The 44882-nt window shown below is 68.1% G+C and carries 97 protein-coding genes (1 of these 97 running past the window's edge); 72 read left to right on the top strand and 25 right to left on the bottom strand.

The annotated features are described in order from the left end of the window. Positions 1-157: 157 nt before the first annotated feature. Both ON36_RS18075 and ON36_RS18070 read right to left on the bottom strand, forming a co-directional pair. Positions 158-838: a hypothetical protein gene (locus tag ON36_RS18075; RefSeq protein WP_157224929.1), complete on the bottom strand. Its 681-nt coding sequence runs from the start codon at positions 836-838 to the stop codon at positions 158-160. 95 nt (positions 839-933) lie between these two features. Then, positions 934-1263: a helix-turn-helix domain-containing protein gene (locus tag ON36_RS18070; protein ID WP_157224928.1), complete on the bottom strand. Its 330-nt coding sequence runs from the start codon at positions 1261-1263 to the stop codon at positions 934-936. A 402-nt stretch (positions 1264-1665) separates the two neighbouring features. On the opposite strand from ON36_RS18070, the gene ON36_RS18065 reads away from it, so the two are divergent. Beyond that, positions 1666-2103, top strand: a complete 438-nt coding sequence (locus ON36_RS18065) for a hypothetical protein (RefSeq protein WP_043654626.1) — start codon at positions 1666-1668, stop codon at positions 2101-2103. Between the two features lie 73 nt (positions 2104-2176). Here the strand turns inward: ON36_RS18065 and ON36_RS18060 are convergent, their stop codons facing one another. After that, positions 2177-2614, bottom strand: coding sequence for a helix-turn-helix domain-containing protein (locus ON36_RS18060; protein WP_157224927.1), 438 nt, complete (start codon positions 2612-2614; stop codon positions 2177-2179). 521 nt (positions 2615-3135) lie between these two features. Between ON36_RS18060 and ON36_RS18055 the strand changes: the two genes are divergently transcribed. The 30 genes from ON36_RS18055 to ON36_RS17915 all read left to right on the top strand — a co-directional run bounded on the left by ON36_RS18055 (position 3136) and on the right by ON36_RS17915 (position 18553). Continuing rightward, entirely contained in the window at positions 3136-4017 is an 882-nt protein-coding gene (locus ON36_RS18055; RefSeq protein WP_245558120.1) for a YqaJ viral recombinase family protein, read from the top strand. Position 4018: 1 nt separating this feature from the next. After that, a complete protein-coding gene (locus ON36_RS32835) occupies positions 4019-4657 on the top strand; it encodes a hypothetical protein (RefSeq protein WP_052314099.1) in 639 nt (212 codons plus the stop codon). After that, positions 4657-4890: a hypothetical protein gene (locus tag ON36_RS18045; protein ID WP_043654621.1), complete on the top strand. Its 234-nt coding sequence runs from the start codon at positions 4657-4659 to the stop codon at positions 4888-4890. The genes ON36_RS32835 and ON36_RS18045 overlap by 1 nt, the downstream gene beginning before the upstream one ends. Next, positions 4883-5575 (top strand): exonuclease domain-containing protein, encoded by a 693-nt coding sequence (locus ON36_RS18040; protein WP_043654619.1) that lies wholly within the window; start codon positions 4883-4885, stop codon positions 5573-5575. Before ON36_RS18045 ends, ON36_RS18040 begins: the two co-directional genes overlap by 8 nt. Beyond that, on the top strand, positions 5572-6405 hold the full coding sequence (locus ON36_RS18035; protein ID WP_043654617.1) for a hypothetical protein: 834 nt from the start codon (positions 5572-5574) through the stop codon (positions 6403-6405). Before ON36_RS18040 ends, ON36_RS18035 begins: the two co-directional genes overlap by 4 nt. After that, a complete protein-coding gene (locus ON36_RS18030; RefSeq protein WP_043654614.1) occupies positions 6402-7130 on the top strand; it encodes a hypothetical protein in 729 nt (242 codons plus the stop codon). The genes ON36_RS18035 and ON36_RS18030 overlap by 4 nt, the downstream gene beginning before the upstream one ends. Positions 7131-7162: 32 nt before the next feature. Continuing rightward, a complete protein-coding gene (locus ON36_RS34875) occupies positions 7163-8122 on the top strand; it encodes a hypothetical protein (protein WP_157224926.1) in 960 nt (319 codons plus the stop codon). Next, positions 8119-8679: a hypothetical protein gene (locus tag ON36_RS18020; protein ID WP_174377582.1), complete on the top strand. Its 561-nt coding sequence runs from the start codon at positions 8119-8121 to the stop codon at positions 8677-8679. Before ON36_RS34875 ends, ON36_RS18020 begins: the two co-directional genes overlap by 4 nt. After that, the gene (locus ON36_RS18015) at positions 8676-9059 is read left to right on the top strand and encodes a hypothetical protein (RefSeq protein ID WP_043654609.1); all 384 of its coding nucleotides are present in this window, start codon (positions 8676-8678) and stop codon (positions 9057-9059) included. The genes ON36_RS18020 and ON36_RS18015 overlap by 4 nt, the downstream gene beginning before the upstream one ends. A gap of 196 nt (positions 9060-9255) precedes the next feature. Beyond that, positions 9256-11013, top strand: coding sequence for a DNA cytosine methyltransferase (locus tag ON36_RS18010; protein ID WP_043654606.1), 1758 nt, complete (start codon positions 9256-9258; stop codon positions 11011-11013). Further along, positions 11010-11792 carry a hypothetical protein gene (locus tag ON36_RS18005; RefSeq protein WP_043654603.1) on the top strand — a complete coding sequence of 261 codons (783 nt, stop codon included), beginning with the start codon at positions 11010-11012 and terminating at the stop codon, positions 11790-11792. The genes ON36_RS18010 and ON36_RS18005 overlap by 4 nt, the downstream gene beginning before the upstream one ends. Further along, positions 11789-11971 carry a hypothetical protein gene (locus ON36_RS18000; RefSeq protein WP_043654600.1) on the top strand — a complete coding sequence of 61 codons (183 nt, stop codon included), beginning with the start codon at positions 11789-11791 and terminating at the stop codon, positions 11969-11971. Before ON36_RS18005 ends, ON36_RS18000 begins: the two co-directional genes overlap by 4 nt. A gap of 16 nt (positions 11972-11987) precedes the next feature. Then, a complete protein-coding gene (locus ON36_RS17995) occupies positions 11988-12386 on the top strand; it encodes a hypothetical protein (RefSeq protein ID WP_043654597.1) in 399 nt (132 codons plus the stop codon). Continuing rightward, positions 12383-12733, top strand: coding sequence for a hypothetical protein (locus ON36_RS17990; RefSeq protein WP_043654594.1), 351 nt, complete (start codon positions 12383-12385; stop codon positions 12731-12733). The genes ON36_RS17995 and ON36_RS17990 overlap by 4 nt, the downstream gene beginning before the upstream one ends. Further along, the gene (locus ON36_RS17985; RefSeq protein ID WP_043654591.1) at positions 12730-13077 is read left to right on the top strand and encodes a hypothetical protein; all 348 of its coding nucleotides are present in this window, start codon (positions 12730-12732) and stop codon (positions 13075-13077) included. The genes ON36_RS17990 and ON36_RS17985 overlap by 4 nt, the downstream gene beginning before the upstream one ends. Further along, positions 13074-13769 (top strand): hypothetical protein, encoded by a 696-nt coding sequence (locus tag ON36_RS17980; RefSeq protein ID WP_083885204.1) that lies wholly within the window; start codon positions 13074-13076, stop codon positions 13767-13769. The genes ON36_RS17985 and ON36_RS17980 overlap by 4 nt, the downstream gene beginning before the upstream one ends. Continuing rightward, positions 13766-14047 carry a hypothetical protein gene (locus ON36_RS17975; protein WP_043654588.1) on the top strand — a complete coding sequence of 94 codons (282 nt, stop codon included), beginning with the start codon at positions 13766-13768 and terminating at the stop codon, positions 14045-14047. Before ON36_RS17980 ends, ON36_RS17975 begins: the two co-directional genes overlap by 4 nt. Further along, positions 14044-14217 carry a hypothetical protein gene (locus tag ON36_RS35500; RefSeq protein WP_169334711.1) on the top strand — a complete coding sequence of 58 codons (174 nt, stop codon included), beginning with the start codon at positions 14044-14046 and terminating at the stop codon, positions 14215-14217. The genes ON36_RS17975 and ON36_RS35500 overlap by 4 nt, the downstream gene beginning before the upstream one ends. Continuing rightward, positions 14214-14639, top strand: a complete 426-nt coding sequence (locus ON36_RS17970) for an acyl-CoA synthetase family protein (protein WP_043654585.1) — start codon at positions 14214-14216, stop codon at positions 14637-14639. The genes ON36_RS35500 and ON36_RS17970 overlap by 4 nt, the downstream gene beginning before the upstream one ends. Beyond that, entirely contained in the window at positions 14632-15132 is a 501-nt protein-coding gene (locus tag ON36_RS17965; RefSeq protein ID WP_043654583.1) for a hypothetical protein, read from the top strand. Before ON36_RS17970 ends, ON36_RS17965 begins: the two co-directional genes overlap by 8 nt. Further along, positions 15129-15377: a hypothetical protein gene (locus ON36_RS17960; protein ID WP_043654581.1), complete on the top strand. Its 249-nt coding sequence runs from the start codon at positions 15129-15131 to the stop codon at positions 15375-15377. The genes ON36_RS17965 and ON36_RS17960 overlap by 4 nt, the downstream gene beginning before the upstream one ends. Then, on the top strand, positions 15374-15730 hold the full coding sequence (locus ON36_RS17955) for an HIT family protein (protein WP_083885203.1): 357 nt from the start codon (positions 15374-15376) through the stop codon (positions 15728-15730). The genes ON36_RS17960 and ON36_RS17955 overlap by 4 nt, the downstream gene beginning before the upstream one ends. Then, positions 15727-15966, top strand: a complete 240-nt coding sequence (locus ON36_RS17950; RefSeq protein ID WP_043654579.1) for a hypothetical protein — start codon at positions 15727-15729, stop codon at positions 15964-15966. Before ON36_RS17955 ends, ON36_RS17950 begins: the two co-directional genes overlap by 4 nt. Continuing rightward, positions 15963-16190 (top strand): hypothetical protein, encoded by a 228-nt coding sequence (locus ON36_RS17945; RefSeq protein ID WP_043654577.1) that lies wholly within the window; start codon positions 15963-15965, stop codon positions 16188-16190. The genes ON36_RS17950 and ON36_RS17945 overlap by 4 nt, the downstream gene beginning before the upstream one ends. After that, positions 16187-16429, top strand: coding sequence for a hypothetical protein (locus ON36_RS17940; RefSeq protein ID WP_043654575.1), 243 nt, complete (start codon positions 16187-16189; stop codon positions 16427-16429). Before ON36_RS17945 ends, ON36_RS17940 begins: the two co-directional genes overlap by 4 nt. After that, positions 16429-16653, top strand: coding sequence for a hypothetical protein (locus tag ON36_RS17935; protein WP_043654572.1), 225 nt, complete (start codon positions 16429-16431; stop codon positions 16651-16653). Before ON36_RS17940 ends, ON36_RS17935 begins: the two co-directional genes overlap by 1 nt. Further along, positions 16653-16865, top strand: coding sequence for a tautomerase family protein (locus ON36_RS17930; protein WP_043654568.1), 213 nt, complete (start codon positions 16653-16655; stop codon positions 16863-16865). The genes ON36_RS17935 and ON36_RS17930 overlap by 1 nt, the downstream gene beginning before the upstream one ends. Then, entirely contained in the window at positions 16862-17371 is a 510-nt protein-coding gene (locus ON36_RS17925) for a hypothetical protein (RefSeq protein ID WP_043654566.1), read from the top strand. Before ON36_RS17930 ends, ON36_RS17925 begins: the two co-directional genes overlap by 4 nt. Next, entirely contained in the window at positions 17368-17823 is a 456-nt protein-coding gene (locus ON36_RS17920) for a hypothetical protein (RefSeq protein WP_043654563.1), read from the top strand. The genes ON36_RS17925 and ON36_RS17920 overlap by 4 nt, the downstream gene beginning before the upstream one ends. 61 nt (positions 17824-17884) lie before the next feature. Next, positions 17885-18553, top strand: coding sequence for a DNA-methyltransferase (locus ON36_RS17915; RefSeq protein WP_043654561.1), 669 nt, complete (start codon positions 17885-17887; stop codon positions 18551-18553). Here the strand turns inward: ON36_RS17915 and ON36_RS17910 are convergent. Next, complete coding sequence (locus ON36_RS17910; RefSeq protein WP_043654558.1) at positions 18550-18762, bottom strand: hypothetical protein; 213 nt, start codon at positions 18760-18762, stop codon at positions 18550-18552. The two genes, ON36_RS17915 and ON36_RS17910, sit on opposite strands and share 4 nt — an antisense overlap. A 225-nt stretch (positions 18763-18987) precedes the next feature. Between ON36_RS17910 and ON36_RS34870 the strand changes: the two genes are divergently transcribed. From ON36_RS34870 to ON36_RS17840, 17 genes are all read left to right on the top strand, one after another. Continuing rightward, on the top strand, positions 18988-19221 hold the full coding sequence (locus ON36_RS34870; protein ID WP_157224925.1) for a hypothetical protein: 234 nt from the start codon (positions 18988-18990) through the stop codon (positions 19219-19221). Between the two features lie 77 nt (positions 19222-19298). Then, entirely contained in the window at positions 19299-19850 is a 552-nt protein-coding gene (locus ON36_RS17905) for a hypothetical protein (protein WP_043654555.1), read from the top strand. Then, positions 19843-20265 carry a hypothetical protein gene (locus tag ON36_RS17900; RefSeq protein ID WP_043654553.1) on the top strand — a complete coding sequence of 141 codons (423 nt, stop codon included), beginning with the start codon at positions 19843-19845 and terminating at the stop codon, positions 20263-20265. Before ON36_RS17905 ends, ON36_RS17900 begins: the two co-directional genes overlap by 8 nt. Then, positions 20258-20590, top strand: coding sequence for a hypothetical protein (locus ON36_RS17895; RefSeq protein WP_157224924.1), 333 nt, complete (start codon positions 20258-20260; stop codon positions 20588-20590). Before ON36_RS17900 ends, ON36_RS17895 begins: the two co-directional genes overlap by 8 nt. Then, entirely contained in the window at positions 20583-21887 is a 1305-nt protein-coding gene (locus tag ON36_RS32830) for a hypothetical protein (RefSeq protein ID WP_052314097.1), read from the top strand. Before ON36_RS17895 ends, ON36_RS32830 begins: the two co-directional genes overlap by 8 nt. Further along, the gene (locus tag ON36_RS17885) at positions 21884-22084 is read left to right on the top strand and encodes a hypothetical protein (protein WP_043654547.1); all 201 of its coding nucleotides are present in this window, start codon (positions 21884-21886) and stop codon (positions 22082-22084) included. Before ON36_RS32830 ends, ON36_RS17885 begins: the two co-directional genes overlap by 4 nt. Before the next feature lie 15 nt (positions 22085-22099). Then, the gene (locus tag ON36_RS17880; RefSeq protein ID WP_043654545.1) at positions 22100-22327 is read left to right on the top strand and encodes a hypothetical protein; all 228 of its coding nucleotides are present in this window, start codon (positions 22100-22102) and stop codon (positions 22325-22327) included. A gap of 9 nt (positions 22328-22336) precedes the next feature. Further along, positions 22337-22909 (top strand): DUF3310 domain-containing protein, encoded by a 573-nt coding sequence (locus tag ON36_RS36260; protein ID WP_083885202.1) that lies wholly within the window; start codon positions 22337-22339, stop codon positions 22907-22909. Next, entirely contained in the window at positions 22909-23034 is a 126-nt protein-coding gene (locus tag ON36_RS36660; RefSeq protein ID WP_281004869.1) for a hypothetical protein, read from the top strand. The genes ON36_RS36260 and ON36_RS36660 overlap by 1 nt, the downstream gene beginning before the upstream one ends. Then, positions 23031-23207: a hypothetical protein gene (locus ON36_RS34865; RefSeq protein WP_157224923.1), complete on the top strand. Its 177-nt coding sequence runs from the start codon at positions 23031-23033 to the stop codon at positions 23205-23207. Before ON36_RS36660 ends, ON36_RS34865 begins: the two co-directional genes overlap by 4 nt. Further along, entirely contained in the window at positions 23204-23515 is a 312-nt protein-coding gene (locus ON36_RS17870; RefSeq protein WP_043654542.1) for a hypothetical protein, read from the top strand. The genes ON36_RS34865 and ON36_RS17870 overlap by 4 nt, the downstream gene beginning before the upstream one ends. After that, positions 23508-24062: a hypothetical protein gene (locus ON36_RS17865; protein WP_157224922.1), complete on the top strand. Its 555-nt coding sequence runs from the start codon at positions 23508-23510 to the stop codon at positions 24060-24062. Before ON36_RS17870 ends, ON36_RS17865 begins: the two co-directional genes overlap by 8 nt. Positions 24063-24068: 6 nt before the next feature. Then, positions 24069-24311: a hypothetical protein gene (locus ON36_RS17860; protein WP_043654537.1), complete on the top strand. Its 243-nt coding sequence runs from the start codon at positions 24069-24071 to the stop codon at positions 24309-24311. Positions 24312-24313: 2 nt separating this feature from the next. Continuing rightward, complete coding sequence (locus ON36_RS17855) at positions 24314-25099, top strand: VWA domain-containing protein (RefSeq protein WP_043654535.1); 786 nt, start codon at positions 24314-24316, stop codon at positions 25097-25099. Positions 25100-25109: 10 nt separating this feature from the next. Beyond that, a complete protein-coding gene (locus tag ON36_RS17850) occupies positions 25110-25442 on the top strand; it encodes a hypothetical protein (RefSeq protein ID WP_043654532.1) in 333 nt (110 codons plus the stop codon). Beyond that, entirely contained in the window at positions 25439-25852 is a 414-nt protein-coding gene (locus ON36_RS17845; RefSeq protein WP_043654530.1) for a DUF2493 domain-containing protein, read from the top strand. Before ON36_RS17850 ends, ON36_RS17845 begins: the two co-directional genes overlap by 4 nt. A gap of 42 nt (positions 25853-25894) precedes the next feature. After that, positions 25895-27262 carry a hypothetical protein gene (locus ON36_RS17840; protein ID WP_157224921.1) on the top strand — a complete coding sequence of 456 codons (1368 nt, stop codon included), beginning with the start codon at positions 25895-25897 and terminating at the stop codon, positions 27260-27262. Positions 27263-27481: 219 nt separating this feature from the next. Here the strand turns inward: ON36_RS17840 and ON36_RS34860 are convergent, their stop codons facing one another. From ON36_RS34860 to ON36_RS17830, 3 genes are read right to left on the bottom strand one after another with little or no spacing between them, the layout of a single operon-like run. Next, complete coding sequence (locus tag ON36_RS34860; protein ID WP_157224920.1) at positions 27482-27643, bottom strand: hypothetical protein; 162 nt, start codon at positions 27641-27643, stop codon at positions 27482-27484. A gap of 5 nt (positions 27644-27648) precedes the next feature. Further along, on the bottom strand, positions 27649-28020 hold the full coding sequence (locus ON36_RS17835; protein ID WP_043654527.1) for a hypothetical protein: 372 nt from the start codon (positions 28018-28020) through the stop codon (positions 27649-27651). After that, a complete protein-coding gene (locus ON36_RS17830; RefSeq protein ID WP_043654524.1) occupies positions 28017-28280 on the bottom strand; it encodes a hypothetical protein in 264 nt (87 codons plus the stop codon). The genes ON36_RS17835 and ON36_RS17830 overlap by 4 nt, the downstream gene beginning before the upstream one ends. Before the next feature lie 301 nt (positions 28281-28581). On the opposite strand from ON36_RS17830, the gene ON36_RS17825 reads away from it, so the two are divergent. Beyond that, complete coding sequence (locus ON36_RS17825) at positions 28582-29775, top strand: helix-turn-helix domain-containing protein (RefSeq protein ID WP_043654521.1); 1194 nt, start codon at positions 28582-28584, stop codon at positions 29773-29775. Here the strand turns inward: ON36_RS17825 and ON36_RS17820 are convergent. The 18 genes from ON36_RS17820 to ON36_RS17745 form a co-directional block, all read right to left on the bottom strand. Further along, positions 29743-30051 (bottom strand): hypothetical protein, encoded by a 309-nt coding sequence (locus ON36_RS17820; protein ID WP_043654518.1) that lies wholly within the window; start codon positions 30049-30051, stop codon positions 29743-29745. The two genes, ON36_RS17825 and ON36_RS17820, sit on opposite strands and share 33 nt — an antisense overlap. Positions 30052-30074: 23 nt before the next feature. Beyond that, positions 30075-30374, bottom strand: a complete 300-nt coding sequence (locus tag ON36_RS17815; RefSeq protein ID WP_043654515.1) for a hypothetical protein — start codon at positions 30372-30374, stop codon at positions 30075-30077. Positions 30375-30424: 50 nt separating this feature from the next. After that, on the bottom strand, positions 30425-30607 hold the full coding sequence (locus tag ON36_RS17810) for a hypothetical protein (protein WP_043654512.1): 183 nt from the start codon (positions 30605-30607) through the stop codon (positions 30425-30427). 132 nt (positions 30608-30739) lie between these two features. Continuing rightward, positions 30740-31684, bottom strand: a complete 945-nt coding sequence (locus ON36_RS17805) for a hypothetical protein (protein ID WP_043654510.1) — start codon at positions 31682-31684, stop codon at positions 30740-30742. Further along, entirely contained in the window at positions 31671-32102 is a 432-nt protein-coding gene (locus ON36_RS17800; RefSeq protein WP_043654507.1) for a helix-turn-helix domain-containing protein, read from the bottom strand. The genes ON36_RS17805 and ON36_RS17800 overlap by 14 nt, the downstream gene beginning before the upstream one ends. A gap of 60 nt (positions 32103-32162) precedes the next feature. Then, positions 32163-32783 (bottom strand): hypothetical protein, encoded by a 621-nt coding sequence (locus tag ON36_RS17795; RefSeq protein WP_043654504.1) that lies wholly within the window; start codon positions 32781-32783, stop codon positions 32163-32165. 122 nt (positions 32784-32905) lie between these two features. Further along, the gene (locus tag ON36_RS17790) at positions 32906-33082 is read right to left on the bottom strand and encodes a hypothetical protein (protein ID WP_157224919.1); all 177 of its coding nucleotides are present in this window, start codon (positions 33080-33082) and stop codon (positions 32906-32908) included. 10 nt (positions 33083-33092) lie between these two features. Beyond that, positions 33093-33662: a hypothetical protein gene (locus tag ON36_RS17785; protein WP_043654500.1), complete on the bottom strand. Its 570-nt coding sequence runs from the start codon at positions 33660-33662 to the stop codon at positions 33093-33095. Then, positions 33659-34219, bottom strand: coding sequence for an HAD domain-containing protein (locus ON36_RS17780; protein WP_052314094.1), 561 nt, complete (start codon positions 34217-34219; stop codon positions 33659-33661). Before ON36_RS17780 ends, ON36_RS17785 begins: the two co-directional genes overlap by 4 nt. Beyond that, positions 34216-34590, bottom strand: a complete 375-nt coding sequence (locus tag ON36_RS17775; protein WP_043654494.1) for a hypothetical protein — start codon at positions 34588-34590, stop codon at positions 34216-34218. Before ON36_RS17775 ends, ON36_RS17780 begins: the two co-directional genes overlap by 4 nt. A gap of 162 nt (positions 34591-34752) precedes the next feature. After that, positions 34753-35187 (bottom strand): hypothetical protein, encoded by a 435-nt coding sequence (locus ON36_RS17770; protein ID WP_043654492.1) that lies wholly within the window; start codon positions 35185-35187, stop codon positions 34753-34755. Next, positions 35180-35338: a hypothetical protein gene (locus ON36_RS35490; protein WP_169334710.1), complete on the bottom strand. Its 159-nt coding sequence runs from the start codon at positions 35336-35338 to the stop codon at positions 35180-35182. The genes ON36_RS17770 and ON36_RS35490 overlap by 8 nt, the downstream gene beginning before the upstream one ends. Then, the gene (locus ON36_RS34855) at positions 35328-35945 is read right to left on the bottom strand and encodes a hypothetical protein (RefSeq protein WP_157224918.1); all 618 of its coding nucleotides are present in this window, start codon (positions 35943-35945) and stop codon (positions 35328-35330) included. Before ON36_RS34855 ends, ON36_RS35490 begins: the two co-directional genes overlap by 11 nt. 11 nt (positions 35946-35956) lie before the next feature. After that, positions 35957-36439 (bottom strand): hypothetical protein, encoded by a 483-nt coding sequence (locus tag ON36_RS32820; protein WP_052314093.1) that lies wholly within the window; start codon positions 36437-36439, stop codon positions 35957-35959. Beyond that, positions 36436-36621: a hypothetical protein gene (locus ON36_RS17760; protein WP_043654489.1), complete on the bottom strand. Its 186-nt coding sequence runs from the start codon at positions 36619-36621 to the stop codon at positions 36436-36438. Before ON36_RS17760 ends, ON36_RS32820 begins: the two co-directional genes overlap by 4 nt. Further along, positions 36622-36846 carry a hypothetical protein gene (locus ON36_RS17755; protein WP_043654486.1) on the bottom strand — a complete coding sequence of 75 codons (225 nt, stop codon included), beginning with the start codon at positions 36844-36846 and terminating at the stop codon, positions 36622-36624. A gap of 99 nt (positions 36847-36945) precedes the next feature. After that, complete coding sequence (locus tag ON36_RS17750) at positions 36946-37218, bottom strand: hypothetical protein (protein WP_043654484.1); 273 nt, start codon at positions 37216-37218, stop codon at positions 36946-36948. A 54-nt stretch (positions 37219-37272) separates the two neighbouring features. Beyond that, positions 37273-37677: a hypothetical protein gene (locus ON36_RS17745; protein ID WP_043654481.1), complete on the bottom strand. Its 405-nt coding sequence runs from the start codon at positions 37675-37677 to the stop codon at positions 37273-37275. Between the two features lie 322 nt (positions 37678-37999). Between ON36_RS17745 and ON36_RS36655 the strand changes: the two genes are divergently transcribed. From ON36_RS36655 to ON36_RS17660, 23 genes are all read left to right on the top strand, one after another. Continuing rightward, positions 38000-38125: a hypothetical protein gene (locus tag ON36_RS36655; protein ID WP_281004868.1), complete on the top strand. Its 126-nt coding sequence runs from the start codon at positions 38000-38002 to the stop codon at positions 38123-38125. After that, positions 38122-38412, top strand: coding sequence for a hypothetical protein (locus ON36_RS17740; RefSeq protein ID WP_043654478.1), 291 nt, complete (start codon positions 38122-38124; stop codon positions 38410-38412). The genes ON36_RS36655 and ON36_RS17740 overlap by 4 nt, the downstream gene beginning before the upstream one ends. Positions 38413-38423: 11 nt before the next feature. Next, on the top strand, positions 38424-38795 hold the full coding sequence (locus ON36_RS17735) for a hypothetical protein (protein ID WP_043654476.1): 372 nt from the start codon (positions 38424-38426) through the stop codon (positions 38793-38795). Beyond that, on the top strand, positions 38792-39031 hold the full coding sequence (locus tag ON36_RS17730; protein ID WP_043654474.1) for a hypothetical protein: 240 nt from the start codon (positions 38792-38794) through the stop codon (positions 39029-39031). Before ON36_RS17735 ends, ON36_RS17730 begins: the two co-directional genes overlap by 4 nt. Further along, positions 39028-39234, top strand: coding sequence for a hypothetical protein (locus ON36_RS17725; protein WP_043654470.1), 207 nt, complete (start codon positions 39028-39030; stop codon positions 39232-39234). Before ON36_RS17730 ends, ON36_RS17725 begins: the two co-directional genes overlap by 4 nt. Beyond that, a complete protein-coding gene (locus ON36_RS17720; RefSeq protein ID WP_043654467.1) occupies positions 39231-39533 on the top strand; it encodes a hypothetical protein in 303 nt (100 codons plus the stop codon). Before ON36_RS17725 ends, ON36_RS17720 begins: the two co-directional genes overlap by 4 nt. Then, positions 39533-39697, top strand: a complete 165-nt coding sequence (locus ON36_RS34850; protein WP_157224917.1) for a hypothetical protein — start codon at positions 39533-39535, stop codon at positions 39695-39697. The genes ON36_RS17720 and ON36_RS34850 overlap by 1 nt, the downstream gene beginning before the upstream one ends. Further along, positions 39694-40080 (top strand): hypothetical protein, encoded by a 387-nt coding sequence (locus ON36_RS17715; RefSeq protein ID WP_043654464.1) that lies wholly within the window; start codon positions 39694-39696, stop codon positions 40078-40080. Before ON36_RS34850 ends, ON36_RS17715 begins: the two co-directional genes overlap by 4 nt. Then, positions 40077-40235, top strand: a complete 159-nt coding sequence (locus ON36_RS34845) for a hypothetical protein (RefSeq protein ID WP_157224916.1) — start codon at positions 40077-40079, stop codon at positions 40233-40235. The genes ON36_RS17715 and ON36_RS34845 overlap by 4 nt, the downstream gene beginning before the upstream one ends. Before the next feature lie 164 nt (positions 40236-40399). Then, a complete protein-coding gene (locus ON36_RS17710) occupies positions 40400-40666 on the top strand; it encodes a hypothetical protein (protein ID WP_052314092.1) in 267 nt (88 codons plus the stop codon). After that, positions 40663-41409: a class I SAM-dependent methyltransferase gene (locus ON36_RS32815; RefSeq protein ID WP_052314091.1), complete on the top strand. Its 747-nt coding sequence runs from the start codon at positions 40663-40665 to the stop codon at positions 41407-41409. Before ON36_RS17710 ends, ON36_RS32815 begins: the two co-directional genes overlap by 4 nt. Position 41410: 1 nt before the next feature. Beyond that, positions 41411-41596, top strand: a complete 186-nt coding sequence (locus tag ON36_RS17700) for a hypothetical protein (RefSeq protein WP_043654461.1) — start codon at positions 41411-41413, stop codon at positions 41594-41596. Continuing rightward, positions 41593-42060, top strand: coding sequence for a hypothetical protein (locus tag ON36_RS17695; protein WP_043654458.1), 468 nt, complete (start codon positions 41593-41595; stop codon positions 42058-42060). The genes ON36_RS17700 and ON36_RS17695 overlap by 4 nt, the downstream gene beginning before the upstream one ends. 35 nt (positions 42061-42095) lie before the next feature. Then, positions 42096-42506 (top strand): hypothetical protein, encoded by a 411-nt coding sequence (locus ON36_RS17690; RefSeq protein WP_043654455.1) that lies wholly within the window; start codon positions 42096-42098, stop codon positions 42504-42506. Continuing rightward, entirely contained in the window at positions 42503-42781 is a 279-nt protein-coding gene (locus tag ON36_RS17685; RefSeq protein WP_043654452.1) for a hypothetical protein, read from the top strand. Before ON36_RS17690 ends, ON36_RS17685 begins: the two co-directional genes overlap by 4 nt. Next, on the top strand, positions 42778-42921 hold the full coding sequence (locus tag ON36_RS34840) for a hypothetical protein (RefSeq protein WP_157224915.1): 144 nt from the start codon (positions 42778-42780) through the stop codon (positions 42919-42921). Before ON36_RS17685 ends, ON36_RS34840 begins: the two co-directional genes overlap by 4 nt. A gap of 151 nt (positions 42922-43072) precedes the next feature. After that, positions 43073-43204, top strand: a complete 132-nt coding sequence (locus ON36_RS36650; RefSeq protein ID WP_281004867.1) for a hypothetical protein — start codon at positions 43073-43075, stop codon at positions 43202-43204. Then, the gene (locus ON36_RS17680) at positions 43162-43530 is read left to right on the top strand and encodes a hypothetical protein (RefSeq protein WP_157224914.1); all 369 of its coding nucleotides are present in this window, start codon (positions 43162-43164) and stop codon (positions 43528-43530) included. The genes ON36_RS36650 and ON36_RS17680 overlap by 43 nt, the downstream gene beginning before the upstream one ends. A 17-nt stretch (positions 43531-43547) precedes the next feature. Further along, positions 43548-43748: a hypothetical protein gene (locus ON36_RS17675; protein ID WP_043654446.1), complete on the top strand. Its 201-nt coding sequence runs from the start codon at positions 43548-43550 to the stop codon at positions 43746-43748. Next, a complete protein-coding gene (locus ON36_RS17670) occupies positions 43741-44070 on the top strand; it encodes a hypothetical protein (protein ID WP_043654443.1) in 330 nt (109 codons plus the stop codon). The genes ON36_RS17675 and ON36_RS17670 overlap by 8 nt, the downstream gene beginning before the upstream one ends. After that, complete coding sequence (locus ON36_RS17665; protein WP_043654441.1) at positions 44067-44345, top strand: hypothetical protein; 279 nt, start codon at positions 44067-44069, stop codon at positions 44343-44345. The genes ON36_RS17670 and ON36_RS17665 overlap by 4 nt, the downstream gene beginning before the upstream one ends. Beyond that, entirely contained in the window at positions 44342-44614 is a 273-nt protein-coding gene (locus tag ON36_RS35485) for a hypothetical protein (protein WP_169334709.1), read from the top strand. Before ON36_RS17665 ends, ON36_RS35485 begins: the two co-directional genes overlap by 4 nt. Beyond that, positions 44611-44882: the 5' portion of a RusA family crossover junction endodeoxyribonuclease gene (locus ON36_RS17660; protein WP_245558119.1), read on the top strand. Its footprint extends 151 nt past the window's final position; 272 of the gene's 423 nt are visible here — the first part of the coding sequence; its start codon is at positions 44611-44613; its stop codon lies off the right edge, out of view. Before ON36_RS35485 ends, ON36_RS17660 begins: the two co-directional genes overlap by 4 nt.

Raw genomic sequence — 44882 nt, 5'->3', positions numbered from 1 at the left:
TAGACCGCAAAGGCCCAGGTCACAGGGATTCCACGAGAACCCCGTGTGACCTGGGCTTTGTTGGTGTTGTTCGGTGTTGTCGGGTGTTGTCGGTGGTCCTCGGACGGCTTGTAGACGACCTGAGCGGGCACCCTCACGGCCCGCCCAGCGGCCCCGATCACGACCTCTGCGACGCCTCTCGCCGCGCCGCGATACGGTCCCGCAGCGCCACCCACAACCCCAGTAGCCCAGCGATAGCCAGCGCGATAGCCGCGGGCGCGGTCACTATCGTCTGCACCAGCGCCTCGTGATGCGCCAGCCAATCCGGGTCGCTGCGCGAGCCCCACACGGCCACCACCACGAAACCCAGCAGGATCACCCCGACCGCCCCCGGCAGGGCCGCGGCCGCGAACTTCGTCGACGCCCGCGCACCGCGCAGCACCCGCACCAGCGCGGCGACACCGAGCCCCGCGACGACGGTGATCACCACCGCCAGCGCGAGCGTGCCCAGCAGGGGAGCGTTGGGGATCATCAGCGCCACCGCGGTCATCGCGATCAGCGACCGCCACGCCCACACCGCGGGCCTGAACCAGCGTTTGTGGCCGTCGTAGTCGCCCTCGGTGATCTCGGCCGCCGCGCCGTCGAGCAGCACCCACCCGTACAGCTCGCACGCCATCACCGCGACGAGGGTGTAGACCAACTTCGCCCAGAAAGACTCTCCATCGCCGTTCTGGCCGAAGTCGAATCCGATTGCGGGCAGCAGGAACCCGATTCCGGTAAGCAGCAATGCCAGGGTGAATCGATGCGATCGCGGGCTCGCCCTCCAGATCGACAGCCGCGCGACACCGACAGCAACCACGAACCAACCTACAACCGACACAAATCGGACTGTATATCGTGCGTGGTCGGCGGGGGTCCGAAACCGCATACGGTAAGCGGTTTAGACGGTCCCATTCACCAGCCCAGCGAACGCCCGATGTTGCGCATCGCCGCGTTCGGCTTCGGCGCCGTTGGCGTGATCCCCGCTGCTTGGAGCAACGTCTCGGCTTCATCGATGAGGTCGGTGACGCGACAATGAAACAAGCCCGCGAGCTGCCACAGGAACGTGATCGGCACCGCTTGCCGACCCTGTTCGAAATTCCGCACGCGCGGAGTCGACGTATCGAGCAACTCGGCCAGGTTCGCCTGCGTCATATGCTTCCCGTCCGGCATCTTCTGCAATTCACGGCGCCGGGCTATCACCCTGCCTAGCGCTTGGTCGAGCGTTCGTGGAGCCTCCGTCACCGCCTCACCGTAGCCTCAAATGAGACATATATGGGGCACCGATACCCACATGACACGCCATGAAACTTGCACTTGGCAACGGATTGGTAACGGGCCGAGGGGTCTGTTGTGGTACTCAGAATCTTAGTAGTACAGTTCGGGCAACCTCGTTTTAGAGGCTAGGTATCCGGCAAAATCCGGGTCTGAGCTGCGCCACTTCCGTCGGGGGAAGCCGCAGGTCAACCGCCCAGATGTGACAGCGGAGGGACGGACGCAGGTGACAATCGGACTCCAATAACGCTACCGAAGCGTAACCCGCGTCAACCCCACCAACACGCCACTCGGTTACCGACCGGCATCCCGCCGGGGCGGCACGCAGCACCACGGGCCTCACCCGACATCACGACGACATCAGGACGACCAATGACGCTCAGCCCCGATCCAGGCCCCAAGATCAGCCCCTTCCATCCCATCCCCCTCCACCCCGACCTCTCCGACGGAGTCGCCGACCTCGGAGTCACCACCCACCCGCCCGACCGCGTCGCCGCCTACTGGTTCTCCGACGACGGGCAGATGTGGAAGGAGATCGGGCACCTCACCGTCGAATCGGACGGCGGCGTCGGGGTGTGGCCGCGCGACCACGACGGACCCGGAGGCGTCACCGACGACGAACTCGAAGTCCTCTGCCAGCTCGGCGTCGAAGCCTTCGTCCACCGACCCAGCGCCCAGGACGCCTGGATCCAGACCCCCGACGGCACCTGGCACACCGAAATCAGCGTCCCCGTCGACGACGGCGACCCCTTCGCCGAACGCGTCCGCGCCATCGAGATCACCCGCCGCGCCCAGCGCGCCGCAGCCTGACTGAGCACAGAGACTGAAACGGCCCCCGCCATCGGCGGGGGCCGTTCTCGTTGAACGTCAAGTCATGGGCGCATCAAGCCCGCGGCTTCGGCCGGCGAACCACCTGCCCGACCGGCGTGGCCCGCCGCCGGCCCGGCTTACCGCGCGCCGGTGCCTCGGCTTCCGCCTCGCTCGGCTCCGCGGCGGCCGCATCCTTCCCAGCCTTCTTCAGTCGCCGGGCGATCTCGGCGATGAGGGCATCGTTGGTCAGGTCCTCGACTGGGGGCGCCACCTGCGGCACGTCCTCGTCCAGGTCGTCCCGGGACAGCAGTCCGGCGTTCACAAACGCCTCGAGCACCGGACGGTTCAGTGCGTAGGCGATGCGCCGCACGTGATCGACATCGGTCCGGAAACTCCCGGTGCCGCTCTCGAATTGCCGTCCCCAGTTGTAGATCGTGGACTTCGGAATGCCCGTGAGCTCGGACAGCCTGACGACGTCCTTCACCCCGCTGGCCTCCATGTTCGACGACACGTATGGCCACCATCGGCTGGAGGTAGGTGGCGGGGCCACGACTTCGATCATCAGCGTGCCTCTCGCAAGTGGGTGGTTCCTTCCGTTGCGCATGTTATCGCGTAATAGAGCGCAACAGAAGACAGTCAACTGTAACGAGCCGTGACTTTCCTCCCACGATACCCGTCATCTGCCCAGTTCAGGGCGGTTCCCGTGTAAGAGACGTGTCCTTCGTCGCGCGCAACACCCCGCGCAACAGGGTGCGCAACTGGTGCGCAACGCACAACGCCTTGCGAAAGAGTTCTGTCCAACGTACTGTAATGCAGTGCAATGAACTGCACCAAGTTGTTAGGTGCCAGCCCCCCATGGCCCTGGGGGACTGGCTGGTCACACCGCGCGACGAAAGGACTCCGCAGCATGACCGCCCCGCACCCTACATCCCGGCTCCGACGAGCCGAGAACTCTTCGACCGCATACGCCTGGTGCATCGCCCTCGGCATCTTCCTCGGCGCCGCACCCTGGCTGGCCCATTGGAGCCCCCTGTGGTGAATCCCGCTCTGCACCAAGAACTCCCCCGCGCTGAGCGTGGCAGCCAGGAATGGCCGCAATCCCGCCTCGTCCTCTATCCGAACCTCATCCAGGGCTCGGACGAGTGGCTGGCCCAGCGCTGCGGAATGCTCACCGCCTCCACGATCGGCAGCCTCATCAGCGCCCGGAAACTGTCCGCGATCGACTACACCTGCCCCGCCTGCGACGCGCCCCCCAGCGAGTCCTGCCGCAGCAAGGTCCACGCCGACACCACCATCAAGTCGCTCCACGCCGAACGCGCCGACATGGCACGCCGTCACGCCGCACACACCGTCCTCGAGGTCGCCAACAACGACACCTCGCGCAGCCTCACGGCACTGCTCGTAGCCGAACGCATCACCGGCTGGACCGACCCGGTGTTCATGAGCGACGACATGTTCCGCGGCATCGAAGACGAACCCCGCGCCCGCGACAAGTACAGCGAGCACTACGCCGCGGTCACCGAGACCGGCTTCATGGTCCGCGAATACCCCGGCTTCCACCTCGGCTACTCACCGGACGGACTCGTCGGGGCCGACGGCCTGATCGAAATCAAGTCCCGACGCCCAAAGATCCACGTCGAACACATCCTCGCCGGACGCGTCCCCGCCGACAACATGGCCCAGTGCCAGGCAGGACTGCTCGTCTCCGGCCGGTCCTGGCTCGACTACGTCAGCTACGCCGGCGGCATGCCGATGTGGGTCACACGGGTCTACCCGGACCGCCGCTGGTTCAACGCGATCCTCGCCGCAGGCAAGGCCTTCGAGGACACCGCCGCCGACATGATCCGCCGCTATCGCGCCGCGGTCGAAGGCCTGCCGACCACCGAACGCGAACTCACCGAAATGAGCTTCTGACATGGACATCTCCGACGCCGCCGCCCCCAAGTCCGACCAGATCAACGCCGACGACCTGATGTCGGGACCGCGCGTGGTCACCATCGTCGAAACTCGCCGCGGCAACGCCGAACAGCCGGTCGAGATCGTCACCGCCGAGTTCGGCCCCGGTCGGCCGTACCGACCGGGCAAATCGATGATCCGGGTCCTCATCAACGCCTGGGGCGCGGACGCCAAGGCATACACGGGCCGCCGCCTGAAGATCTACCGCGACCCCGAGATCCGTTTCGGTCCCGAGAAGGTCGGTGGCATCCGCATCTCCCACATGTCCGATATCCCCAGGAAGCTGACCCTCGCACTGACCGTCACCCGCGGGCAGCGCAAGCCGTACGTGGTCGAGCCGCTCCCCGCTGGGCCACCCCTGATTACCGCCGAGCAGGCCGAGGAGATCGCCGCAGACATCGAGCGGGCCGAAACCCACGAAGCGCTCGACACGATCGTCGCCCTACTCAAGACGTTCAACCTCGGCCAGCACCGGAACCGACTCGTGCAGCTGTGGAAAGACCGCGCCAACACCGTCAGCGCTGAGCAGGCCGCGCCGTCCGACGGGCACGTCCCCGACGCCCCGGCCGACTACTCCGACATCCCGCCGGAGCAGTGATGCGGCGCGACAACCTCACGGTGGCCTCCGACGTCGTCGACGGTTCGTGGCTCGTCTACCCGGTCGAGGGATCTCGGCCGGGGCAGGGCGGCGACTGCTACGAGGTCGTCAACTTCGGCGACCAGGAGCTGAAGGCGTTGCGCTACGCCAACGCGAACCCCGGCCTGCACGCCATCTACGTCCTGCCCGGCGAATCCATCGCCGCAGCCACTGAACGGGGCGACCGTGACTAGCTGGACGACCCTGCCCCTGGCCAGCTTTGACCTCGAGACAACTAGCCCGGACCCGCACACCGCGCGGATCGTCACCGCGTGCGTCCTCCGGATCGACGGCGGCGACGTCGCCCGCCGGCATTGGGTCGCCGACCCCGGCGTCCCGATCCCGGCCGCGGCCACCGAGATCCACGGCTACGACGACGAGTACGTCCAGAAGCACGGCCGCCCCCACGCCGACGTCGTCACCGACGTCGTCACCGAACTGCAGGCGGTGTGGGCCGAAGGGCGCGCGCTGGCGATCTACAACGGGTCCTTCGACCTGTCCCTGATCGCCGCGCACTCACCCGGATTCGCCGTCGCCGGCCTCGTCGTCGACCCGTTCGTCCTCGACAAACAGGTCGACCGATTCCGCAAGGGCTCCCGGAAGTTGTCCGCGGTGATGATGCATTACGGGATGCGCCTCGAGGACGCGCACGACGCTGAAGCCGACGCCCTCGCCGCGGCACGCCTCGCCTGGAAACTCCCGCGCGTTTTCCCCTATCTCGCCGACTACACGCCGGACCAGCTGATGGAGCGCCAGACCCACTGGTACCGGGAGGAAGCCCACCGGTTCCGGGACTACCTGCGCCGCAACGACCGCGACTTCTCCAGCGTCCGCACCGAATGGCCCATCCAGGCCGTGCCTGAAAGCGAAGCAGCATGACCCCGACCGCCTCCACGGTGCCCGTACTCGGCACGTACAAGGCCCAGAAGCTCTGGAGGTTGCGCCGAGCCCGCAACGCACCCTCCACGATCGTCGACGCCACACCCGCCCAGGACCACGTGTGCTGGCTGGTGTCGCTCGGATTCAACGACAGCTCGATCGCCGCCGCGGCAGGCCTCACCCAGAAGACCGTCGCGAACTATCGCCTGCGCGTTTACCCGACAGCCCGAGCCCAGCACGCGCAGAGGCTCCTGCAGGTGTCGCACGTGCCCTGCCCCGCTCAGGCGGACCGGTACGTGCCCTCACTCGGTGCCCAGCGACGCATCCGTGCCCTGCTGGCTATCGGCTGGCGCTACAGCGATATCGCCGAGGCATCCGGACTTCACTACGTCGCAACCATCGGACGCGTCATGCGGGTCACCGTCATCCAAGGTCGCACCTGGGAAGCGATCCACCGCGCCTACGAACGGCTCTCCGGCCGCCCCGGCCCCTCGACGATTGGGCAGAAGAAGGCGATCAACCAGGGATTCGCGTCTCCCATGGCCTGGGAAGACATCGACATCGACCACCCGGACGCGGTCCCGGCCATGGACAGCCCGGACACCGAGGCCGGGGTCGACGAGGTGCTGCTGGCGCGCCTCATCACCGGCCAGCACACCGCGCCCGCCGGCACCATCCCCGCCGCCGAGCGCGAAGCGTTCCTCGATCACGCCGTCGCACACGGCTGGACCGGGACACAGGTCGCGGAAGCCTTGCAGATCGACCGCAAGGCCGGCGACCACCTGCTGCGCCGCCGCAAGCGCAAGCTCGCCGAGGAGGCCGCAGCATGAGCGATCTCGCACCGCGGACCCTCGACACCAAGCGGTACCGGTGGCGCAAAGCCAACGGCATCGAGCTCTACACCGACGTCGTGCCGGTCGTCGAACATGTCATGGAGCTGCACGCCATCGGCGTCACCCCGCAGATGATCGGCTACGTCGCCGAGTGCTCACGCCAGGTCATCCAGAACCTGCCTCTCCACGCGCAGATCACCGTGACCCTGGCCGCCCGGATCCTGGCCGTCACACACCTCCCGCACCCGCGCCAGCACCGCGTCCTCGCCATCGGCGCCACCCGACGCATCCAGGCACTGCAGGCGCTCGGCTGGACCCGGTGGGACATCGCCGAGCGCCTCGAGATCGACAGCAGCACGATCAGCCAGATCTGCAACGCCCAGCGGGTCACCTACGGCCGCTGGGCCGCCGTCCGAGCCCTCTACGAAGAGCTGTCCGGCACGCCAGGGCCGAGCCAGCGTGCCGCCGCAACGGCCCGCAAACACGGTCTCGCCGCGCCGCTGGCGTGGGAGGGCCTCGATATCGACGACCCGCGCGTGCAGCCGGACTGGGCCGCCACCGGCATCCGCCTGGCCGACCGGCCTGTCTGCCTCAACGGTCACCGGTACACGCCCGCCAACACCCGCCGGGACAGCCGCGGCCACCGCCGCTGCAAGACCTGCGACCGGGCCAGCGACCGCCGCAACCTCGCCGACCGGCGAGGCCGCCTCCGCAGCGCCTGACCCCGCACGAGCAGAAAGGACGGACCCACGCAGTGCCGAAGGACAACCGGATCTTCATCACGCTGGCCGTCGACATGGACCGCCACCCGAAGTTCGCGTCGCTCAACGACGCCCAGAAGTGGCTCATCGTCAAGGCCATCATGCACTGCCGCGAGTACCTCACCGACGGCCGCGTCGCGCTCCCCGCGTGGCGGAAGATGGGAACAGATCGGAACAGAAAAGCGGTTCTCGCTACCGGCGTCTGTTCCGAAGACGCAGAACAGAATTGCGTCATCTTCCACGACTACGCGCAGCATAACCAGACGCGCGCCGAGGTCGACGCAGCCAAAGAAAAGGCCAGGTCAGCCGGGCAGAAGGGCGGTTTGCGGAAGGCGGCCAACGCCAAGCGGAACACCCCGAAACGGCCTAGCAGCGGGCTAGCAGCTGCTAGCGATCCGCTTAGCGAAAACGTAGCAGAGATAGAGATAGAAGAAGAGAACTCTACTTACGTACCTAGCGCTGCTTACGTAAGCAACGCGGACGCGCACGACGAACCGCCGCGGCGCGAACCCACCACCGAGGCCACCGGCCCCGCGGTGCCGCCCGACGGCTGGAAGCTCGTCCGCCACGCCACCCAGGGCCTCTCCCAGCCCACCCGCACCGCGCTCGCCATCCAGGCCTCCGCGCTGCTGCACGCCGGCGTCGACCCCGACGACATCGCCACCGGACTCGAAACATGGATGGCGCGCCCCGACGCCCGCCTCGGCCTCTTCCGGCACCTCGTCGACGACGCCGTCAAAGCCCGCCGCGCACCCGCCGCAACCGCGAACAGCGGCACACCCCTCGCCTACAACGACCGCAAAGTCCTCGGCTGGGAAGAAGCCGCCGAAGCCGCCAAACGCAGCCTCGGGCTCATCCCCGGCACCAACCAGACCGCCCTGCCCACCGGGCGCGGGGGAGACCGGCCCCTGCTCACCATCCTCGACGCCGACTACGTGGAAGAGATCGCATGACCGCCACACCCAGCCCCATCGACACCGCCCGCGAAGCCCTCCAGCGCTGCTCCGGCTACGACCTCTGGTTCCCCACCCCCAGCCAGACCGCGATCGTCGCCTGGGCCAAAGCCTTCGACGACTCCCGGCTCAGCCACGACGAACTCCTCGCCGGCGTCGACCACGCCTACCAGAACGAAGCCCCCGGCTACCGGCCCATCCCCGCCTCCATCATCGCCCACGCCAAAACCGCCTACTTCGAATCCCTGCGCGGCCTCCCCGACGACCGGCGCCGCCTCATGGACGAAGCCAACTACGCCCTCCAGGACATGGGATTTCACCCCAATACCGCCCACCGCTACTCCCGCGCCGTCGCCCACGGCCGCACCCCCGAGATCACCCTCACCCCCGAACAGGCCACCGAACTCCGCGCCCGCCTCACCCGCACCCGCGAACAGCTCGAACAGCCCCCGCGGCACCTCGAACCCTTGTGGAAGCTCCTGCGCGAAGGCCAGGGCCCCAAGCCCGCGTTCCGTGCCTTCACCGGCGACGCGACCGAGGAAGGCGACGCCGCATGAACCGGGTTGACATCGAGGCGATCCTCGAAGAAATCGGGATCGGCGTCACCGACACCGCCCTCCGCCACTGGACCGACATCCTCGGCGGGCTGCCCCTCGACATCGTCTCCGAAGCCATCCACATCCACCAGCGCACCAACGCGTTCATGCCCACCGCCCGCGAAATCGCCGACATCGTCGTCGGAATCCAGGCCCGCAACGCACCCCAGCCCCCACCGAAGCGTCGCGCCGTCCTCGCCGCCTACCAGATCAACGCCGCCCTCGCCGACCCCTGCCCCAACTGCCACGCCGACGCCGGACAGGCCTGCACCGCGGCATCCGGGCTCGAAGCGCGGTGCCCGTGCGTGGCTCGGCTGGTGCGGAAACGGGCCGCAGCATGACAAACCAGACGGTCTCAAAACGGAACTCCGTACATGGGACGCAGTTACCTGCAGTCCCCTCCAGGTGCCGACGACGCCCCGCGCCCGTCCGCAACGCCGCCATCCACCCGCCCAGCATCCACGCTCCCGCACGAACACACGTTCGACAGGGAACCGTGTCCGAAACGCCCCAAAACACGGCAGAAAGGCCGCCGCTGTGAGCACCACCAAAACCCGCGCCCGCACCGCAACCCACCGGCCGGCCACCCGACAGCGACGGTTCCGCCACGACGACCTCATCGCCGTCGACCTCTTCAGCGGCTTCGGCGGCCTCACCCAGGGCATCGAAGCAGCAGGGTTCACCACGATCATGGCCGCGAACCACAACGACTACAAAGTCCAGATCCACGAGGCGAACCACCCGCACGCCGAGCACTGGATCGCGAACCTCGTCGACCCCGAGTCCGCCGACTACCACTCGGCGCGGGACCTGCCCGCGGGCGACCTCCTCGTCGCCGGCGTCTCCTGCGTCAACCACAGCCAGGCGAACACGAAGAAGGCCTACGAGCAGGGCGCGAACCTGTTCGACCTCGACGACCCCGAATTCGATGAGCGCGTGACCCGTTCGGAGCGGGACCGGGCGACCGCGAACTGCGTGCTCCACTACGCCGACCGGCATCGGCCGCGGGTGATCATCGTCGAATGCACGACCGAACTCGTCTCCTGGGGGCCCGCGATCCCCGGCCGCAAGAAGATCGGCGACGGGACGACCTACCGGTGGTGGCTGAAGCAGTTCGACACCATCGGCTACGAGTACCGCGAGCTGCGGTTGAACAGCATGTTCTTCGGTGTCCCGCAGTCCCGCGACCGCCTCTACGTGGTGTTCTGGCAGAAGCATCTGCCCACCCCGGACCTGGACCACTGCCCGCTGTCGTGGTGCCACGCCTGCGACCAGGCCGTGGAAGCCGTGTGGTCGTGGAAGACCGGTATCCCGCTGACCGGCGCCGTCCGCTACGGCTCCCAGTACAACTACCGGTGCCCGCGGTGCCGTCGTGAAGTCGTCCCGCCGATGTCGCCGTCACTGAACGCGCTCGACCTGTCCGACCTCGGCACCCGCATCGGCGACCGCACCAAACCCCTCGCGCCGGCGACCATGGCGCGCGCGGAACGCTGCCGCGCCCGGTTCGCCGAGTTCCCCGCCGTCCTCATGCCCGCGAAGTCGGTACACGGTGTCGAGAAGCACCTCGGCCAGCCGATGGCCACCCAGACCAGCCAGCAGGAGACCGCGCTCCTGTCCACCGGCCCCATCGCGCCGCCGGCCACCGTCGCTACAGGCACGGTCATGTTCGCGCACCGCCACAACGGGGACGGCCAGCACTTCACGCGCCCGATGGACACGGTCACCGCGACCGAGGACCGGGCGCTGCTGTTCGCCTCGGTCACCAACTACCAGGGCGCGCCCCGCGGCGTCGACGCGGCGCTGCCGACCCAGCCCGGTTCCGAAACCCTCGGCGTGGTCACCGGAATCATCCCGTTCCGCAAGAACACCCGGCCGACGATCCATGCCGAGGCGATGCCGACAGTCACCTCGGAGCAGATCCCCGGCCTGCTCACGGCCGCGGGCTGGTTCAAGCAGAACGGCAGCGGGGCCGACGCGACCGCGCCCCACCCGGTCACCGAACCGTTCGGCACCCTCACCTCGCGCGACACCACCGGACTCGTGGTCGGTGAATGGCGTGACCTCCTGGCCGAGATCCAGCTCGAGGACTGCTATTTCCGGATGCTGCGCGCCTACGAGGTCGGCCGCGGCTGCGGGTTCGATCCCGACTTCGGTGATCAGCCGGGCACGTTCAAGGTGTGGGGGTCGGCGCGCAACCAGGTCGACGGCTACGGCAACGCGGTCTCGCCGGCGGTGGGGGAGTGGCTCGGACGTCGCCTGCGCGCGGTCCTGCACGGTGAGCAGGTCGCAGCATGACCACCCACATCGTCCAGTTCTCCACCGGCGCAGGATCGGCCGAGGTCGCGTGGCGGGTTGTCGAGGAACACGGCGCCAGCAACGTCGTACTCCTCACTGCCGACACCAAGGTCGAAGACGCGGACAACTGGCGCTTCGGACACGAGGTCGCCGAGCGGCTCGGCTGCACGTGGGACATCATCGCGGACGGTCGCACTCCGATGGAGGTCGGCCGCGACGAGCGGGTGGTGCCCAACAACCGCATGGCGGTCTGCTCCCGCGTGCTCAAACGAGAGCTGCTGCGCAACCATCTCGAACACCACTACGCCCCTGAGGAAGCGGTCATCTACCTCGGCTTCGACTGGACCGAACCCGAACGGCATGCCGCCGCGGTGGAGCCCTGGAAGCCGTGGGCGATCCGGTCGCCGCTGCTCGATCCGCCCTACGTCTCCAAGCCGGACCTCCTGGCCCTGTTTCGTGCACGCGGGATCGAGCCGCCGCGGCTCTACCGGCAGGGGTTCGCGCACGCGAACTGCGGCGGGGCCTGCGTTCGTGGCGGCCAGGCGCAGTGGGCGTTGCTGCTGACCGTGAACCGGCCGCGCTACCTCGAGTGGGAAGCGGAGGAGGAACGGACGCGCGCGATGCTCGGGCGAGACGTTGCCATTCTCCGCGATCGCGCCGGCGGTGCGGTGAAGCCTCTGACGCTGGGCGCGTTTCGTGAGCGGATTGAGCAGCAGCCAGCGATGTTCGATCCGGACGACTGGGGGGCCTGTGGCTGCACTGAGAGGGTCGCGGCATGATCGCGGCGTTGGTGTTCAGCGCCGGTTGGCTGCTGGCGCTCGCGCTGTGCGCGTACACCGCGCCGACCGAGGAAGCGCGCCGGTTCGCGTGGGCTGGGTTCGTGGGATCGGTCGTCGGCACGGTCGTCGGCGGCCTTGTCGTGGTGCTGATCGCTGTGGCGGCTGCGGGTTTGACATGAGTAGTGGAATCAAGATGTGCGCATCAGTGAATGGACCCGGCCGGTGACCCCGCCGCCGGTTACTCACCTGCTCGCGGAAGGCCGCTCCCTGCTCGCCGAAGCCACCCTCGGCGAGTGGTCAGCCACGCCGCCGAGCGGGATCGTGCTCACCGACTACTGGGCCGTCGGCACCACCGCGGACGGCCTGCTTGAACGGTTCGCTACCGCCGGCACGAGCCTGAACGATAAGGCCGACGCGCACGCGATCGCCTGGGCGATGACAAACCTGCCCCACCTGCTCGATGCACTCGACCGCGTACAGGCCCTGCTGCGGCAGTGGGACGGCGAGAGCGACCTGCGCAACGACCTGTTCGCCGCCATCGCCCGCGAGTGCGCGCGCGAACTCCGGAAAGCCGTCGAAGGAAACCCGACGTGAACGAGCCCGCGTTCACGCTACTCCTCGACCTACTCGGACAATCCGACCTCGTCCGCCTCGCCGACAGCATCCAGGCTGGGCAACGCGTGTGGATCGACACGCCCGACAACCCCAGCCTCTTCACCTACATCGACCTGATCTCAACGGTATTCAGGGGCAGGCCGGGGTACTGGCGGGGCGACGAAGAGGTGCGGTTCGACGCGACGCGCGCGTGGGTTCGCGTCACCTCCGACGGGTGCCGACCGTACGGGCACCGCCCCGACATCGACACCGACGGCGTGTGGCGGTGCGACCTCCACCTGATCGTCCCCACCATGCACACGCTCGAAGGAGAACCGGCCGCATGACCGACCAGCCCGAACCGGAAAACATCGCCGGCGAGCCGATGATCACCGCCGACCTCCAATCCCGCCTCGCCGCCGGCGCCCAAACCCTGCGCGACAACCCCGACGCCATCAGCCACGCCCGGCTCGTCGAGCTGGTCGCCGACTGGATCGACGCCGAAGCCCTCATGTGGGAACTCACCGAACGCTACGTGCAGATCCTCAACGGCCTCCAGGTCAACGGCCAACGCGCCTGCAAGGTGTCGCTCGTCGAAACACCGAACGGTGGCATCGCTACCCACAGCGAAACCACCCAGCACGCCGAACGCATCATCACCGCCCTCACCGCGCAGGAGCCCACCGCATGACCCCTCTCGTGTTCCTCGACACCGAAACCGACGGCGTACACCCTGGTCGGAAAGCCTGGGAAATCGCCATGATCCGCCGCGACGACGCCGGCGAGCGTGAGCTGTCGTTCTTCGTCGACATCGACCTCGCCACCGCGGATCCGTTCGGGTTGCGCGTTGGCCGGTTCTACGACCGCCACCCCGTCGGCCAATGGCTTTCAACCCGCGAAACCCTCGCACCGCTGAACCCGCTGACCCGACCAGAGTCAGGCAAACGCGGCATGGTCGAGCCGTGGACCGCAGCCGAGATCGTCGCCCGCTGGACCCACGGCGCGCACGTCGTCGGCGCTGTCCCGAACTTCGACACCGAGACTCTCGCTCCGCTGCTGCGCGACAACGGACTCACCCCCGCCTGGCACTACCACCTCATCGACATCGAGAACCTCACCGTCGGCTACCTCGCCGGCCTTCGTGCTCGGGGAGCGTTCGACATGCCCGACGGCGAAGAGTCGTTGGAGGACCGAGCGCGGCGCTTCGACTCGATCGCTGCGATCAACCCGCCGTGGAAGTCTGACGACCTCTCCCGGCTGATTGGCGTCGAACCGCCCACCGAGGAGGAGCGGCACACGGCGCTCGGTGACGCGCGCTGGGCGATGCGGGTCTACGACAAGGTCACCGGCAACATCGCACCGGTCCTTGAGGAATCCGCGTGACCGCCGAACAGATCCGCGCCGAAGCGATCGAACGGATCGCGCGCGAGGCATGGGCCGAGCACCACCGCGCCGAGGCGAAGCTGGACGGTCGAGCGTGGGAGTCGGAGCGACCTGCGTTCCAACAAATCTACCGCCGATGGGCCGCGCGAATGGTCGACGCGCTCGGTGACCTGCTGCCCACGGGTGTCGAGCGCCTGGCCGCCTACGCGGTGACCGACGAAACCGACGACCGCCTCATGCAGCGCTACGTCACCGCCTGGACGGACGCCCCCGAATGACCGGCTCCCTGCGGCTCGTCTGCCCGACCTGCCAAGGAACCGGAACCGGCTGGGCCTCGATCAAGGGCCCCACCACCGCGGCCGGCCAGTGCCCGACCTGCCGAGCCGAAGGAGACGTGACCATCGCGACCTGGGAACGCATCACCGGAGAGAGGTACCAGTACCGATGACCGACAGCCCTGACCTGACCGTCACCGAGCTCGAGCGGATCCGCGAGGCGACCCTGCGCACGTACGAGGGCGGTGACGAGCAGTACGACACGCTCCCGCCGCACCTGCGGAAGGTCGTCGACGGCGACGGCGGCCTGGTCAACATGATCGACCTCGCCATTGCACGCACCAAGCAGCTCGAGGCGTTGCGCGCCGAGACCCAGCAGAACTACGCGGCGATCCACGCCAAGCAGCAGCGCGACCAGGCTCTCATCGACGAGCTGAAGAAGGCCGCGCGCGCCGTCTACGGCGTCGGCGTCGACCGCACGATCGTCCCGCCCGGCACGATCGCCCGCATGCGCGCCGAGAACACCGGCCCGTCACCCGAATTCCGGGAAGCCATCGCGCGCGCCCGCCAACGCCGAGAGGAAACCAATGGCTGATTACCCGAAGTACCAGACGCGGCCGGCCACCGTCGAAGCCATCCATTTCCGCCTCGGCACCTCGACAAAAGCCGACCTGCTCGCGTTCTGCCCCGACGCGAACATCGGCGCGCCGAACGAGGACGACACCGACATCCGCTGGTTCATCATCGGCGGCCCCGGCGGCGGCGAAGTCCAGCCCAACAACTGGATCCTCCGCACACCGAACGGCACCACCACCGTCCTGCGCGAAGACGTCTTCGCCCGCCTGTACGCACCGGTCGCGGACCTGCCCGGGAAGTACAGCGTGCGCGGGTTCTTCCACTGGGCGCCGGTTGAAACCGCCTACGGGGACGAGGTGTCGGTCTACGAATCCTCTGCCGCCAGCGCCCCGCACGTGTGGCTGCGCATCGAGGACAAGGACGGGCGCGACATCGCCGCCCACCTCGCCGTCGACCAGGCGCGCACCATCCGCGACCAGATCGACGCATGGCTCACCCAGGCGGCAGCATGACCAGCCCGCGCCGCGCCGCCCTGCTCGCCGGCCTCGCCCTCGCCGCTGCGGTCACCCTCGCCGGCTGCGCCAACGACACCTCGGCCGTCGACCACGAAGTACGCCGCATCCCCACCCCCGACGGCGGCAGCGTGCTGTGCGTCATCGTCCGCGACAACGCCAACTCCGGCTCCACCTCCGTCGACTGCAACTGGGAGAGCCGCACTGTCACGACCCCGGCCAACGTCAACGAGGACCAGCCATGACGAACCGTTGCCCGTTCTGCGCGATCCTGGATGACGGCGCGCCCGCGACCATCGTCGACCAGTGGCGCGAGGCCATCGCGATCGTTCCCCTCAACCCGGTCACACCCGGACACCTGCTGGTCATCCCACGCAAGCACGTCGACGACGCCACCACCTGGCCCACTCTCACCGGCGTCGTGATGAAGTACGCGGCCGAGATCGCCGCCCGCACGCCCTCGGCGAACATCATCACCAGCATCGGCGCCGAAGCCACCCAGACCGTCTTCCACCTCCACGTGCACGTGGTGCCCCGCCGTGCCAGCGACGGCCTGCACCTGCCCTGGACCGGACAGCAGATAGCGGCCGGCGAATGACGGACGGTGCGGCGCTCGACCGGTTCCTCAACCGGTATAGCGCCGCGGGCCAGCGATCCCCGCGCGTGCACGTCGGCGCAGTGCGCGGATTGAACGGCCGCGTGCAGGGCTGGGCGGTGTGCGTGCTGTGCGGCCACACCGGTTACGAGGTCGGCTATCTCAGGCCTTGGCGGCGCGCCGTCTCGCTGGCCTTCGACACCGCTACCTACATTCGCGACAAGGAGCAGCTCGCATGAGCATCGTCACGTCCCGTACCCGCGTCGAAACCCACCACGAATGGGTCGTCCCGCTTGACGACAGCGGCAAGGTCCCGGTCGGGGACTTCCTCGAAGCCATCGCGTTCGCCCGCAGCGGATACGCCGCCCACCACGGCAGCATCCCCACCTTGGACGACTGGGCGCACGTCACCCACGAGGACGACCGGCTGGTCGTCTTCTTCACCACCAGCGAGGTCAAATGACCACCCGAACCCGCACCGCCGCCGCGGTACTCGCGGTGATCGCCTCGGCCGGCGTGGGTGTTGCCGTCGCGAACTCCGACACCGGCAGCCCCAATGGAGTTCGCGTCCAGCGCTACACCGATCAGGGCACCGGGCGCAGGTGCCTGGTCTTCACCCATGACACCGCTCAAGGCGCAAGCATCGCGGTCGACTGTTTCGCCGGCGCCGTGACCCAACCAGACCCGGGAGAGCATCCCTGATGTTCCAGAGCCGAACCCGCACCGCCGCGACCGTTCTCGCCCTCGCCGTGCTCGCCGGCACAGGAGCCACCGCCTGCAACCGGCCGACGCGCTGGTGCGAACTCGACCGCGGTGACGTCCTCGTCGACGACTCCTACTGCGAGGCCGGGCTGCCCGGCTACGAGTGGGAACCCGACCACGACAAGCCCAAGCACAAGAAGAAGCCGAAGAAGACGGGGCACTGATGCGGGACTACTACTTCATGATCACCCTGACCTGGCCGACCCCGCTGGGCGTCCAGTTCAGCGAGCGGCGGGGCACCGTGAAACTCCGGGTCGGCCAATCTCGACAGAACGCTGTTGAGGACGTGATCCGCTGGATAGCCGAGCAGGTCGGCGCGCCGGAGGACCACGTGGTCCTGTTCTTCTCCCTCGAACCGAACGAGCTGGCCGCGTGACGCCCGAGGAGATGCTGCGCCTTCGAGCGGAAGTCCGAGCGCTCGTTCAGCCGTCGTCGACGTTCAACGATCCTGAACAGCGGCCCACAGCGAACAGCACCCCGATCGAGTTCTGTGCCTCCTGTGGGCACGCGCGCACCGGCCACCGGTTCCGGCACGTCTTCCGGCTCGCGGAACCCCACCGCACCCTGCCCGAGCCAGACCTCGACGTCGGCCGATTCGAGGTGTCGTGCGTGCCCCGCGACCACCTCGAGCGCGCCGCGTTCACGATCAACGTCGAATACCGCGGGCACGGCCTATGGGCGGTCACCCACCTGGGGCGCTGCTACGCCGCCGACGGCAGCCGATCCCCGGAATCCATACCCAGCGAGCGCCACGACGAATGGCTTGCCGCGCACCGGTTCCCGTTCGACGAAGCCCTCGCCCTCGCGAAGCAGATCGCGCCACACCTGCGCGTCGGCCGGTGGGGTGTCGCCGAAGCCCTCGCCGAGGAGAGCGACACGTGACGGAATACCACCTGCTCACCGTTGCCGAGTCCACCGGTGACGACGAGGACGGCTATCGGCGGTCCCTCGTATCCGGGCCACTCGCCGACGCCATCCGCGCCCGCTTCAACGCCAGCGACCCGGTCTACGTCCACGAGCACGTCGAACACGGCGGCCACTGCGACACCTGCGCCAGCATCGACAACGTCCTCACCGTCGAATGCGGGCCGTACCGGCGCTCGTTCGCCGCAGACGAAGGCATCCCGCTGCCCGCCCTCCTCGACTGGCTCGACGAACCCCGCCGGCGTGCGCTGGCCGCGGCAGCCAAGCGGATACGCAGCGCCGAGGCGAACGGGAGCATGGACGCAGCCGTCAGCGACATCGTGGCCGCCCTGAATGCCGTCGAAGAAGCTGGCTACGGCAACGAATACGACTGGTTCCAGAAGTTCTCGGCACGGCTCGGATTCCAATAACCCGGTTCGGGTTGACAGGGCGAGTGACAATCGGATCGTGAAATATGTGAAGGGGGCTTGAATGGCGGCCCCGTATTACGAATCCGGCAATATCCGACTATTCCACGGATCATGCCTCGACAATTCCGAATGGCTCGACGCCGAAACGCTCATCACCGACCCGCCCTACGGAATGAGCTACACCGGCCGCGGCGGACGAAAAACACTCATCGCCGGAGACGACACCACCGAAATCCGCGACCAAGCCCTCGCTGCCTGGTTCACCCGCAACCCTGGCTCCACCGCCGCCGTGTTCGGCACCTGGCGCATCCCCCGACCGCCCAACCCGAAACTCGTCCTCGTCTGGGACAAGACCGACGGCACCGGCCCCGGCATGGGCGACCTCGCCTGCGCGTTCGGCAGCTCCCACGAGGAAATCTACCTGTGGGGACGCTGGCCCAAAGGCACCCACCGGCGCATCGGGTCCGTCCTGCGCACCAGCGTCGGCATGAGCTCCCTCGCCCGCAAGGTCGGCCACCCCACCCCCAAACCCGTCACGCTGATGGAGCTGCTCATCGACCGCAGCGAAGGCGCCATCGCCGACCCGTTCGCCGGCTCCGGCTCCACCCTCGTCGCCGCCCGCAACCTGGGCCGACCCGCCACCGGTGTCGAGCTGGAGGAGCGGTACTGCGAGCTGATCGCCCGCCGCCTCGAACAGGAACCGCCCACCGAACTCGCGGCCGCCGCCTAGTCGCAGGTGTCGCAGAACTCCGTCAGCCGCCGCCCGTGCGCGCAGCGGGTCGTCGACGCCTGTAGGTAGCCGCGGCCGTTGAGGAACCAGTCGGCCCAGTCGTCGACCAGGTCGCGGGTCACCGGCTCGGTGAGCACGCTGGCCGGCGGGGCGGGGACTGTGCGGTGGTGGTCCCAGCGGGCGCGGGCGTCCGCGCGTGTGGCAGCCATCACCGACACGCCGCAGGGGCGACACACGCCCGTGTAGCAGCGCACGCCGCCGCTGGAAATGGTCGGCAGAATCTCGATGCTGCATTCGCTATCAGTGCTGGTCACAAGCTATGAACCTCCGCCGTTAAACCGATCATGGAAAGCGCTTTAGGAAAGCGCTTTAGCGTATCGTTTTCTATGTTTCTGCTGCAACCTCGGAATTGTCGCTGGCGATACGATCGCGGCGTGACGGAAGCACTGGACAGGCTAATAGCCGCTACCAAGCGGTACGAGAGCCTAAACGAGCGCGTCGAAAAGGCGCGACAAGAAGTAATAGCGGCCGTTGTGAATGCATTACGCGAAGGCGAATTACCGACCAAGGTCGCCGAAGCCTCCCCGTACACCGCCCCGCACGTACGGAAGATCGCCCGCGAACACGGCATCGAACCCGGCACCCCCGGCCTGAAACCCCGTAAGTAGACCGCCGGCCGTGCGGCCCACTATCCGCACGGCCGCACGCGAAATCCTGGGTTTGACGCGCGCTCGAGAATGAGTGTGTGACCCCAGCGGAAATCCTCGAACTCCCCCTCGAACCCGGCAACGACAGCGGCGCCGACACCATTCGCGGCTACCTCATCGCGCTGCTCGCCGAGGTGTGGAAGTACACGGAAGGATTCAGCGGCAAGCGGCCGTTCGGCAACTCCGACTGGGTCTGGGACCTGTACGCGGCACTCGGCCGCGGCGGCGCCGTCCCCATCACCTTCGACGAACACGGCTACGTCGACAAGGTCGACACCCGCGAATGCGACCGGCTGATCGCCGCCGCCATCCGCGAACTCGAGCCGACCCGTCCTGTGCCGCCGGTCTATGACGTGCTTGTCACGCCGATGATCGATCACTCGTACCCCGATTGCTGGCATGTGCGGGTCACCGACTTCCCTGGTCGCACGCTCGACATCGCGGATCGACAGTTCTTGGCGAGTATCACCGCGCACTACATCGCGATCTGGACCGGCTTCCCGGAAGACAACATCACCGTGCGTCTGCACGAAGTCGGCCCCGAGACGATCATCCGGTTCGACGAGCAGGCCAAGGCCGCCGATGCCTGACCTCGACGACCTTGTGGGAAAGTGGCACGACGGCGACGACCCACGATCCCTGCGCGAATACCTCGGCATGACGCCGTGGATGTACAAGGCGTGGGTCGAAGACCCAACCAAATTCGGGACCGTGTCGACCCTCGACGAATGCGCGGCCAACATCCCAGGCTGGCGTATCACCCGCATGTTCGTCGTCGGGGAACTCGCGGACCAGGTACGCGCACGGATGAACGGCACGCCGGAAGCCCGCGTGTGGGCAAGCTTCGGCTACGACCTCGCCCGTCTCTCGTCGGTGCTGTCCTTCGACTGCTACATCTCGCCCAGCCAGATCGAGGATGTCAGCTTCGTTGTCGAAGGTCCCGGTCGCACCCCGGTGGACTTCACCGCGGTGCGGGCCTGGCTGGACGGTGACGCCGATGCCTGACCGCGAACTGTGCATGCTGCGGATCTACGGTGCGTCCGATGACCTTGTCGAACTGGAAGGCTACTTCCGCGAGGAGTTCAACGCCTGGCGGAAGGTCGTCACGATCCTGCTCACCGCGCCCTCCGGCGCCCAGCTGGCGGTCGCGGCTGAGTTCTGCGGCGCGACGCCAGTAACCGACGCCGAATGGGTCCTGTCTGTTCTGCACTCCGACCCTCGCTGGACCTACCCGATCCGGTTCGCTGAGCGCCCAGACCGCGCTGGTGACCCCGCACTGATCCTCGAAGTGCCGGACGGGACCACCGTCGAGGAGGTCGGGGATGCCTGACCGCGACATCGTGGACGAGATCGACGAACTCGTCGACTGGCAGATGTCCCAGTACGACAACCGGTCCGGCTACGACCACAACGTCAACCAGACCACCTGCCCCCACCCGTGGTGCCACGCCGACTGGCACGGCCTCGCCATCACCCGCCGCATGCAGCTCATGCGCCGCCTCGGCTACGTCGACCCCGAATACCGGTACGCCGACGACACCAGCCCCGTCGTCTGCCCCGGATCGACCTTCGACGGCGAATTCACGCCACCCGCCCAACCGTCCCCGGGGTTCGACGACGGAGGCGTGATCCCGCCAGCGTTCGAGTACCCCCGCTCGTACACCGACAACTACCTTCGCCCGAGCCCGACGAACCCGTGGGCACCGTGGACGTTCCGGTCGCTGCCCGCCGACCCGCTCGGCCTGGACGAGGGGCCGGTGGCCGGCGAACCGCGCTGGTGGCGCTGCGACGACACCACCGGCCTGCGCGCCAACGTGGTTGACCTCATGCAGCACGAGCTCGAAGCCCTCGACTCTCCCGCCCGTGTCGGGTTCTGGAACCATCACTGGGTTCTGCGCACCGGCCGCGAGACAATCGAACTCTACGCGGACCGGGAGAACCCGAACCCCTGGAAACGCGGTGTCGAGCCCGGCGGGCGGCCGTGGATGGAGATCTACACCGCCACACCACCATCCGCTGGCGTGTGGCGGCCGATGCACGGCGTCCTGGACATGGCGGGCGTCGCCGCGCTGCAAAACCTGCGATGCACCGTTCAAGTCAGTGGTGGCACCTGGCTGCGGAGCGACATCGTCGCGCTGCAACTGCGAGCCGTGCTGCAGCGCGCCGCCCGAGAGCGCTTCCCCGGTGTCGTGATTCACCTCTCTGAAACGGCCGTCAGCTCCGGTACGCCGACGCCTTCGGAAGCTATGGCCGACCGGTATCCAGTGACTGCCCAATGGGTGCCGAAGCCTGTCGGGGGAGTGATGGAGGGCGGGCACGCGCACGGGCGTTCCGTAGAGGTCAACGTCGAGCGCGTGGAAACCGTGGCTCCGGCCAGGTTCTCGCCGCTCGACTTCCAGAACCCGTCCCCCACGGTCGAGCTGAACACCGTCACCTACGAGCGCGCCGCGTACGACACGGTCACCCGTCGCTGGGTGTACCGGCCGCAGCGACCGCGGCTGCCGATTCGGCCGCAGGACGTCACCGTCCGGTTGTGGCGCGAGGACCCACAAGGCGAGGGCTGGCAGGAACTCGGCACCGCCGATGCGACCGCAATCCGATTCACCTCAGGAGACCACACAGCATGAATGACGCCTTCCTGCACCTCACCGACGACGAGGGCGACCCGGTGTACGTGCGCGCCAGCCAGGTCAGCGTGATCGCGGCCGACCCCGACGACCCCGACCGGACCATCGTCCAGGTCGACGGAAAGAGCCGGCAGTGCCGCGAATCCGTCGCCGACATCCTCGACTCCATCGCCTCGCTCGTCCTCGAAGTCGCCTGACCAGGAGACCCTCGCATGACCACCTCCATCGGCCGCGGCCTGATGCAGATCATCCCCGCGCAGTTCCGGCCGGCCGTCGAGCGTGAACCGCTGCTCGGCACCCCGTACGCGCGCGCGAGCCTGTTCGCCCTCCAGGGCAAGCACGTCTACCAGGGCACCGTCCCCGACGCCGAGAAGGCCCGCCGGCGCGCCCGCAACCGCGCCGCCCGCAAAGCCCGCAAGACCCAGCGGCGAGGCTGCTAGGAGGACCCGATGACCGACGTTGTGAATCACCCCGCGCACTACACGCAGTCGCGGTTCACCTGCGAATGCATCGCGATCACGCGGCACATGACGTTCTGCGCCGGGAATGCCTTCAAGTACATCTGGCGGCACCGCGAGAAGAACGGCGTCGAAGACCTCCGCAAGGCCGCGGTCTACCTGAAGTGGGCGCTCGAGGACCGCAGGATCTCGGTCCTCCCTGATGCCGCGTGGATTGTGTCTGAGCTGATCGAGGACCACGTCGCCGGCCCACTGCGCGCCCTCCCGAACGCGCCCGCCGTGTACCAGGCGCTGGAGCTGATCGCCGTCAGCGACGACTACGAGAGCGCGCTGCTGCTCGTGGAACAGGCCATCGCCGAGTACGAGTGCGCGCCGATCGTGTTGCCCGCCGACCAGTTCGACAAGCTGATGGCCGAGGGCGACCAGGCTGACCCGGCGCCGAAGCTGGCCGAGGCCGCGGTGAAGCCGCGCGCGTTCCGCCGCTCTGACCTGGAATGTTCGGGAAACTCGCCGATTCCGCGCGACACGGAATCCGGCAATTTCCCGAACATCGGGGAGCGCTGATGTCCGCACTCACCGAGGAAGACATGCAGCCCGAGCGCGTGCACCTCACCGACCAGCAGATAGCCGATCGCCGCCGCTGGGCCACCGAACTACTCACCCGCCGCAACCAGGACGACGACGCATGACCGTCATGGCGGACTGGCAGCCCACCAACCTCTGGTCGGTCCGCGACGAACACGGCCTCGCCATCATCGAAACCTCGGACGAGGAAGAGGCCCGCGACGTCGCCGCGTTCACCGGCCGACCACTACAACGCCTCTGGACCAGCACCCAGGGCGAATGGAGACCAACCGAATGACCGACATCCACCCCGAGATGGCTCAGCGCGCCCTCGCGTGGGCGAAAGCCAATGACGGTGGCCGCCTGTGCGTGTGGTGGCCCGCCGGATCGAAACCCGGCGACGGCTCCCGCCCGATCATGGCCATCAACTGGGACGGTGGCGGCACCGGCGAGCTTGGCGCGTTCTACGACGAGAAGGACGCCGAGGCGATGCAGACCATCTGCGACATCTTCAACTGGGCGCTCGACTCGCTGGCGCCCAGCGAGCGGGACTTCTACGGCACCCGCACCTACAAGGACGAACCCCTCGGAGGACACCATGGGTAGCAGCCCCTCAGCCGACGTGTACTTCGGCTACGACCTCCCCGAACCCGAGTACAACTACGACACCGACACCACCAACGAACCCCAGTGGATGCAGGACGACGAGGACTGGGAAGACGAACTCGCCCGCCGCCTCGGCTGGATCGAAGTCCCGTTCCCGGCCGACTACCCAGACGGGCGTCAGGAGCTGTGGCGACTCCCGCGCGAGGCACGCGAGCTCGCCGAGAAGACGATCCGCGACCGCCAGCAGACGTTCCAGGAGACCTCGCCGGACTACCAGGCGTGGTCAGCCAGCCGAGACCGCAGGCGCGAACTACTCGCCACGGTCCCGGTCGAGCTCGACTCCTACGGATGCGACGGCGGCGACCCGCAGTACGCCGTCCGTATCAAGGCGTCGGTTCAGCACGTGTATGGGTGGAGCTCCACACGCCTGAACCCGCTGGTGGAGCAGCCGGAATGGCGCGGCCAGCTCGCGCGGTTCGTCGAACTGCTCGGCCTGGACGTCGGCGACGCCGAACCCGGCTGGCACCTCAACTGCACCTACGGGTAGGCCGCCGTGAGCGTGTTCTGGGACGACCTCGCCGAAGACCTGAAGGACCCCGCGTTCCGGCGCGAGTGCATCGCGCACGCGCTGAGCATCAACATGCTCCACCAGCTCGGCCGATGCGGCATGGACGGCGGCGGATCCGTCGGCATCGACTCGAACGCCGGCTACGACGGCGAAGCCGCGATCGACTGCTACCAGCTCGCCGACGCCGTCCTCACCGTCCTCGACCACCCCACCGAACGGAGCACCTGACCATGGGCATCTTCACCCGCACCCGCCCCCAGGCCACCGCCGAAGTCGCCGCCAGCGTGCAGGCCGCGGCCCGCACCGTCACCCTCACCAAAGGCACCGGCCCCGCCGTCTCCCGCACGACCGTCGCCGCCGCCGGGGTCGACCTGGCAAAGAAGTTCGACAAGGCGGGCATCTCGCTGTCCAAGGCCGGTCTCGACGGAGTCCGCGCCGAGGCCGCCATGATCCTCGACCACTCCTACTCCATGGACTCCGGCTACCGGCGCGGCATGGTGCAGCAGCTCGTCGACCGCGCCCTCGCCTTCGCGTTGCAGATCGACGGCGACGGCCGGATCCCGGTTATCCCGTTCGACTCCCGCGTCTGGCCGACCGTCGAGGTCACCCTCGACAACTACGCCGGCGTCGTCGACCGCGACATCTTCCGCCCGAACCAGATGGGCGGCACCTACCTCGCCGCGGCTCTGGAGGTCGTGCTCGACATGGCGAAGACCACGACCGCGCCGCTGTACGTGGTGATCGTGACCGACGACGACCCGACCGACCGGCCGCAGGTCACCCGCATCCTGCAGGAGCTGAAGCGGTACCCCGTGTTCGTGAAGGTCCTGACGCTCGTCAACGCGCCGTACTGGGACAGCATGGACGACCTTGAGGTGCCCGGCCTGATCGACAACCTCGACGCCAAACAGATCCTCGACCCCGCCGGCATCACCGACCTCGCCTTCGCCGACGCCATGGTCGACGAATGGCACACCTGGGTCCAGGCGGCTACCGCCGCGGGCATCCTCGTGTAGGCAGATCGCTATGACCGTCAGCATTCGCCTCTTCGTGGAACCCGACGAGACGATCGATCGGTGGAACGACGTCGAAACCCTCGGTCACCTGGAAGAACTCGACGCTCGCGTCCGGCCGGTGGTCGAGCCCTTCGGCGGGCGCACCTCTGTCGTGCACCAGCCAGCGGGTAAGCCGTGGGCCTCACCGCCGGACGCCAATGTCGTCGTGGAACTCGATGACCTCGCCACGATCGCGCAGGCGCTCAAGACCGGCGCGCGGGTCGCGGCGGCACTGGCTGACGCTGGCCATGCGGTGAGCAGCGTGGACGTGCAGGACTGGCAATACGTGGTGGCCCTCGCGTGAAACGACTGCTGGTCACCGGCTCGCGGGACTGGACCGATCGGCAGGTCATCCGGGACGCGCTCGCCGCGGCGTGGCGTCACCTGCAACCGGGCCCGATCATCCTCGTACACGGGGCGGCCGAGGGCGCCGACTCGATCGCGGCGGACATCTGGGGGAGCGCTGGTCTGCCGCTCGAGCCGCATCCGGCCGACTGGGAGCACTGCGACCCTGCTTGCAAGCACGCGCCGCGGTATCGCCGCGACGGAACCCCGTACTGCCCGGCCGCCGGCCCGCGCCGCAACCTCGAGATGATCCGGCTCGGCGCCGACCTGTGCCTGGCGTTCCCACTCGGCAAGTCGATCAGCACCCAGCACTGCATGCGGCACGCCCGCGCCGCCGGAATCCCTGTGTGGGACCACTCTCCGAGGTGAAACTCGATCGTGCGTGTCGGTGGCGATGTTTACGATCGTGTGATGGACCTTGACCTCACCGTCTACCCCAAGGGTGACAGGCAACTGTGGGAGATCGTCGAGTACATCCGAGACAACGGCGACAGGACCGAGACCCACTACCTAGAGGCCAAGAGCGACGTCGACGTCACAACGAAGAGCGGTCAGGCGAAGGTCGCGAAGTACATCCTGGGTGCGTCCAACCGCATGCCGGACGTCGCGGCGAAGTACTTCGCCGGCCACGCACTCATGGTGATCGGCGTTGCACACGGATCAATCGACGGCGTCGCCCAGATCGACGAGAAGGACCTGCGTAGCCGCGTCGGCCAGTACACCGGATTCGGCAGCAAACCTGGATGGGAGATCCGGCAACTCCCGGTAGCGGGCACAACCAAGGTCGTCCTCATCATCATGGTCGACCCGCCTGAGCACGGATCAACCATCTACGCATGTCAGAAGGAATTCTCGGACGGCACCAAGAGCACTCCGCTGCTCCGCAACGGGGCAGTCTACGTTCGCCCAACCAGCGAGACACGGGAAGCGAACGCAGCGGAGATCGACGACCTCGTCGCTAGGCTGCGAGCGGGCGGCCCGCCGGATGCCAACGTTGACGTTTTGGTCACAGGCGCCGCATACCGGGCCAAGTATCCATCTGGCTTGAAGCAGCAGTGGATCGACGACGTACGCAAACACCTCGCCCGAGGGAGCGCCCGCGCCCAGGGCGGCCGCGCGTTCGGCTCACTCGGCTACCTGGGCGTAGACAACCGCAGCGCCGCGGAGTTCGACGAGGAGCTCGATAACTGGGAATACCTAGTCAAAAAGTCGTGGAGTGAGTTCTTGCTCGCGGTGATCTGGAGCAAAGCCGAGCGACCGCACCTGCAGATCGTGAACCATGGTCAGTCGTACTTGCGCGAGGTGGAGATCGAGGTCGAATTCCAGTCCGGTGTAGCTGGCATAGTGAAAGCACAGGACGCGGTGGATGACATTCTTCCGGACCTGCCTCCTGCGTGGGGCACACGCCCCCCGCTGCTCGGGTCAACGCCTGGCTGGCCTGCCATCGCGGGCCTCGGGCGCAGTGACTTTCAGATACCTGAAGGGTTCCGGCTCGTGAATCCTCGCGATGATTCTGCCGCGGCGTTCATGAACCTCGCCGATGTTCGTCCCCGTCGCTACTCACCGATCGCCGGCGACTTCGTGCTGCTCGTGCTCAACAATGTCCCGCCAGAGGCTGAGGAAGTCAGTGGTTCCTGGGAACTGACTGCGGCGGACCAGACCCGAAATTACCGGGGCGAGTTCACCCTGCCTACGAAACGCGTCGATATCACCGAAGCGCTCCTACGGCTGCTGTACGACGCAAACCAGATTGGGCGGCCTGAGCTGCCAGCCTCGTAACTGGCCAGCTGCCGGGGTATCGTGTCCCGGTCACTACACACAGCTTCGGCTCGCGTGGGGGCGGTTTACCCAGCAGAAGGCCCCGATCCGTCGGGGCCTTCTCGCTATCCCCACCCCGCAGACAGCGAACCCCCGACACCATGACCACATGGATGCCGGGGGCCGCTACCCCGCGCGACTTGTGACGGAAGCTGCGGGGCAGAACAGGGGGTGAAGCAACTACTCCGGGGACACGTCCGGGTTGTGCGCGCTCACCGCCGACTTGCGGGTGTTCGAGCAGCTGGAGTGGCCGAAGGCCGCCTCCTGCCGCGCGTCGAAGAAGCTGGCGTTGGAGTTGCCGGCGTTGCCATCAGGCCCGGCAGTCCCGAGGATCTGCTGCATCTGGGTTACTCACCTCCTCTCAACAGTCCGAAATCGGACTCGCCGACGGAGAACCGCCGCGAGTAGGTTCGTTCGGGCTCGACGACGTTCACGTCGACGACCGCCTCGAAAAGCTCTTGGGGGATCGCGCCGCCCTCGAACACCTCGAGGGACGGCACGAACACCGCCTCGGCCTCCAGCTCGCCGATGATCGCGAGCAGCACCGCGACCGGCTGCTCGGCGCCGACCGGGTTCACGGTCCGCGCGTACACGTAGCCGTACCGGTCGGCCAGGTCCCGCATCCCGCGGCGCTCGCGCGCCGAGCGCAGATCGGCGAAGCTGGTCCGCTGGTAGCCGACCGCGACCGGCGGCTTCGTGTCCGGATCGGGGTCGGTCACGAAGCCGCTGCCTGCCGACGCGGGTACGGGTGCTGGTCGGCATAGTTCAGCCCGGCCAGGGTCGGCCGCCACTGGTTGCGCCCGCCGTGACTCGCCAGCCGCTGCTCGGCCAGCCGCTTCAGCAGCTTCCTGGTGTGGGGCTCGCTGTGGTTCGTGAGCTTCGCGAGCATCTCTGCCGACTGGGGTTCTTCGTCGCAGTACTTGATGACCATCGCGAGCATCCACTGCTCCAACGCGCTCGGCCCCTTGCGGGTGCTCATCGCGCGACCTGGCCGGTCGGGCTAGCGACCCACAGGCCGGAGAAGTACTGCCACACCAGACCGCGGCGCCGCAACCGTCGCGCCGCCAGATACACACGCCACCGCGGCTTTTCGACCGAGGCCGCGAGCGCCGAGAGAGACAGCTGTCCGCCCGGGCGTAACGCGTCAAGCACCGCCTGCTGTGTATCGTCTATCGCTGTCATCCCATCCCCTCAGATGCGGCCGGGTGCGATGCCCCGGCGAGGCGTTGAAGATGACGCTACGACCGTGTGAACGTTCGATTGTTCAATGATTGTTCAAAATGAACAGGCGTAGTGTGCAGGGCATGAAGCAGGGCGACGACGTCGGCGAGAACATCGCGAAGTACCGCAACCTGGCCGGCCTCACCCAGGAACAACTTGCGCGCCGGGCCGGCGTATCACGATCCATGCTGTCCAAGGTCGAGAAAGGCCACGCGTCCGCATCCACCACCTGGATCGGCGCCATCGCCAGCGCGCTCGCGATCGACGCGTCACGGCTGTACGGCACCGCCGAGGACTACGCAGACCTCGCCGACGTGCTGCCCGTCCTGCGGCGCTCGCTCGCCGCGACCGACCTCATGGATCCCGACCTCGAGCCGCGGCCGATCCAGGACCTGCGCTTCCAGTCCGCCCAGGTCGCCGAGTGGCGCAAGAACACCAAGTACCGCAAGATCATCGGCGCATTGCCTGACCTCGTCGATCAGCTTCTCATCTCCGGCAACGACGTCGGCGCGCCGGCCTACACCCTGCTCACCGACGCCTACCGCGCCGCGAACACCGTCGCGCACAAGCTCGGATACACCGACCTCAGCCTCACCGCGACCGAGCGGATGGAATGGGCCGCAACACGATCCGGCGACCCGCTGCTCCTTGCCACCGTCGCCTACGTCAAGGCGGCCACGCTGGCCCGCGTCGGCGCCACCAAGCAGGCTCTGCGGCTGATCGAGAAGACCCTCGGCGACATCGAACCGCTCGTCGACGAAGACGCCACCGCCGGAGCAGTGTTCACCATCCTTCACATGCGTGCCGGCACCATCGCGGCCGCAACCGGGCAGGCCGACGCCTCCCGCTCACACCTGCGCGAGGCCGCGCAGATGGCGCCACACATCGGCGGCGACCGCATCATCTACGACACCCCCGTCGGTCCGACCAACCTGGCGCTCTACCAGCTGTGCGCCGAGGTCGACCTGGGCGAGCCCGGCCGCGCGATGGAGATCGCCCGCAGCACGCGGATGCCGAAGGGGTTCCCCAAGGAACGTCAAGCCTACTTCTGGATCGACACCGCCCGCGCGCACCTGCTGGCCGGTGATGTCGACGAGGCGATCAACGCACTGTGCGAGTCGCGGATGGCGTCTTCGGAGCACTTCCGGTCCAGCTCCGCGGTGAAGTCGGTGATCAAGACCGCGGCCAAGCAGCAGCGCCGTGCCAGCGGCAGCCTGCGTTCACTCGCGAACGCCGCCGGTATCGCGGACTGATCGGCCGTCGAATGGCCGGTGCACGCAGGCCGCGGTCTCGGGCGGCCACAGGATGACCGCGTCGCAGGTGCGGCACCGGTAGGAGCGGTGGCAGCCGGTGCCGGGCACGTCGGGGCACATGACCGAGCCGACGATGACCCGGTTCGGGCCGAGCGGGTGGCCGGCCGGGCAGGCGGCGGGGGAGGGGCTGGCCCATCCGCCGCGGACCCGGTAGAGCTGGCTGGGGTCGAGGCCGGTCGTGGAGCCGAGCCGCCACACGATCGGATTCGAACACATGAGCGAATCGTAGCGGCGGCTGGTCAGTACCGGAAGTCGCCGAGGTCGATTGGCGGCGGCCCGGACTCGGCCTCATCGAGCATGTCTCGCATCCGCTCCAGCACGACAGCCGAAGGCTCACCCGGCCGGTAGCCGACGTGCGGCATGGCCAGGATCGCCAGCGCGTCCCGGACGTCGGCCAGGCTCGGCGGGTCGGCCACCTCGGCGACCAGGAGCGCGTGCAGCTGCTCCGCGGTGAGCGGCCGGTCCGGCTCGATGTGGTCGATCACCACCGCCATGACCGCGGCCTGCTCGGCCGGGATCGGGTCGTCGTCCTCGGGCACCCTGCCAGGCTAACGCCGGGTGGCCCCCGCCGGAGCGGGGGCCGGGCCGGTCAGCGGTTGCGGGCCCACATGGTCTCGAGGAGGGCGTCGATCTCGGCGGCCTGCTGGGGGGAGGCGATCAGGGCGACGCGGCGGGCGAAGGTCTCGGCGTCGCAGGCGGCGCGGTAGGTGTTGGCGGCGGCGACCTGGGTGGCGATGGTGGGGATCATCTTGGCGGCGAGCTTGGTGTCCATGTCGGTCTCCCTCTGGGGGTGGGGGCTGGCCGTTGCCTGCCCCGCTGATGACCCAACTATAGGTCGTAAATTACGACCGGTCAAGTCTCTCGGGAAAGCCCGGAACACAATCCCCGCCGCAGACCGAAACCATCATCTGCGCCACACATTGACCCGCTCGCGCACCAGCAACGGCGCGCCGTCAGGGCCCTTCACGTGGTCCGGGATCCAGATGCGTTTGCGCTGCGCGCGGTCCGGCCCGTGGGGCTGGTTGCGCCAGTGTCCGGTCACGACCCATCGGTGCGAGTACCGGCCGGGTTTCTCCTCCGGCTCGTGGTCAGGGTCGGTCGCCTGATAGAGGCGGCGCAGGTCGATGATGTTGACCTCGGCGACCGCCTTGCCGAGCCGGGCGTGGGCGCGAGCGGTCTTCTTGTCCGGTTCGGCCCGGCCGGTCCATGCCACGGTGGGCTGCTGCATCAGATGCCAGGTCGCGATCAACGCGCGCCGCACTGTGTCAGCGGGACGGTCGGCGCTACCGGTAGCGCCGACGTCTTCGGTGGTGCTGATCGGGATCAACGGCGGGGTGGACGTGTCGTCGAGCTGGATGTCAGCCGCGCTCAGCCCGTCGCGGATCCGCCAGCGGGCGACGTAGAAGCACAACAGCAGACCACGGCCACCGGCCATCGGCCCCCAAGACACGGCATCGACAGGGCAGTCGATGTCTCCGTAGGTGACCGCACCGACGCCGCCGTCGAACAGCAGCAGGCCGGTGCGCGACGGCGCGAGACAGACGTCGAAGTCGATCTCGTCGAGATCCAGTGCCGCACCGGCCGACACTGCCAGTGCGGCCATGTCGACCGAAACCCAGTACAACTCGGAGATTTCCAGGTGACGCGTGATCTGAGGCAGCAACGGTTCGGCGCTGACCGAGCTCTCGTCGTAGGACGGCGCCGCGGTGAACTGGCGGGTCTGGTCGCGCAGCTTCGGCAGGGCGGTCGCGCGGATGCGTCCCGCCGATGTACGCGCTGCGGGTGCTCGTTTCAGCGCCTCGCCAAGGCTGACCTGCTGGCCTGGCACCAAACTGTCAGCCTGCTGCATCACTGCTCCAGTAGTCGATCGACACGCCCGGCACTTCCTGGACCGCGCGGGCGACCACAGCCCGATGCCACGCGGCCGGACGGGTCTCCTCGGGGAAGTGCTGGTGGAATTCGCGATCGGTGCGGTAGGTGAGCACCGCGGGCTCGGCCATGTCGTTGAGCACGGCGACGAGACGTCCGACCATCTCACCGGCGTGCGCCTCCAGGGCTTCCATGGCTTCGCGGACAGCTTCGGGGATGACGCGCTGCCCGCCCTCCCAGCGCTGCACGCTGCGTTCGTCGACGTTGAACTGTTCGGACAGCCACCTCGTGGTCAGGCCGAGGTACTCACGCACGACCTTGAACTCGGCCGCGGTCATCGGTCCGATCGGGTTGCCCTCTAGGTCGAGTTCCGACGTCTCGGCGGGGTTGGTGGGCATGAGGCGCTCCTAAGGTGGGAATGGCCGCTCACCCGGGGGAGGGCGAGCGGCCATGTGGGGTCAGTTGCCGGAGTCGACGCCGAGGAACGCCCGGCCGCCGGCGCCCGCGACGGGGTCGCTGTAGGCGTCGCGCTCGACGTCGAGGCCGGTGTTGATGTTCCAGGTGGCGATGTGGACGAGGTCGGCGAGCTGCGCGACGGCGATGCGGGTCTGGCCATCGTCCTCGCTGGGCTCCCAGTCGCGCGCGTTCCACGCCTTGGCGTGCTCGGTGGCCTGACCCTCGAGGTCGCCGGTGACCGGCCCGATCGCCCAGGCATCGCCTCCGCGCTCCATGTAGACGGCGCCGGAGTTGTCCTCGTAGATCCAGACGGAGGGGGCCTCGTGCTTTTCGGCGATGGCCCAGAAATCGATCTCGTCGACGATGGCCTTGATGTCGAGGCGGCCGTCGTCGCTGGCCGGGTAGCCGCTGTAGTCGGCGTCGAGCTCGGCGATGAACTCGTCGCCGACCAGCTGCAGACCCTCGGGCAGCGCGGCGTCGATCGCGGCGCGGTACTCGCCTTCGATGGCGTCGATGTCGTATTCGTTGGCGAACTCGCCGAGGCTTTCGATGATGGTCTGGCCGACGGACACGGCGTAGCTGTCGACGCGGTTGTTCCAGGTGCCGGCGGTGGTGGTGGTCATCGGATGCTCCCTCTGGGGGTGAGGGCTGGCCGTTTGCCTGCCCTGCTGACATCACTAACTATAGGTCGTAATTTACGACCTGTCTAGGGGTTGGTGTGAAAACCTCACTGCCCCAATCGCCGTCACTCCACCGGCCGCAGCAGATCTGCCCGCCACCAGTGCGGATACACCCCCGGATGCTCGCCGGCATCCGCCCGCACGACCTTCACGATCGCCGGGTCGTCGTCGAACTCGACCACCTCGTAGACGGTGGACACCGTCTCACCTAGCCGGACCTTGTCACCAACCTGGAAACTCACCGGGGCCACCCTAGTCGCCGCGGTCGGCTTTGAGATCGCGGCCGAGCTGCTCGACATGCTCGGCACACAGCGGATGCGGGTGACCGCCGTCCTCGCTCGGCTGGACCACGATCACCTCGGCGGGCTCGTCGCACACATCGCACGTCCACGGCTCGTCGTCCTCGTGCGCGTCGTCTTCCTGCTCGGCGGCGGGCACGAAATGAGCGTCCTCGAGGTCGGGTTCCTGGCTGTCGTCCCACGGCCCAAACTCGTCAGCCGGGTAGACGATGAACGCCACGTCGGCCGGGGTCATGCCGAGCGCCGCCGCGATCCGTTTCACCGGCGCCGGGTCGTTGTCGTCGACCTCGCCCCACGCCGCCCACACGGCCTTCTCGACCTCGGTCGGCGCGGCCATCTTCCCCCGCAGGATCCCGGCGAGCTGGTCGAGCATCGACACCAGCACGTCGGGGGTCGGCTCGGCGGGCGGGCGGCCCTCAGTGAACTCGATCTCCCCGGTGTGGGGGACATGCAGGAGGGCGTGGCCGATCCGCATCAGGTCTCGGCGCGTGTAGATCGGCTGGTCGAGCGGGTCGGTGGTCATGCGGCCGATCCTGCCACGCCGGACTGACACGTGCCCCACGCCTCGAGTGTCGTGAAGTCGTCGTCGAGCAGCCCCTTCGCCGGGTCGACGTAGCGCAGGAGCGCGGGCCCGTCGTGGTAGCAGTCCACGTACTCGCGGTCGCGGCGGGTGATGCAGTCGTCGACCCACGCGAACGGCCGCCCCGCCGCATGGTCGATCAGCTGGGGCGTCTTCCAGTACGTGCCCGAAACGTTCAGCCGCGGCCGATCGTCCCACTCGACGACCGGCAGCTCCGGCAACCCGATCAGCGGACCGATCATCGCGTTGGCCTCGTGCTCCCAGGTGGTCGCCCACACCAGCTCGAACACGCCGGCCAGGGCGAGCAGCCGCGGCCCGTGCTCGGTGTTCAGCCACACACGCAGCGGGGTGACCCGCTCGGGCGGGGTGTTCGGATGCCGGGCCAGCCACTCAGCGGGCATCAGCCGGTGGGTTTCGTACCCGGCCGGACGCTTCTCCGGCTTCGCGCCGAACGGGTTCAGCGGGCCGTCGACGTCGAGGTACAGCAGCGGTTTCATCATTTGAGGTCTCGCTTTCGATGCGCGGCGAGGCTGCCCCGTACCGCGGTCAGCACGGACGCGCCGCGCTTGGGATTGAGGGTGCTGCCCAGCCGTGCGACCTGAACGATCGTGACCGGCGACCAGTCCTGCGTGGCGGCAACCATGCGACGCAGGTCCTCCAGCACGAGCGGCTCGACGACACCGCTCGTCTTCTCCTCGGGCGGCCCGCATGTGGGACGTTTCACCACCGTGTATCCGGAGGCGATGAGGCGCTCGGCGTACACCTGGCTCCGCTCGCGCCTGGTCTGGATCTCGATCGCCTCGCCGAGGGTCGACCAACCGAATGCCCACGCCTCGGGGTCGAGAAGCTTGGCCAGGTCGTCGCTGTTCATGCTGCTCTCCTAGCGAGGAGTCGTTGCTTGCGTTGCGCGTCGGTCGGTTCGATCCACTGATGCCAGCCGCTGCCCGGCCCATCCGGGTGCCAGAGGTTGAGGTGCTCCTCGCGGTCGACATCACACAACCCACACGCATTCGGGCTGATCGGGGTGTCGCGGTCACGCGCCATCGGACACCGACCCCATGCGCAGGACGACAGCGGCCTTGTCGTGCTCGAAGACCTCGTAGTGGTAGCAGGGGATGTTGTGCCCCATCCGCATCCATCCGCAGTCGACGCGCTCGAAGACGGTGCCGGTGTCAGTGCCCGCGACGACGGTCCCGATGGGCAGGTGCGTGAACTCGCCGAAGTCGGTGATCTTGCGCGGCTCGGTGACGGCACGGGTGCCGGTGTCCCCGTCCGGGCCGATCGGCAGGAGGGCGAAGCCGAAATGCCGGAGTTCGTCGATGCGTTCGCGGTCCCACTCGGGAACCACGTAAGCGGGGTACTCCCACTCGGGCCGGTCGGCGTTGACGCTGTGCATGCGCCTGACGGCCACGTAGGCGTGCGGGGCATCCGGGGCAGGGATCAGCGGCTGAGGTTCGGCGCTATCCATCTCGTTTGTCCTGTTCTTGGGGATGTTTCGGTTTGCGCTGGTAGGTCTTGCCGGACGGGATCGGCTGGGCGGCGCTGGAACGGCGAAGCTCGGCCCGCTTCCGCCACGCCGCCAGGTCCGGGCGCTCGGTGGGCTGGTCGTCAGCGGTCACGGCCGGTTCCCGGGTGAACGGTGTGCAGCCAGCCGGAGTCGTCCATGCGCTGCTTCGGCTCGAACGGCGCGACCGCGTCGTGGTCGTCGTCGGGGTGCTCGTCGTGCGCCCACCAGCCGCCGGTCGGACACTCGATCCAGAACACGAGCTGAGCGCACACACGGCAGGTCGAGGTGATGTTGGGGGAGTTGACGTCAGCTCTCCTGCCGCTCGTGGAGGGCGAGCCACTCGTCGACGGCCGCGCGCAGCACCTTCGCCTCGGCGACCTCGCTGCTGTTGCGGAAGCTCTCGAACGTGGCGACCATGCGGTAGGTGGCCGCCTCCTGCCGGCTTTCGCGGCCATGTGAGCTGCGCGCGGCGAGTCGGCCGGGCCCAGCTCGTGGAAGGTGGACCAGCGGCCGCCGCTGCTGCGTGACAGCCAGGCGACGCCGTCGTAGTCGGTGCGCCGGGAGACGTTGAAGCGCTCGACGCGGCCGTCGACCTCGGCCATGATGTCCCTCTTGCCGATCTTGGTGATGGTGCCGAACGCCACGGACGCGGCGTAGCTGCCAGCGACCACGAACGCCACCGGCGCGCCCACCTCGATCCAGCTGGGAATGTCAGTCATGGGAGTCCCTTTCACGCTTCGATGAGCAGGTGGTGGCGCGGGGTGCCGGCGAGCGTCACCGCGGCGTCATGGTCGGAGCGGGTCAGCCGCTTCCTGTCGGCCTCGGTCCGCACATGCACGCCCTCCTCCCGGCCGAGCGCCTCGATGGCCTGATCGAACAGGCGGCGCCGCGAGTAGGTGGCGTCGAGCACGACGGCACGCAGGTCGGCGATCCTGACCGGGGTGTGCGCGTCGAGATCCGTGTGGAGGACCTGGTAGGCGTCGATGATCTCGGCGCGGATGACGCGGTGGCGGGCGAGGGCGGCGTCGACGCGGCCGATGGTCCACGCCTGGTCCTCGGTGTCGAGGTTGGAGGTGGCGCGGTGGCGGTACTCGAGCCAGGCGGTGTGGAGGGTGTGCTGCAGGTCGGCGACGGGCTGGTCGTCGAGGTCGGCGTTGCCGTACTCGATCTCGACAGCGGCGAGGGCGGGGATGGCGGCGGGTGCGAGGATCACGGGAGTGCCTTCCACTCGATGTCGGCGTACTCGGCGCGCCAGGTGTGCGGGGAGTCGAGCTTGGCGGCGCGCCGATTCGCTCTTGCGGCCGCCTTCCGGGCGCTTCTCGCTGTCGCCATCTCCCACTCGAACTGGACGACGTCGTCCTTGTCGACACCGACGACGCGGTAGATGCGAGGCATTCAGATCACCGTCCAGGTGTTGATGTCCGCCTTCTCCGGCGGGTACTTCTCGTACTCGTTCTCGTAGCTCGTGTCGACCAGGGTGATGCCGCTGTTGGCGCCGAGCCGGTCGCGCAGGTACTGCTGTCCGGCGTCGGTGTCGCCGTCGAAGTCGTCGGGCACGTCGAGTTCGTAGGTGTCCCAGCGGCGTACGTCGGACCCGGTTTCGATGCGGATGCGTTTCATGTCGGTCCTTCCGGTCGGTCGGTGGAGGGTTGGCGGGGTCTGTGGGGGAGCGTCGTTGGTCCCTTCCGCACGCCGTTGTGCGTCGACCCCGCCAACCGGTCAGGGGGCGGTGAGCAGCAGGAGCGTGTCGCGGACCCAGTCCTTCGCGTCGTCTCGCGTGAACGGGCCGTGGGCGAGCGCCCTGTTGGTCTCGGTGCCGTTCTCGTCGACCCCGATCACGGTCGCCCAGGTCTCGCCGTTGAGGTGGAAAACGACGCCGTGGAGGGTGCCGTCGGCGCAGGACAGGTCGGTGAACATGACCTCCCGGTCCGGGGCGCCGGGGATCGGCCGAGCGGTCCAGGTGAGCAGTTCGGGCGCGAATTCGGTGCTCATGATGTGCCTTTCGGGTTGGGGCCGGGGCGGGTGTGCCCCGGCCGGGTGGGGGTGTCAGGCGGCGACGAGGTGGGCGGTGCGGTCGTAGGCGGCGAGGCCGTCGCGGATGGCGGGGTCGGCGGGCTTGTAGGCGGCGACCTGGCGGGGGCGGTCGTGCACGAACTTCCAGATCCGCATCGGCTCGTGCGCGCCGTGGTGGGCGATCCAGGCGGCCTTGATCCGCTTGCCCGCGTGGGAGGCGAAGCGGCGCACCAGCTCGGCGTCGGCGCCGAGGGCGGTCATGGCCTGCGACACGGTGATGATCTCGCCTCGCTCGATCTGGCCGGACACCCACACACCGTTGAGGGAGCGCAGGGCGCGGACCAGGCGGACGGCCTGGGCACCGGCGAGGCGCTTGCCGATGATGCGGGCCGCAGCCAGGCGGGCGGCGCGGGTGCGGCGGTAGGTGGTGGTGATCATCTCGGGGCCTTCCGTGTCGGTGGGGGCTGGTGCGGCGTGTTCCGCTGACGACGACATTACGGTGCATTGGAATAGAACGCAAGATATTGGACGGCGTTGCCTCGATCGTTACCTGACGCATGCGCCGGCAAGCCGCTGTGGCCGCATATGTGCAGATGAATCGCGCTGGTCGGGCCGTCCCTGGCCGAGGGGTGGGGCGTGCCGAGGTGGTGAACTCGGAAAGCTCGACGCGCGAGGCCCTTGCGTAGTCCAATGCATTGGATTAGATTACGACGTATTGAAACCGGATGGCCCTCCGGAACCGCCGACGAAAGGACCCCGCGTGAGCACCACGGACCCCCGCCCCACCTGCGGGCACGAGGACTGCCAGACCTGGCGCGACATCCGCACCGGCGAGCGCGTCACCTACTGCGAGTTCGCCGAGACCCCGCTGGAGGTGGCGGCGTGACCGCCACCCAGGCCATCGCCGACCTCCTCGGCGTCACCGCCACCGACTTCCGCGGCTTCACCACCCGCGAGCCGGGCGTCATCTACGGCGAGTGCGACGAGTGCCCCTACGACGCCCTCGTCCGCATCGAGGTCGAGCACTCGCACAGCGCGGGCGCCTGGACCGACACCCACCACCTGTGCATGGAGCACGCGGCCGAGGCCATCGACACCCTCGCCCTGATCAGCGCCTGCCCCGACGTCACCGTCCACGAAGTCCTCCTCGCGGCCCCGGCCGCCGCTGCCTGAAAGGCGACACCATGCTCACCGAAACCCAGGTCCGCGAAGCCCTCGGCCTCCCCGAGAAGGACCCGCGCGTCAGCCTCGACACCGACTGGAACGGCGAGGACTTCGTCGGCACCGAATGCCACGAAGGCGGTTGCCGTCACGGCGACTCGGTCACCGCGTCGGTCCACGTCGACTGGACGCGCATCGCCTACGACGAGGACACCGACGCCCCGATCTCGCTCAGCGTGGTCGAGGAAGCGTTCTGCTTCGAGCACGCGAAGGCCGCGCTCGACCAGATCCTCGACGAGACGGCACCGTTCGCCCACGAGGACGACGTCTACATCAAGGTCGTGGTCAACGGCTGGTACCTGCGATACGCAACCCCGGCGCAGGCGGCGGCGTGAACACCCGCCACGACGCGCGGGGCGAAACCCTCTACGGCGACGCCCCGCTCGTCGACCGCGACGGCTACGCGGTCGAAGTCATCGCCGAACCCGGCGACGCCCACATGCACCTGCGCGTCGCCACCAACGCCACCGGTCCCGGCCCGAAACTCCGCGCCGACCTCACCCCGCCGCAGGTCCGCGAACTCCGCGACCGCTGCGACGCCTACCTCGAAGACCACCAGGAGAACCCGTGAAACCCGACCACTTCGAAGAGTCCATCTGGGATCCCGAACTGGAGCGGCTCGCGCTGGCCATCTACTGCGCGCTCAACAGCCTCGGCTCCCAGGCCAGCTGGCTGGCCGAGCCCAACAGCGTGCAGGCCCGCTACCTCGCCGCCGCGCTCGCCGCCCGAAACCACCTGACCGATGCGGACACCGAGAAGGGCGGCCGGGCATGAGCGACTACGACGGCCGCCGCGACGGCATTTGGCTCAAAACCGATTTCAAGGACAACGGTTTCGGTATCGATCCCGAAGGCTGCGGCTGCACCGACTGCCTCACTGGCCAGGCGTTCCATCCGAGCGACACCTGGCGGATCAGCGCAGCGATCCGGCAGGGCCGACCGCTCTACAACCGCAGCGGCCACGAAGTCATCCTCCCGAACGGCTACCGGCTCGACAACCGCGCCACGTGGCGGCCTGGCATGTTCCAGCACCACTGCCCCGGCTGCGGATGCTTCGCGGAAGGCGGCCTGTGATGACCGTGCTCGCTCTCCTCCTGTCTCTCGCCGCCCGCCGCAACCGGATGACGCAGCTCATCGGCGAAGTCGAATCCCTTGCCCACGACCTCCGCTGGCTCGGCGACCCCGACTTCGCCGACCGCGCCTACGCCATCGCGCAGAAGTACGGAGCCACGAAATGACCGACACGCAGTCCGGCGCGGACATCCGAGAGATCGGCACCGTGGAGATCCTGAAGTGGCGGATCTACCCGCTCGACGCGGCGCTCGCGGACGAACCGCTCGCCACCCATGTCTCCGTTCAGCCGGGCATCTACCCCCTCTACCGAGAAGCCGACGCCTTCTTCTGGTTGATGACCGGACAGATCAACGTCCGTGGCGCCCGCAAGATCGGTGATGGCCTGTTCGACCTGTCCGCAGGCGATGGTGGCCGCGGTCCGCAGGTCACGTTCCCGTCCAAGACGTTCGGCCGCAAAGAATTTCACGACCTCCTCGGCGACGCCTGCTGCCTGCCCGGGCCGCAGCAGCGATTGCGGGTCGACCTCAACGAGGAGGTGTCCTGGTGAACACGCTCGGCCGTCACGCCCGCGTCTGGTGGAAGCGCGACCAGATCCCCGTGAAACGCCTGCTCGCCCAGCTCGGCCGCGACCCGCTCGCCGCGCACTTCGCCACCGTCCCCCGCGACACCGACAGCCCGCCCGTCCTCGCCGGCGAGGGCTAACCGAGACCTTCCCTGCGCGACCGCGGCGCTCCACCAGAACGCCAGCGCGCGACGGCCGCCCATAGGGGAGCGAGGAGCGCGGCGCCCGAGATCGACCCTCACATCTCTCGGGCGCCGCCCCTACCAGCCAACCCGACCACACCCCGAAGGAGGATGCGCCAGCCATGACCAAGAACGCACTGCTCGCCGAGCTGCCCAAGACCGAAAACAAGAGCCACGCCACCCTCGAACGCTTCGCCCTCACCCTGCGCCGGAATCCCGGCATGTGGAAGGCGTGGCCGTTCCCGACCACCGGCAAGAACACCTGCTACAACATCGGCGCCATGGTGCGCCGCGGCGCGTACAAGCAGCTCCCCGCCGGCGAGTTCACCGCCAGCACCCGCAACCGTGTCACCTACGTCTCCTACATCGGGCAGGCGGACGCGGCATGAACACCAGCGTGAAGGTCACCTTCAGCATCGGCCACGACACCTACAACTGCGGCATCGACGACGCCCTCACCCTGCTCAACGGTGCCAGGCGCGACACGGCCTACCCGATGTTCGCCAACACCGAACTCGACGTCCACGTCGGCACGGACAATCCCTATTGGCAGCTCATTCGGTTGATGGCCCGCAACGAGCCCGCATGGCCCGGCGACGACGAGTGGCAGGTTGGCTGGTTCTCGCCGCGGCGGCCTTACCCGACAGCGAACCGCAGCGAAATGTGCAAGACCTTCGCCTGGTCGATCCCTTCCCCCGCGGACCTGCTGTGGATCAAGGCGCACCTCGGCGGACGGGACATGGTCGAGATCGGGGCCGGGGCCGGATATTGGGCGTGGCAGTTGCGGCAGCTCGGCGTCGATGTCGCGGCCTACGACAACAAGTCGTGGGAGGTCGAGCAGCAGTGGGCAGACGTACAGATCGGCGATGAAGCTGCGGCCGGGCTGCACCCGGACCGTGCCCTGCTGCTCGTCTGGCCGCCCTACGACGACCCGATGGCTGCCGCCGCGCTCAGCCACTACAGCGGGGACACGGTGATCTTCGCGGGCGAAGCGGACGGCGGCTGCACAGCCGACGACGCCTTCTACCAGGCCCTCGCCACCGGCTGGGTGGAGATCGGCCAGGCGCCCTACCACCCCACTTACTGGGGCATCCACTGCCGACTGACCGCCTACCGCCGACAGGAGGCCTGACATGACCGACACCGGTATCAGCGTCTACATCGCCGCGGTCGACGTCGAAGACGCGCGCGCCCTGTTCGCCGAGGCCATGGCAGTCGTCAGCGAAGGCGGCTGCCACAACGGAACCCTCCTGCGCGCCACCCGCGACGGCGGCTGCGCGCAGCTCTACACGCACCTTCAGCGGAGTGAACCGTCTTGAGCGAATACAGCGACACCGACTTCCGGGCGATGGTCAACCAAGACCTGCGGGACCGATTCGGCGCCGGAACCAGCTGCAAGATCCTGCGCAGGCGCGAAAACCTGCGCCGTTGGCGACATGAGCTGGTCGGCATCTCCGAGTCCATCAAACTGCAGAACGGACACGAGAACGCCATCCTGGCTGCCCACCCCGGCCGGCATCCCACTACCCCCACACGGGCGTACCTCCTGGCGAAGCAGGAAGCCAGCGACCGCAAGCGTAGGCGGCTTCGCCTCGAACAAGTCGCGCTCGAGCGAATCCGGGAGATCGACCGCCTGATCGGTCCCACGCCGATCCCCACGGTCATCCTCGGCAAGCTGGTCGGTCGTCTCGACGAAATCCGGCACAGCCTCACCAGCGGTAATACCGAGAAGGCCGCCGCGCAAATCGAAGCGCTGGCCGACTACCTCGCCGACAGCGCCTGACACACCAACCTGAACCACACGAAACGGTGAGCACCATGGATGATCGCCTGCCCCTGCTCCGCAAGATCCACACCCAGATCACGCGGCACCGCTCCACCCACAACCAGTCCTACTTCCGGCACCGGGCCGAGGGCGGTGCGATCGAGCAGTGCATCGGCGGGTGGGCGATCACCCTTTCCGGTCGCTACCGCTGGATCGGTGACCCCTGCGGCACCTACGGCCAGATCCAGGTCGAAGAACTCGACACCGGACGAATCCGTTACGCCGACACCGTCGCCGGCGAACTCCTCGGCCTCATCGAGGACGAGTCGATCTTCGTGATCGGCGCGGCCGACGACAAGACCGCACGCGCATGGCTCGAGGACCAGATCGCCGCCGCCGAACGCCGAGCCTTCGACCAGCTCACCGGCCCGCTCACCCTCGACTCGAAAGGACACCTGTCATGACCCGACACGGAGGGCTCGACTACAACTCGCCCGAATACCGGGCCGTCGAAGACGCCGCCGAAATCGCCGACTACTCCCGCCGCGGCACGGCGATGGACCTCGCGATCGACGACTACCTCACGAAGCTGCACGCCATCTGCGCGGCACGCACCGCGGCCGAAGGTCGAAAGCCCCAACCCGTGAACCCGAACGTGCAGATCGCCCGCATCCGGCGCGCCGCGAGCGCCGCACGGGCATCCAAGGCGAGCCGCAACCGGTACGGACGCGTCGCATGACCGACCATCTCGTCCTCGACGTGCTCGCAACCCGCGGCGAGCCCGGCTCGGACTGGCCGGTCTGGCTGATCACCGGGCTCGCCCTGGCCTGCTTCTGGGGATTCGTCGGCTGGGCACTGCGCTACGCGAAAGACCGCTAGCACGCCACCAGCTACGAGGTGACTGGCCGGTAACTGCACACCGCCACGAGGAGGCAACTTCCACGGAACGGGATCGCCGATGTTCTTGCATTCCAATGCAATAGACCGTAGTGTCAAGCAATGTAATGCAAGATCAGCGAGGGGGCGCAAAATGGGCAACTACCAGGAGATACACGTGACAAAACAGATCGTCCTCCGCCTCATCGGCGCCCTTGCCGGCGTCCTCCTCGTTCTCGTGGCATGCATCATCGCGCCGATCATCGCGGCGGTGAACGCCGCATGAAAAAGCAACCGAACCTGTTCGCTGGCGCCCCCTGCACCAGCGTCGAACACGAGCAGTGGATGCGCGTCCACCACGGTTCGCAGTGGGACTGGATGCTCCCCGGCGAAGACAAGCTCGCTGCCGCGGCCCGCCGCAAACGCGCCGCCGGCATCTGCTTCTCCTGCTCGGACGAAACGCGCCAGCTCTGCCGCGACCTGCACGCCAGGCTCGAAGCCGCGTCCGGCCTTCGTGTGCCCGGTGTGTGGGGCGGCCGGATCTACCGCGACAAGGAACCCATCCACCGGCCGAACCCCGACCAGCTCAGCGCATTCGGGGATGCGGCGTGACCGACATGGTGGATTCAATGCGTGACTCCGCCGCGATCGTCGCCGCCCGCCGCCGCAGCGACATGACCGGCATCGACATCATCCTCGAGCTCGGCGACACCCGCGGCATTGTCCTCAACCTGGCCGACCAGGTGATCGCCGTCGCCGCCGTCACCAAACTCGACCTCGACAAGCTCCTGGCCGTGCTCCGCGCCGGAGGGACGATGCCCGATGACTGATCACGTCCTCGCCACGGTCCGCCGCCGCAACAACGGCAGCCACGCTGCGACCTGCACGTGCGGGCACACCGAAGTCCGGCCCGACCGTGCGACCGCGACCGCGATGCTCTACCGCCACACCATCGACGCCGCCCGCGACCGGTCCTGCCCTACCCCGCACAAGAAGGGCCACGGCACCCAGGCCGAAGCCGAAGCCGCGCTCGCCCGCTTCTGGCGCGCGCAGAAGCCCGGCGCCCGCCCGACCCGCGTCTACCTGTGCCGCTGCCGCAAGTGGCACACCACCAAACGACCCGCCCCCGATCAGTCAGGACATGCAGCATGAGGATCCTGCCCCGCCGCCGGAAAGGCATCGACCACCTCGACTTCCAGCCGACCTGTGGCGACAGCCGACACCAGCACACCCCACCGGCCGCCGACTTCTGGCTCGACCAGCACGGCTGCTGGGACACCCTGACCTGCACGGACTGCTTCCAGCGGGACCACAGCTACTACAGCGGCCTGATCGCCGACGGCGGCACCGTGCGCTGCCTGGTCTGTGCCACCGACTTCACCGACCTCGACGCGCTGTTCCGGCTCACCCCGCTGAGGCTGCCGTGACCGCCCCCGCCATCGACATCAGTATCGAGCACGCCGAAGACCTCCGACCGGAGTGTGGCCATCGGCGACATGACGGCGGGTATCGGCCGACCGCGACATGTTGGGTCAACCAGCACGGCTGTGACGACATGCTGATGTGCACGCCATGCGTCAACAGGCTGCGTGGCCTGTTCGAGCGGGCCGTGGCCGACGGCTACCGAGCTGTCTGCAAGCACTGTCAGCGGGAATTCCCAGACTTCGACAGCTTCTGCACGGTGGTGCCCCTGTGACCGTCACCGTGACGATCGACCTGCCCTGGACGCGCCCGCTCCTGTCGATGAACGACCGCGGGTACACGCGCGGCGCGGCCATGGCGAAGGCGGCGAAGATCCGCGAGATCCGGCAGACCACCGTCGCGCTCGCCGTCCACGCCGACCTTCCTCGCGGCCTGGACTACGTGACCGTGCAGCTGCACTACCAGCCGCGCGACAAACGGCGCCGTGACACCGACAACCTCACCGCCACCGCGAAACCGATCTACGACGGCCTCGCCGCCGG

The organism is Nocardia thailandica NBRC 100428 (genome assembly GCF_000308795.1).
In the GTDB taxonomy this organism is placed as follows: Bacteria; Actinomycetota; Actinomycetes; order Mycobacteriales; family Mycobacteriaceae; genus Nocardia; species Nocardia thailandica.
The sequence above is the reverse complement of the archived record's forward strand: the minus strand, read 5'-3'. Positions and strand labels throughout refer to the sequence as shown.

What these genes read in the sequence shown, in the direction of transcription:
- ON36_RS36660 (WP_281004869.1), top strand. Translation starts at nt 22,909, where the DNA reads ATGTCCGCACTCACCGAGGAAGACATGCAGCCCGAGCGCGTGCACCTC.
- ON36_RS17870 (WP_043654542.1), top strand. Translation starts at nt 23,204, where the DNA reads ATGACCGACATCCACCCCGAGATGGCTCAGCGCGCCCTCGCGTGGGCG.
- ON36_RS17675 (WP_043654446.1), top strand. Translation starts at nt 43,548, where the DNA reads ATGCGTGACTCCGCCGCGATCGTCGCCGCCCGCCGCCGCAGCGACATG.
- ON36_RS17985 (WP_043654591.1), top strand. Translation starts at nt 12,730, where the DNA reads ATGACCGACCAGCCCGAACCGGAAAACATCGCCGGCGAGCCGATGATC.
- ON36_RS34840 (WP_157224915.1), top strand. Translation starts at nt 42,778, where the DNA reads ATGACCGACCATCTCGTCCTCGACGTGCTCGCAACCCGCGGCGAGCCC.
- ON36_RS17715 (WP_043654464.1), top strand. Translation starts at nt 39,694, where the DNA reads ATGACCGACACGCAGTCCGGCGCGGACATCCGAGAGATCGGCACCGTG.
- ON36_RS17755 (WP_043654486.1), bottom strand. Translation starts at nt 36,846, where the DNA reads ATGAAACGCATCCGCATCGAAACCGGGTCCGACGTACGCCGCTGGGAC.
- ON36_RS18015 (WP_043654609.1), top strand. Translation starts at nt 8,676, where the DNA reads ATGAACCGGGTTGACATCGAGGCGATCCTCGAAGAAATCGGGATCGGC.
- ON36_RS17665 (WP_043654441.1), top strand. Translation starts at nt 44,067, where the DNA reads ATGAGGATCCTGCCCCGCCGCCGGAAAGGCATCGACCACCTCGACTTC.
- ON36_RS17810 (WP_043654512.1), bottom strand. Translation starts at nt 30,607, where the DNA reads ATGGACACCAAGCTCGCCGCCAAGATGATCCCCACCATCGCCACCCAG.
- ON36_RS17825 (WP_043654521.1), top strand. Translation starts at nt 28,582, where the DNA reads ATGAACAGGCGTAGTGTGCAGGGCATGAAGCAGGGCGACGACGTCGGC.
- ON36_RS17900 (WP_043654553.1), top strand. Translation starts at nt 19,843, where the DNA reads ATGCCTGACCTCGACGACCTTGTGGGAAAGTGGCACGACGGCGACGAC.
- ON36_RS35500 (WP_169334711.1), top strand. Translation starts at nt 14,044, where the DNA reads ATGACCGGCTCCCTGCGGCTCGTCTGCCCGACCTGCCAAGGAACCGGA.
- ON36_RS17775 (WP_043654494.1), bottom strand. Translation starts at nt 34,590, where the DNA reads ATGAACAGCGACGACCTGGCCAAGCTTCTCGACCCCGAGGCGTGGGCA.
- ON36_RS17935 (WP_043654572.1), top strand. Translation starts at nt 16,429, where the DNA reads ATGTTCCAGAGCCGAACCCGCACCGCCGCGACCGTTCTCGCCCTCGCC.
- ON36_RS18005 (WP_043654603.1), top strand. Translation starts at nt 11,010, where the DNA reads ATGACCACCCACATCGTCCAGTTCTCCACCGGCGCAGGATCGGCCGAG.
- ON36_RS17850 (WP_043654532.1), top strand. Translation starts at nt 25,110, where the DNA reads ATGACCGTCAGCATTCGCCTCTTCGTGGAACCCGACGAGACGATCGAT.
- ON36_RS17855 (WP_043654535.1), top strand. Translation starts at nt 24,314, where the DNA reads ATGGGCATCTTCACCCGCACCCGCCCCCAGGCCACCGCCGAAGTCGCC.
- ON36_RS36260 (WP_083885202.1), top strand. Translation starts at nt 22,337, where the DNA reads ATGACCGACGTTGTGAATCACCCCGCGCACTACACGCAGTCGCGGTTC.
- ON36_RS17915 (WP_043654561.1), top strand. Translation starts at nt 17,885, where the DNA reads ATGGCGGCCCCGTATTACGAATCCGGCAATATCCGACTATTCCACGGA.
- ON36_RS17980 (WP_083885204.1), top strand. Translation starts at nt 13,074, where the DNA reads ATGACCCCTCTCGTGTTCCTCGACACCGAAACCGACGGCGTACACCCT.
- ON36_RS17840 (WP_157224921.1), top strand. Translation starts at nt 25,895, where the DNA reads ATGGACCTTGACCTCACCGTCTACCCCAAGGGTGACAGGCAACTGTGG.
- ON36_RS17735 (WP_043654476.1), top strand. Translation starts at nt 38,424, where the DNA reads ATGCTCACCGAAACCCAGGTCCGCGAAGCCCTCGGCCTCCCCGAGAAG.
- ON36_RS17795 (WP_043654504.1), bottom strand. Translation starts at nt 32,783, where the DNA reads ATGACCACCACCACCGCCGGCACCTGGAACAACCGCGTCGACAGCTAC.
- ON36_RS17760 (WP_043654489.1), bottom strand. Translation starts at nt 36,621, where the DNA reads ATGCCTCGCATCTACCGCGTCGTCGGTGTCGACAAGGACGACGTCGTC.
- ON36_RS34855 (WP_157224918.1), bottom strand. Translation starts at nt 35,945, where the DNA reads ATGACTGACATTCCCAGCTGGATCGAGGTGGGCGCGCCGGTGGCGTTC.
- ON36_RS17910 (WP_043654558.1), bottom strand. Translation starts at nt 18,762, where the DNA reads ATGGCTGCCACACGCGCGGACGCCCGCGCCCGCTGGGACCACCACCGC.
- ON36_RS17945 (WP_043654577.1), top strand. Translation starts at nt 15,963, where the DNA reads ATGAGCATCGTCACGTCCCGTACCCGCGTCGAAACCCACCACGAATGG.
- ON36_RS36650 (WP_281004867.1), top strand. Translation starts at nt 43,073, where the DNA reads ATGGGCAACTACCAGGAGATACACGTGACAAAACAGATCGTCCTCCGC.
- ON36_RS17820 (WP_043654518.1), bottom strand. Translation starts at nt 30,051, where the DNA reads ATGTGTTCGAATCCGATCGTGTGGCGGCTCGGCTCCACGACCGGCCTC.
- ON36_RS17690 (WP_043654455.1), top strand. Translation starts at nt 42,096, where the DNA reads ATGGATGATCGCCTGCCCCTGCTCCGCAAGATCCACACCCAGATCACG.
- ON36_RS18065 (WP_043654626.1), top strand. Translation starts at nt 1,666, where the DNA reads ATGACGCTCAGCCCCGATCCAGGCCCCAAGATCAGCCCCTTCCATCCC.
- ON36_RS17670 (WP_043654443.1), top strand. Translation starts at nt 43,741, where the DNA reads ATGACTGATCACGTCCTCGCCACGGTCCGCCGCCGCAACAACGGCAGC.
- ON36_RS17865 (WP_157224922.1), top strand. Translation starts at nt 23,508, where the DNA reads ATGGGTAGCAGCCCCTCAGCCGACGTGTACTTCGGCTACGACCTCCCC.
- ON36_RS18020 (WP_174377582.1), top strand. Translation starts at nt 8,119, where the DNA reads ATGACCGCCACACCCAGCCCCATCGACACCGCCCGCGAAGCCCTCCAG.
- ON36_RS32835 (WP_052314099.1), top strand. Translation starts at nt 4,019, where the DNA reads ATGGACATCTCCGACGCCGCCGCCCCCAAGTCCGACCAGATCAACGCC.
- ON36_RS17770 (WP_043654492.1), bottom strand. Translation starts at nt 35,187, where the DNA reads ATGGATAGCGCCGAACCTCAGCCGCTGATCCCTGCCCCGGATGCCCCG.
- ON36_RS32830 (WP_052314097.1), top strand. Translation starts at nt 20,583, where the DNA reads ATGCCTGACCGCGACATCGTGGACGAGATCGACGAACTCGTCGACTGG.
- ON36_RS17950 (WP_043654579.1), top strand. Translation starts at nt 15,727, where the DNA reads ATGACGGACGGTGCGGCGCTCGACCGGTTCCTCAACCGGTATAGCGCC.
- ON36_RS17785 (WP_043654500.1), bottom strand. Translation starts at nt 33,662, where the DNA reads ATGACCACCGACCCGCTCGACCAGCCGATCTACACGCGCCGAGACCTG.
- ON36_RS17780 (WP_052314094.1), bottom strand. Translation starts at nt 34,219, where the DNA reads ATGATGAAACCGCTGCTGTACCTCGACGTCGACGGCCCGCTGAACCCG.
- ON36_RS17805 (WP_043654510.1), bottom strand. Translation starts at nt 31,684, where the DNA reads ATGCAGCAGGCTGACAGTTTGGTGCCAGGCCAGCAGGTCAGCCTTGGC.
- ON36_RS32815 (WP_052314091.1), top strand. Translation starts at nt 40,663, where the DNA reads ATGAACACCAGCGTGAAGGTCACCTTCAGCATCGGCCACGACACCTAC.
- ON36_RS18045 (WP_043654621.1), top strand. Translation starts at nt 4,657, where the DNA reads ATGCGGCGCGACAACCTCACGGTGGCCTCCGACGTCGTCGACGGTTCG.
- ON36_RS17955 (WP_083885203.1), top strand. Translation starts at nt 15,374, where the DNA reads ATGACGAACCGTTGCCCGTTCTGCGCGATCCTGGATGACGGCGCGCCC.
- ON36_RS34860 (WP_157224920.1), bottom strand. Translation starts at nt 27,643, where the DNA reads ATGCAGCAGATCCTCGGGACTGCCGGGCCTGATGGCAACGCCGGCAAC.
- ON36_RS17710 (WP_052314092.1), top strand. Translation starts at nt 40,400, where the DNA reads ATGACCAAGAACGCACTGCTCGCCGAGCTGCCCAAGACCGAAAACAAG.
- ON36_RS17685 (WP_043654452.1), top strand. Translation starts at nt 42,503, where the DNA reads ATGACCCGACACGGAGGGCTCGACTACAACTCGCCCGAATACCGGGCC.
- ON36_RS17750 (WP_043654484.1), bottom strand. Translation starts at nt 37,218, where the DNA reads ATGAGCACCGAATTCGCGCCCGAACTGCTCACCTGGACCGCTCGGCCG.
- ON36_RS17745 (WP_043654481.1), bottom strand. Translation starts at nt 37,677, where the DNA reads ATGATCACCACCACCTACCGCCGCACCCGCGCCGCCCGCCTGGCTGCG.
- ON36_RS17940 (WP_043654575.1), top strand. Translation starts at nt 16,187, where the DNA reads ATGACCACCCGAACCCGCACCGCCGCCGCGGTACTCGCGGTGATCGCC.
- ON36_RS17720 (WP_043654467.1), top strand. Translation starts at nt 39,231, where the DNA reads ATGAGCGACTACGACGGCCGCCGCGACGGCATTTGGCTCAAAACCGAT.
- ON36_RS17830 (WP_043654524.1), bottom strand. Translation starts at nt 28,280, where the DNA reads ATGAGCACCCGCAAGGGGCCGAGCGCGTTGGAGCAGTGGATGCTCGCG.
- ON36_RS34850 (WP_157224917.1), top strand. Translation starts at nt 39,533, where the DNA reads ATGACCGTGCTCGCTCTCCTCCTGTCTCTCGCCGCCCGCCGCAACCGG.
- ON36_RS18000 (WP_043654600.1), top strand. Translation starts at nt 11,789, where the DNA reads ATGATCGCGGCGTTGGTGTTCAGCGCCGGTTGGCTGCTGGCGCTCGCG.
- ON36_RS18030 (WP_043654614.1), top strand. Translation starts at nt 6,402, where the DNA reads ATGAGCGATCTCGCACCGCGGACCCTCGACACCAAGCGGTACCGGTGG.
- ON36_RS17895 (WP_157224924.1), top strand. Translation starts at nt 20,258, where the DNA reads ATGCCTGACCGCGAACTGTGCATGCTGCGGATCTACGGTGCGTCCGAT.
- ON36_RS17885 (WP_043654547.1), top strand. Translation starts at nt 21,884, where the DNA reads ATGAATGACGCCTTCCTGCACCTCACCGACGACGAGGGCGACCCGGTG.
- ON36_RS18035 (WP_043654617.1), top strand. Translation starts at nt 5,572, where the DNA reads ATGACCCCGACCGCCTCCACGGTGCCCGTACTCGGCACGTACAAGGCC.
- ON36_RS17800 (WP_043654507.1), bottom strand. Translation starts at nt 32,102, where the DNA reads ATGCCCACCAACCCCGCCGAGACGTCGGAACTCGACCTAGAGGGCAAC.
- ON36_RS17965 (WP_043654583.1), top strand. Translation starts at nt 14,632, where the DNA reads ATGGCTGATTACCCGAAGTACCAGACGCGGCCGGCCACCGTCGAAGCC.
- ON36_RS17960 (WP_043654581.1), top strand. Translation starts at nt 15,129, where the DNA reads ATGACCAGCCCGCGCCGCGCCGCCCTGCTCGCCGGCCTCGCCCTCGCC.
- ON36_RS17970 (WP_043654585.1), top strand. Translation starts at nt 14,214, where the DNA reads ATGACCGACAGCCCTGACCTGACCGTCACCGAGCTCGAGCGGATCCGC.
- ON36_RS17930 (WP_043654568.1), top strand. Translation starts at nt 16,653, where the DNA reads ATGCGGGACTACTACTTCATGATCACCCTGACCTGGCCGACCCCGCTG.
- ON36_RS34865 (WP_157224923.1), top strand. Translation starts at nt 23,031, where the DNA reads ATGACCGTCATGGCGGACTGGCAGCCCACCAACCTCTGGTCGGTCCGC.
- ON36_RS17700 (WP_043654461.1), top strand. Translation starts at nt 41,411, where the DNA reads ATGACCGACACCGGTATCAGCGTCTACATCGCCGCGGTCGACGTCGAA.
- ON36_RS17880 (WP_043654545.1), top strand. Translation starts at nt 22,100, where the DNA reads ATGACCACCTCCATCGGCCGCGGCCTGATGCAGATCATCCCCGCGCAG.
- ON36_RS17680 (WP_157224914.1), top strand. Translation starts at nt 43,162, where the DNA reads ATGCATCATCGCGCCGATCATCGCGGCGGTGAACGCCGCATGAAAAAG.